Here is a 57671-nt window from a genome sequence, read left to right as displayed (position 1 = left end):
CGCCTTTTCCATGACCTGATCGCTGACGCGATCAGACCGTGACCGGCAACAGGCGCTCGGGTTCGGCATGAGCGTCGACGATCAGCTCGTCGTCGCGCACGTCGATGGTGACCCGGCCGCCGCCGACCAACTTGCCGAACAACAGCTCGTCGGCGAGCGGACGCTTGATCTTGTCCTGGATCACCCGCGCCATCGGACGTGCGCCCATCTGCGGGTCGAAACCGTGCTGGGCCAGCCAGTCGCGTGCGGTCGGCGTCGCGGTCAGGGTCACGTTCTTTTCGTGCAGTTGCGCCTCGAGTTCGATCAGGAACTTGTCGACCACGCGCAGGATGTGATCGAAGCCCAGCGCCTGGAACTGCACCACCGCGTCGAGGCGGTTGCGGAATTCCGGGGTGAAGCCCTTGCGGATCACTTCCATCGCATCGGTCGAGTGGTCCTGCTTGGTGAAGCCGATCGAACGCCGCGACGCCTGGGCCGCGCCGGCATTGGTCGTCATCACCAGCACCACGTTCTTGAAGTTGGCTTCGCGCCCGTTGGTGTCGGTGAGGGTGCCGCGGTCCATGACCTGCAACAGAATGTTGAAGATGTCCGGATGGGCCTTTTCGACCTCGTCGAGCAGCAGCACGCAGTGCGGGGTCTTGACGATCTTCTCAGTCAGCAGGCCGCCCTGGTCGAACCCGACGTAGCCCGGAGGCGCGCCGATCAGGCGGCTGACCGAATGCGGCTCCATGTACTCGGACATGTCGAAGCGGACCAGCTCGATGCCGAGCTGGAGCGCGAGCTGCTTGGTGACCTCGGTCTTGCCGACGCCGGTCGGGCCGGCGAACAGGAAGTTGCCGATCGGCTTGTCCGGGTTGCCGAGCCCCGAACGCGCCAGCTTGATCGCCGAGGCCAGGGTCTCGATCGCCGGGTCCTGACCGAAGATCACCATCTTGAGGTTGCGTTCGAGGTTGCGCAGCACGTCCTTGTCGCTGGCCGAGACCTGCTTGGTCGGGATGCGCGCCATCTTGGCGACGATCATCTCGATTTCCTCGATGTCGATCAGCTGCTTGCGCGCGTCCTCCGGCAGCAGGCGCTGGCGCGCGCCGGCCTCGTCGATGACGTCGATGGCCTTGTCCGGCAGCAGGCGGTCGCCGATGTGCTTGACCGACAGGTCGACCGCCGCCTGCAGCGCGTCGTCGGCGTAGGTCACGCCGTGGTGAGACTCGTACTTGGGCTTGAGCCCCTGCAGGATCTCGTAGGTCTCGCCGACGGTCGGCTCGACGATGTCGATCTTCTGGAAGCGCCGCGCCAGCGCGCGGTCCTTCTCGAAGATGCCGCGGTATTCCTGGAACGTGGTCGAGCCGATGCAGCGCAGCTCGCCCGAGGACAGGGCCGGCTTGATCAGGTTGCTGGCGTCCATGGTGCCGCCGCTGGCCGAACCGGCGCCGATGATGGTGTGGATCTCATCGACGAACAGGATCGCCTCGGGCTGCTTCTTGAGCTGGGCCAGTACCGCCTTCAGCCGCTTTTCGAAGTCGCCGCGGTACTTGGTGCCGGCGACCAGGGCGCCGAGGTCGAGGGCGAAGATGGTGGCGTTGCGCAGCACCTCGGGCACGTCGCCGTCGACGATGCGCTTGGCCAGGCCTTCGGCGATCGCGGTCTTGCCGACGCCGGCCTCGCCGACGTACAGCGGGTTGTTCTTGCGCCGGCGGCACAGCACCTGGATGGTGCGCTCCACCTCGTCGCCGCGGCCGACCAGCGGGTCGATCTTGCCTTCGCGGGCCAACTGGTTGAGGTTGCTGGCGAACTCGGCCAGGGCGTCGGACTTGCCTTCGCTCTCCGGGCCTTCGGCCGGCTTGGACTCGCTCTCCTCGTGGTGGCCGTGGCTGTCTTCGGCGTTGTGCTTGACGATGCCGTGCGACAGGTAATTGACCACGTCGAGGCGGGCCACGTCCTGCTGGTTGAGGAAGTAGACCGCGTGCGAATCCTTCTCGCCGAAGATGGCGACCAGCACGTTGGCGCCGGTGACCTCCTTCTTGCCGGAGGACTGCACGTGATAGACAGCGCGCTGTAGCACACGCTGGAAACCCAAAGTGGGCTGGGTATCGCGGTCGACGTCGTCGGGCAGCACCTGGACCGAGGTCGCGATGGCCTGTTCCAGGTCGCTGCGCAGGCGAGCGAAGTCGGCGTTGGTCGCCTTGAGGACGGCCTCGGCGGAGGGGTTGTCGAGTAGTGCGAGCAGCAGATGTTCGACCGTCATGTACTCGTGGCGCGCCTCGCGGGCGCGCTTGTAGCACTGGCCGATGCTGTATTCGAGATCCTTGCTGAACATGGGGCGGAGCCTCCAGAACGTATGCACGCTACGTGGGGGCGCTCGCCGGCTTTTCCATGCCCCGCCCCAGCGGGTGCGACAACTCCCTTTTAGGCCTTTTCCATCGTGCACAGCAAGGGGTGCTGGTGAAGTCTTGAAAATTCGTTCACCTGGGCGACCTTGGACTCGGCGACCTCGCGTGTGAAGACGCCGCATACGCCGCGGCCGCGGGTATGGACGTGGAGCATGATCTGGGTGGCTTTTTCGACGTTCATCGGGAAAAAGCGCATCAGGACCTCGACCACGAAGTCCATCGGGGTGTAATCGTCGTTTAGCAGGAGTACGGAATACAGCGGCGGCCGCGCGACTTCGGGCTTGCCGGCTTCCACCAATACGCCATGACTGTGTTCTTGTTCGGTCTGTTTTGCCATTGCGCGATTATAAACCCCTGCCCCGTCCCGCCGTGGATGCCGCCGCCGTGCGACATGGACGCCTGCCCGGCCGCATTGCAAAATGCCGCAGCGCCGCCATCTTGGTCGGAGCCGCCGGTCAAGGTTGCGTCGGCGCCGCGAAATTCAAGGACCCACATGCGTCTGCCCCGTTACCTGCCTGCCCTGCTGTTCTCGCTGCTGCCCGTCCTGGCGACGGCCGCGCCGGCCGCCGCCTCGCTCGAGGCCGCCCCGGCCAAGGCCGCCGCCAAGACCGCCGACCCGCGCATCGGCAAGCAGCTCGACGCGCTGGGCTACAAGTACGAGGTCGACAAGGACGGCGATTACACCCTCACCTTCGGCCTCGACGAGGACCGCAGCCAGATGGCCTACGTGATCTCTCACACCGAGCGCTACGGCAAGCTGCAGGTCCGCGAGGTCTGGTCGCCGGGCTACCGCACCACCGACAAGGACTTCCCGGCCGAAGTCGCCAACCGCCTGCTCGAGGACAGCCAGCTCAGCAAGATGGGCGGCTGGGTCAAACAGGACTCGGTGGCCGTGTTCGTGGTCAAACTGGACGCCGACGCGAGCCAGGAAGACCTCGACGATGCGATCGACTATGTGGTCCGCGCCGCCGACGAGATGGAATCGCAACTCACCCCCGGCCAGGACGAATTCTGACGTGAGCTACCGCGAAGGCCGTTTCTGGCAACCCGACGTCACCGTCGCCACCATCGTGGTCGACGGCGGCCGCCTGCTGATGGTCGAGGAATCGGTCGGCGGGCGGCTGGTGATCAACCAGCCGGCCGGGCACCTGGAGCCGGACGAGAGCCTGGTCGACGCGGCCCTGCGCGAGACCCGCGAGGAGACCGGCTGGGACGTGCGCCTGACCGCCTTCGTCGGCGCCTACCAGTGGAAGGCGCCGCAGCAGGAGGACGGCGCCGGCGGCCGCCACTACCTGCGCTTCGCCTTCGCCGCCGAACCGGTCCGCCACGACCCGGGCCGGCGCCTCGACGAGGGCATCGTCCAGGCCCTGTGGATGAGCCCGGCCGAACTGCAGGCGCGCTCGCCCGAGCACCGCAGTCCGCTGGTCTGGCGCGTGGTCGCCGACTATCTCGGTGGACGCCGCCATTCGCTGGATCTGCTGCAGCAAATGGTCTCGCCCGACCCGGTCTGATCGTCATGGCCGTATCGGTACGCACCATCGTGGGCATGTCGGGCGGGGTCGACTCCTCGGTGGCCGCCCTGCGCCTGCGCGACGCCGGCGAGCCGGTCGCCGGGCTCTTCATGCAGAACTGGGCCGACGACGGCAGCGGCGACTGCCGCGCCGAGGACGACCGCCGCGACGCGGTCGCGGTGTCGGGCCGGCTCGGCCTGCCGATCCATTTCCGCGATTTTTCAGGCGAGTACTGGGCCGGGGTGTTCGAGCACTTCCTCGCCGAATACGCCGCCGGCCGCACCCCGAACCCGGACGTGCTGTGCAACCGCGAGATCAAGTTCAAGCACTTCCTCGACGCCGCGCGCGAGCTCGGCGCCGAGTTCATCGCCACCGGTCATTACGCCCGGGTCGACCGGGCAGGCAATGAGTTCCGCCTGCTGCGCGCGCTCGACCGCAGCAAGGACCAGAGCTATTTCCTGCACCAGCTCGGCCAGGCCCAGTTGGCGGCGACGCGCTTCCCGCTCGGCGACCTGCTCAAGCGCGACGTGCGCGAGATGGCGCGCGAGGCCCAACTGCCGACCGCGGCCAAGAAGGATTCGACCGGCATCTGCTTCATCGGCGAACGCGATTTCCGCGAGTTCCTGTCGCGCTATCTGCCGGCGCGCGAAGGCGAGATCCGCACCCCGGCCGGCCAGGTCGTCGGCCGCCATCCGGGCGTGTTCTATTTCACCCTCGGCCAGCGCGAAGGCCTCAACATCGGCGGCGTGCGCGGCTTCGAGCCGGCGCCATGGTACGTGGTCGGCAAGGACGTCGCGTCCAACGTGCTGTACGTCGACCAAGGTAGCGACAGCCCCTGGCTGCATTCGCAGACCCTGTGGTCGGAAACCGCCCACTGGATCGCCGGCCGCCCGCCGGCCGCGCGCTTCGTCTGCAGCGCCCAGACCCGCTACCGCCAGCCCGACCAGGACTGCGAAATCTCGGTGCGCGAGGATGGCAGCCTGGAAGTGCGTTTCGCCCAATCCCAGCGCGCGGTCACGCCCGGCCAGTCGCTGGTGCTGTACGACGGCGAGGTCTGCCTCGGCGGCGCGGTGATCGCCGCGACCGATGCGCCCGACTGCGCCGCTCCCCTGCCCCCCAAGGAATCCCCCACGTAATGGCCGATATCTCCGAACGCGTACTCGCACTCGCCGGCCTGGCCCAGGCCTTGGGCCAGGTGCGGCGCATCGCCGACACCGGCCAGGCCAATGCCGCGGTGCTCGACACCGCCCTGGACTCGGTATTCCGCATCGACGCCTCGTCCCCGGCCGCGGTCTACGGTGGCCTGCCCAACCTGCGCCCGGGCCTGGTGCTGCTGCAGGACTATTTCGTCAACCGCGCCAACGACGAGCACCTGCCGCGGCTGGCCCTGGCCGTGCTGCAGTTGGAGCGCCGTTTCGTCCGCGACGCCGCCATGACCGAAAAGGTCCTGCGCGGCATCCACGCCCAGGCCACCGCCGCCGGCCGCCTGGGCAGCAGCCATCCGGACGTCATCGCCGCCCTCGGCAGCCTGTACGCCGAGACCCTGAGCCACCTGCGCCCGCGGGTGCTGGTCCAGGGCAACCCGCATTACCTCGGCCAGCCCGGCGTGGTCGCCGAAGTCCGCGCCGCCCTGCTCGCCGCGGTGCGCTCGGCGGTGCTCTGGCGCCAGCTCGGCGGCAGCTATTGGGATTTCATGCTGCACCGCCGCGGCATGGTCGATGCAATCGAGGCGCGCCTGGGCTAGGCCGGTCGTATTGAGGCGCAACCTGCTCCTGTAGAAGCGGCGCGAGCCGCGACCTCGTTCCGGTTGCCGCATCGTGCGGGCCGGCGCGTCGCTTCGCCGGTCGCGGCTTGCGCCGCTCCTACCCGAGCACAGGCGACACCAACGATTCTGGCGACGCGAATTCCGTGCGGCGAATCCTGCCCTTGTAGGAGCGGCGTGAGCCGCGACCTCGTTCCGGTTGCCGCGCATGACGGGCGGGGCGCCTCGCTTCGCCGGTCGCGGCTTACGCCGCTCCTCCCCAAGCACAGGCGATGCTTGCGGATGCGTCGCGTGCGGTCCGAACCGCGCCGACCGCGCCGAACAAAAAACCCCGGCCTGGGCCGGGGTTTTTCGTCGTCATCGGCGCCGGCCGATCAGGCCGCGATCACCGTGTCGGCGACCGTCTTGTAGTCTTCGATCTGATCGAAGTTCATGTAGCGGTAGATCTTGTCGCCATCGGCCTTGAGCACGCCGACGTCCGCCATGTACTCCTCGCGGGTCGGGATGCGGCCCAGGCGCGAGCAGATCGCCGCCAGTTCCGCTGAGCCGAGATACACGTTGGTGTTGCGGCCGAGGCGGTTCGGGAAATTGCGGGTGCTGGTCGAGAACACGGTCGCGCCTTCGCGGGCCTGGGCCTGGTTGCCCATGCACAGCGAGCAGCCCGGCATTTCCATGCGCGCGCCGGCGGTACCGAAGGTGCCGTAATGGCCTTCCTTGGTCAGCTCGGACGCATCCATCTTGGTCGGCGGCGCGACCCACAGGCGGGTCGGGATGTCGCGCTTGCCTTCGAGCAGCTTCGCCGCGGCGCGGAAGTGACCGATGTTGGTCATGCACGAGCCGATGAAGACCTCGTCGATGACCGCGCCGGCCACGTCCGAGAGCGTCTTGACGTCGTCGGGGTCGTTCGGGCACGCCACGATCGGCTCGACGATCTGGTCGAGGTCGATCTCGATCACCGCGGCGTAATCGGCATCGGCGTCGCCTTCGAGCAGCTGCGGGTTGGCCAGCCAGCCTTCCATCGCCTTGATCCGGCGGGCGAGCGAGCGCGGGTCGGCGTAGCCCTCGGCGATCATCCACTTGAGCAGGGTGATGTTGCTGGTCAGGTATTCGATGATCGGCTCTTTATCGAGCTTGACCGTGCAGCCGGCGGCCGAACGTTCGGCCGAGGCGTCGGACAGTTCGAACGCCTGTTCGACCTTCAGGTGCGGCAGGCCTTCGATCTCGAGGATGCGGCCGGAGAAGATGTTCTTCTTGCCCTGCTTGGCGACGGTCAGCAGGCCGGACTTGATCGCGGCCAGCGGGATCGCGTTGACCAGGTCGCGCAAAGTCACGCCGGGCTGCATTTCGCCCTTGAAGCGCACCAGCACCGATTCGGGCATGTCCAGCGGCATCACCCCGGTGGCCGCGGCGAACGCGACCAGGCCGGAGCCGGCCGGGAACGAGATGCCGACCGGGAAGCGGGTGTGCGAGTCGCCGCCAGTGCCGACGGTGTCGGGCATCAGCATGCGGTTGAGCCAGCTGTGGATCACGCCGTCGCCGGGACGCAGCGAGATGCCGCCGCGGTTGGAGATGAACTCCGGCAGGGTGTGGTGGGTCTTGACGTCGACCGGCTTCGGATAGGCGGCGGTGTGGCAGAACGACTGCATCACCAGATCGGCCGAGAAGCCCAGGCAGGCCAGGTCCTTGAGCTCGTCGCGGGTCATCGGGCCGGTGGTGTCCTGCGACCCCACCGAGGTCATCTTCGGCTCGCAGTAGGTGCCCGGGCGCACGCCCTGGCCTTCCGGCAGACCGCAGGCGCGGCCGACCATCTTCTGAGCCAGCGAATAGCCCTTGCCGGTGTCGGCCGGGTTCTGCGGCAGGCGAAACAGGGTCGAGGCCGGCAGGCCCAGGGCTTCGCGCGCCTTGGCGGTCAGGCCGCGGCCGACGATCAGCGGGATGCGGCCGCCGGCGCGCACTTCGTCGAGGAGCACGTCGGACTTGAGCGAGAACTCGGCGATGACCTGGCCGTCCTTGATCGCCTTGCCGTCGTAGGGACGCAGTTCGACCACGTCGCCCATGTTCATCTGCGACACGTCGAGTTCGATCGGCAGCGCGCCGGCGTCTTCCATGGTGTTGTAGAAGATCGGCGCGATCTTCGAACCCAGGCACACGCCGCCGAAGCGCTTGTTCGGAATGAAGGGGATGTCTTCGCCGGTGAACCACAGCACCGAATTGGTGGCCGACTTGCGGCTGGAACCGGTGCCGACCACGTCGCCGACGTAGGCGACCAGATGGCCCTTGTCCTTGAGCGATTCAATGAAGGCGACCGGGCCGCGCTTGCCGTCTTCCTCGGGCACGATGCCGTCGCGGGCGTTCTTGAGCATCGCCAGGGCGTGCAGCGGGATGTCCGGGCGGGTGGTCGCGTCCGGCGCCGGCGACAGGTCGTCGGTGTTGGTCTCGCCGGTCACCTTGAACACGGTGACGGTCAGGCTTTCCGGCACTTCCGGACGGCTGGTGAACCACTCCGCGTCGGCCCAGCTTTGCAGCACCGACTTTGCGTTGGCGTTGCCGGCCTCGGCCTTGTCCTGGACGTCGTGGAAAGCGTCGAACATCAGCAGGGTCTTCTTCAGCGCTTCGGCGGCGATGCTGCCGACCTGGGCGTCGTCGAGCAGCTCGACCAGCGGATGGATGTTGTAGCCGCCGAGCATGGTACCGAGCAGTTCGGTCGCGCGTTCGCGGCTGATCAAAGCGTTGTGCTCGGTGCCGAAGGCGACCGCGGCGAGATACGAGGCCTTGACCTTGGCCGCGTCGTCGACGCCGGCCGGCACGCGTTGGGTGATCAGATCGAGCAGGAACGACTCCTCGCCCGCCGGCGGCGCTTTCAGCAGCTCGATGACCTCGGCGGTCTGCTGGGCGGTCAGGGGCAGCGGCGGAATGCCCAGCGCGGCGCGCTCGGCAACGTGTTGGCGATAGCTGGAGAGCATGGAGAGTCCCGTCGGAATGAAGCGGTAAAGACGTGGCACCGGCTGCGTGGTCCGCCGCCCCGACAGGCGCGGTGCGGACTTACGTGGCGAGTGCGGGGTGGCGAGGGGCGGCGGCTTGCTGGAAGCCAGGCCGCCGGCGCCCGCGAAGGGCACGGCCTCGACCGCGTATTTTGCCTTCAAAGGGCTTTCGCGGCAAACGCGGCCACCGTGCCGGCCCACGCCGCGCAAGGCTTTGCGCGATCCGTCCGTACGCCGGCGACGGAACGCTGTAGCACGCTTGCGACCATTGTCTGCACGCTTCCTGAACCCGATAAAGCGATAATCGGCGTCATCGCCAGCCACCGCGCCCGTTCCCACGGCGCGCCAGCAGCATCCAAGGAGCTCCACCGACATGCCCGACTCCTATTCCACCCGCCGCACCCTGTCCGTCAACGGCCGCGACTACACCTACTTCAGCCTGCCGGCCCTGGGCGAGCGCTACGACATCAGCCGCCTGCCCTACTCGATGAAGATCCTGCTCGAGAACCTGCTGCGCCACGAGGACGGCGGCGCCACGGTCGGCAAGGACCATATCGAGGCGGTCGCGCAGTGGGACGCCAGCCGCGAGCCGGACACCGAGATCGCCTTCATGCCGGCGCGCGTGGTCCTGCAGGATTTCACCGGCGTGCCCTGCGTGGTCGACCTGGCGGCGATGCGCGACGCGGTCGGCCGGCTCGGCGGCAATGCCCGCCAGATCAACCCGCTGATCCCGTCCGAACTGGTCATCGACCACTCGGTCCAGGTCGACGTGTTCGGCAGCCCCGAGGCGCTGGACCTGAACGGCAAGATCGAATTCCAGCGCAACATGGAGCGCTACAGTTTCCTGCGCTGGGGCCAGAAGTCGTTCGAGAACTTCAAGGTGGTGCCGCCGAACACCGGCATCGTCCATCAGGTCAACCTGGAGAACCTGGCCCGCGTGGTCATGGGCCGCGAGGTCCAGGGCCTGGACGGCAGCAGCGAGCTGCAGGCCTTCCCCGACACCGTGTTCGGCACCGACAGCCACACCACGATGATCAACGGCATCGGCGTGCTCGGCTGGGGCGTCGGCGGCATCGAGGCCGAGGCGGCCATGCTCGGCCAGCCCTCGTCGATGCTGATCCCGCAGGTGGTCGGCTTCAAGCTCGTCGGCCAGCTGCCGGAAGGCGCGACCGCGACCGACCTGGTCCTGACCGTCACCCAGATGCTGCGCAAGCACGGCGTGGTCGGCAAGTTCGTCGAGTTTTTCGGCGACGGCCTGCAACACCTGCCGCTCGCCGACCGCGCGACCATCGCCAACATGGCCCCCGAGTACGGCGCGACCTGCGGCATCTTCCCGATCGACGCCGAGGCGGTGACCTATCTGCGCCTGTCGGGCCGCTCCGAGGAACAGATCGCCCTGGTCGAGGCCTATGCCAAGGCCCAGGGCCTGTGGCACGAACCCGGCCAGCCCCATGCCACCTATTCGGCCACGCTCGAACTCGACCTCGGCGACGTGCGCCCCTCGATGGCCGGTCCGAAGCGTCCGCAGGACCGGGTGCTGCTCGAAAACGTCCATACCAATTTCAGCGAGAACCTCGGCCCGCTGATCGCCAACCGCAAGGCCAGGGTCGGCTGCGCCGTCGACGAGCTCAAGGGCGAAGGCGGCGCCCAGCCGCAGGCCGAGCATCTCGCCGCCAAGCCGGTGTCGAAGATCCGCATCCAGGACCAGGACGCCGAACTGTGCGACGGCTCGGTGGTGATCGCCGCGATCACCTCCTGCACCAACACCTCGAATCCGGCGGTGATGCTCGGCGCCGGCCTGCTCGCGCGCAACGCCGCGCGCCTGGGCCTGAAATCCAAGCCCTGGGTCAAGACCTCGCTCGGCCCGGGCTCGCTGGTGGTCACCGATTACCTGCGCAAGGCCGGCGTGCTCGCCGACCTGGAGAAGCTCGGCTTCTACGTGGTCGGCTACGGCTGCACCACCTGCATCGGCAACTCCGGCCCGCTGCCGGACGAAGTCTCCAAGGGCATCGCCGAGAACGAACTGGTGGTCGCCTCGGTGCTGTCGGGCAACCGCAACTTCGAAGGCCGCGTGCATCCGGAAGTGAAGGCCAACTACCTGGCCTCGCCGCCGCTGGTGGTGGCCTACGCGATCGCCGGCACGGTCAACATCGACCTGACCAAGGAGCCGATCGGCAAGGGCGCCGACGGCCAGGACGTGTACCTACGCGACATCTGGCCGAGCAACAAGGAAATCGGAGACATGATCGCCGCTACCGTCGGCCCGGAGCTGTTCGCGCAGAACTACGCCGACGTGTTCAAGGGCGACACCCGCTGGAACCAGATCGCCTCGCCCGACGGCGAGTCGTTCCAGTGGGACGAAAGCTCGACCTACATCAAGAACCCGCCCTACTTCGACGGCATGACCATGCAGGTCGGCAGCATCGACGACGTCCACGGCGCGCGGGTGATGGGCCTGTTCGGCGACTCGATCACCACCGACCACATCTCGCCGGCCGGCAACATCAAGAAGGACTCGCCGGCGGGACGCTTCCTGGTCTCGCGCGGCGTGCAGCCGGCCGACTTCAACAGCTACGGTTCGCGCCGCGGCAACGACGATGTGATGGTGCGCGGCACCTTCGCCAACATCCGCATCAAAAACCTGATGTTCGGCGGCGAGGAAGGCGGCAATACCCTGTATTACGGCGCTGGCGGCGCCGCCCCGGAAAAGCTGGCCATTTACGACGCGGCGATGAAGTACAAGGCCGACGGCGTGCCGCTGGTGGTGTTCGCCGGCAAGGAATACGGCACCGGCTCCTCGCGCGACTGGGCCGCCAAGGGCACCAACCTGCTCGGGGTCAAGGCGGTCATCGCCGAAAGCTTCGAACGCATCCACCGCTCCAACCTGGTCGGCATGGGCGTGCTGCCGCTGCAGTTCCATGACGGCGAGAACGCGCAGAGCCACGGTCTGGACGGTTCGGAAGTGATCGACGTGATCGGCCTGAACGACGGCGCCGCCAAGACCGCGACCGTGGTGGCGAAGAAGGCCGACGGCAGCGAGCAGCGCTTCGAGGTCAAGGTGTTGCTGCTGACGCCGAAGGAAGTCGAGTACTTCCGCCACGGCGGCATCCTGCACTACGTGCTGCGCCAGCTCGCCGCGCGCAAGGCGGCCTGAGCGGTTGCCGACCGAGCGGAAGACCCGCCGGTGGCCCTGGCCACCGGCCTTCGGAGCGACACGCGCCGGTGGCGCGTAAGCGTCGCTCCTCAGCCACCACGGCGGCATCCTGCACTACGTGCTGCGCCAGCTCGCCGCGCGCAAGGCGGCCTGAGCGGTTGCCGACCGAGCGGAAGACCCGCCGGTGGCCCTGGCCACCGGCCTACGGAGCCACGCGATCTCGCGGCTACCGGCACTGGCGAGAGCGGCTTCGGCCGCTCTGGCCTCATCTGGGGTCTTCGCGCCACCCGGGGCCTCGCCCGGCGCCACGCCCGTTCGCGACTACAGCTTCGCTGTCCAGCGCGCCGAGGTCATGCGCCAGTCGCCGTCCTGCTCGCGCCAGCCGGTCTCCACTTCGTACACGCGCGCCGCCTCGGGCAGGGGCTGGCCGGAGCCGCCGGTCAAGGCCGCGGTGAAGCGTACGGTCGCGTGCTCGGGCCGCATCGCGACGTCGAGCGGGCCGATCGTCACCCCGAGTTGCCGGTAGCGCAGGAAGCTGCCGACCGCGAGCCGGCGCGCGCCTTCGCGGTCCAGGCCTTCGGGGCCGACGAAATCGTCCGCCAGCCATTCCTGCAGCGCCGGCGCGTCGCGCTGCTCGATCGCCGCCTGCAATTGCGCGACCGACTCGCGCAGGCGCTGCTCCGGCGGGTCGCGGCCGCAGGCCGTCGCCAGCAAGGCCAGCACCGCGCCCAGCGCCAATCGGCGCCACGGAGTTGCAAAGCCCGGGGTTCGCCGCAGCTCGTTGCCATCGTCGCGGCGGTTCGCGTTGTTCACCACAAGCCTCCCTGTACCGCAGTCCCCACGCTGGCCGCCTCGGCGACCGCTTCGGATGCTCTTTCGCACGACCGTTCGCGCGCCCGGCGCGCCCGGCCGGAGCGCCATCGTGACAGGTCCGCTCGGCCGCGGACACTGCCCGCACCGTCGTCGGCGGCGTCGCCTTGCCAGTCAGTAGAGCCTATGCTCCAATCGAGAAAATACCGTACGGCAGCGCACACAGCGGGCCGCCGGCCAGAATCGACGAGCGATTAAAGAGGGGATCGCGATGAGTTTCGAACGACCGTGGCTTGCTCAGTATCCTGAAGGCGTGCCGGCGCAGATCAACGTGGACGAGTTTCCGTCCATCGTGTCGGTGCTGGAAAACGCCATCGAAAATTATCGCGACCGTCCCGCCTTCTCCAATTTCGGCAAGGTATTGACCTACGGCGACATCGACCGCCTCAGCGCGCAGTTCGCCGCGTATCTGCTCGGCGAACTCAAGCTCAAGAAGGGCGATCGCGTCGCGATCATGATGCCCAACTGCCTGCAGTACCCGATCGCGACCTTCGGCGTGTTGCGCGCCGGCATGACCGTGGTCAACACCAATCCGATGTACACCGCGCGCGAGCTCAAGCACCAGCTCGACGATTCCGGCGCGTCGGTGATCTTTGTGCTCGACAACTTCGGCAAGACCGTGCAGGACGTGGTCGGCCAGACCCAGGTCAAGCAGGTCATCACCACCGGCCTGGGCGACATGATCGGCGGGCTCAAGGGCCCGGTGATGAACTTCGTGCTGAAGTACGTCAAGAAGATGGTGCCGGACTACGACATTCCCGGCGCAGTGCGCTTCCGCGACACCCTCACCCTCGGCCAGATGCACAAGCTGCCGGAGATCGAGATCTCGCCGGACGACATCGCCTTCCTGCAGTACACCGGCGGCACCACCGGCGTGGCCAAGGGCGCGATGCTGACCCATCGCAACCTGGTCGCGAACATGCAGCAGGCCGCGGCCTGGGTCGGCACCAACGCCAAGCCCGGCCACGAGATCATCATCACCGCGCTGCCGCTGTACCACATCTTCGCATTGACCGCGAACGGACTGGTCTTCATGAAGTTCGGCGGCCTCAACCACATGATCACCAACCCGCGCGACATGCCGGCTTTCGTCAAGGAATTGAAGAAGACGCCGTTCACCGCGATCACCGGCGTCAACACCCTGTTCAACGGCCTGCTCAACACCCCGGGTTTCGACGAGGTCGATTTCTCCCACCTGCACCTGACCCTCGGCGGCGGCATGGCGGTGCAGCGCGCGGTCGCCGAACGCTGGAAACAGGTCACCGGCATCACCCTGGTCGAAGCCTACGGCCTCACCGAAACCTCGCCGGCGGCGTGCATCAACCCGATGGACCTGCCCGAGTACAACGGTTCGATCGGCCTGCCGATCTCCTCGACCGACGCCTGCGTCAAGGACGAGAACAACAACCTCCTCGGCGTCGGCGAAGTCGGCGAGTTGTGCATCAAGGGCCCGCAGGTCATGAAGGGGTATTGGCACCGCCCCGAGGAAACCGCCAACGTCATCGACGACGACGGCTGGCTGCACACCGGCGACATGGCGCGCATGGACGAGAAGGGATTCTTCTACATCGTCGACCGCAAGAAGGACATGATCCTGGTGTCGGGCTTCAACGTGTATCCCAACGAGATCGAGGACGTGATCGCGATGATGCCGGGCGTGCTCGAAGTGGCCGCGGTCGGCGTGCCCGACGAGAAGTCCGGCGAAGCGGTCAAGGTGGTGATCGTCAAGAAGGACCCGGCGCTGACCGCCGAGGACGTCAAGGCGCATGCCCGGATCAATCTGACCGGCTACAAGCACCCCAGGTTCGTCGAGTTCCGCACCGAGCTGCCCAAGACCAACGTCGGCAAGATCCTGCGCCGGGAACTGCGCGACGCGCCGAAGTAAGCTCCGCGACACATCGCCGGCGCCGCGGGCGCCGGCTTTCCCTAAGCCCCTCTGCCGAGGGGCTTTTTCGTGCCCGGACACCGCACCGGAATGTGCCTGAAATGAATGCGCCAGGAGGCAGACAGAACCTTGTCTGAACGATGCCTGGGCGAGGTGTAGCATCGAAACGCGGGTAATCCCGGCCCGCCACCGTCCTTCAGGAGTCCGCCATGTCCATGTCCGCCCGTCTGCCAATCGCGAACGTTCCCGCCCTATTCCGCCATGTCGCCGACCCGGCCAGCGGCACCGACTGGGGCTATATGCACGCCCAGCCCGCCAACCACGTCCATGGACAGGACGCGCCCTACTCGCCCTGCTTCTCCGAGCACCTGCTCGACGACATGAAACGCGTGCAGGAACGGATCCGCCGCGAGCTCGCTTCCGATTGCGATCCGCGCGCCGGCATCCACCATTTCGTGCTCGCCTCCGACGCCGACGTGTTCAACCTCGGCGGCGACCTGGCGCTGTTCTCCCGCATGATCCGCAGCGGCAACCGCCAGCGCCTGCTCGAGTACGCGCGCCTGTGCATCGAGGTCGCGTTCAATCTGTATCAGCTGCACGAAGACCGGGTCCACAGCATCGCGGTGATCCAGGGCGATGCGCTCGGCGGCGGTTTCGAGGCCGCGCTGTGCTGCCACACCATCATCGCCGAGGCCGGCACCGGCATGGGGTTCCCGGAGGTGCTGTTCGACCTGTTCCCGGGCATGGGCGCCTATACCTTCCTGACCCGTCGCGTCACCGCGGTCCAGGCCGAACGGATGATGCTCAACGCCCGCGTCTACCCGGTCGAGGAACTGCTGCGCATGGGCGTCGTCGACCAGGTCGTGCCGCGCGGTTACGGCCTGCAGGCCGCGTCCGAGCTGATCAAGCGCAACCAGCGCATGGGCAATGCGCTGCGGGCGATGAACACGGTCCGCCAGGCCTGCCGTCCGGTCAGCCTGGACGAGCTGCTGTCGGTGACCACCGAATGGGTCGATGCGGCGATGCGCCTCAACGACCGCGGGCTCAAGACCATGGAACGCCTGGTGCGTGCGCAGCAGCGCCGGGCCGGCGCGGCCGCGCCGGCGCTGGCGCTGGCCTGATGTCTTGCAGGGGGGGGCCTGCCACGCGCCTCGCGTGGCAGGAGGCTGTCAAGAAACGTCGGGGACGTCCTTGCCGCGGTTGCCGCGACTGAGGCGCGCGACTTCCTGCCGGCTGACGTCGGCCACCGCCGACAACTGCGTCGCGAGATCCAGCACGAGTTTCGGGCACTCGCGTACCAGGACTTCATCGCTTGCGCGCATCACCTGCGAGCAGCGCTCGGCGATCGAGTGCGCGCCGAGATTTTCCGCCACGCCCTTGTAGGCATGGGCGATCTCGCGGAACTCGTCCCAACGCGCCACCGCCGCGGCGGCCTCCAGGTCGCTTTGGCAGGACTGCGCGTCCTTCAGGCACTGCTCGACGAAATCGCGCAGGAACTGATCGCCCAACCCCATTTCGGCCAGCTCGGCCAACACCGCCGGGTTGGTCAGCGGACGGCTGACGTCGCTGATCGCGCGCACCGCGGGCATGCGCTGCGAATCGACCACGTCGGCGATGGTCTCGAGCAGGCGCCCGACCACGATCGGCTTGGTCAAGAACGCCATCGCGCCGGCCTCGCTGGCCGCTTCGGAGGCCTGCAAGGTGGCGTCGGCGCTGAGGATGATGGTCGGGGTGCGGCGGCCGTTGCCGGCCTGCATGAAACGCAGTTGCCGGATCACGTCCAGGCCGCTGAGCCCGGGCATGTGCATGTCGAGCACGGCGAGGTCGAACTGGCCGAGTTCGAGCTGGTCCAGGGCCTGTTCGCCGTCGTTGGCGCCCTGCACGCGGTGGCCGGCGCGCTCGAGTATCCGCGTCAGCACGGTGCGGTTGGCCGACTGGTCGTCGGCGATCAGCACCCGCAGACTGCGCACCCGGGTCTTGTGGCGCAGGAACGGGTCTTCGAACGAAATGATCTTTCCGCTGCCCTGCTGGGCGTCGGGCGCGTCCGGCGCCGCCTCTTCCAGCCGCAGCGGCAGCTCGACCCAGAAATGGCTGCCGCCGCCGGGATTGGCCTCCAGGCCGATCTCGCCGCCGAGCAACTGGGTCAGGGTCTTGGCGATGGTGGTCCCCAGGCCGGTGCCGCCGAAGCGGCGGGTCGGGCCGTTGTCGACCTGTTCGAAGGCCTGGAAGATCCGGTCGACGTCCTGGCTGGCCACGCCGATGCCGGTGTCGCGCACCGAGAAGCGCAGGCGCACCTGGCGCTCGACCCCGGGCGCGCCCGGGCCGGTGCCGCCGCCGACCAGGCGCGCGACCAGCGACACCCCGCCCTTCTCGGTGAACTTGATCGCGTTGTGCAGCAGGTTCAACAGCACCTGGGTCAGCAAAGCGCTGTCGCCGTTGAGGCGCACCGGCACGTCCTGCTCGATGTCGACCTTGAGCGTCAGCCCCTTCGCCGCGGCCAGCGGTTGCAGCATCTTCTGCAGCCGCTTCATCACTTCCTGCAGGTTGAAGTCGATGTCGCGGCGCTGCAGCTTGCCGGCCTCGATCGCCGAGATGTCCAGCACGTCGTTGACCAGCAGCAACAGCGACTGGGCCGAAGCGTGAATGACGTCGGCGTATTCGCGCTGCTCCGGCGCCAAGCGCGTGCCGTGCATCAGCTCGGCCATGCCGATGATGCCGTTGAGCGGCGTGCGCAGCTCGTGGCTCATGTTGGCCAGGAATCGGCTCTTGGCCTCGTTGGCGCGGCGCGCGTCCTCGGTCGCCTTCTGCAGGCTGCGCAGCAGCGAGGACAGATAGGCCGGGATCGCCACCAGGCCCAGCCACAGGCCGGTCGACAGATACGGCTGGCCGCGCCAGTAATCGTTCTTCAGCACCACGGCCAGGAACGAGGCGCCGGCCAGCGAGGCGGCGGTGTACAGGTAGGTGGTGCCGTAGCGCAGACCGTTGCCGATGGTCACCCACAGCACGATCACGTACAGCGGCGCCAGCGAGGGCGCATCCAGCGACATCAGCATCGCCAGGGTCGAATAGTCGGCGAGCATGCCGATCCAGCGGCGCAGGTGCGAGACCCCGGGCCAGCGCACGATCGCCGCCATCAGGCCCAGGCCGACCACCGATTCGGCCGACATCACCCACAGCATGGTCTGAGTGGCCACGCTGGCCTGGTCGAAGGCCCGCAGGCCCAACAGGTAGGCCACGATCAGGCAGGCGATGACCAACCGCACCAGCGCCTGCCCGTGCTCGCTGTCCGGGCGGTTCGAGAGGCGCTCCTTGACCACGCGCAGGATGGAAGCCATCGGCTACTCCAAGCCGGGACGGGGGAAGCTGGCCGAATAACGATCGCAGATTTCGTCGAGCCGGGCTCGGCTGCGGATCAGGGCATCCACGCAACGTGGATCGAACAGACGACCGCGCTGAGCGTACATATACCCCAATGCCTCCTCGACGTCCCAGGCTTTTTTGTACGGACGCGGCGAAATCAGGGCGTCGAACACATCCGCGACCGCCACGATCCGGGCCTCCAGGGGAATATCGTCCCCGACCAGCCCGTCCGGGTAGCCGCTGCCGTCGTATCGCTCGTGGTGGCGCAGAGCGATCAGGGCGCCGGCCTGGATGAACCGGTTCTGGCTGCCGCTGAGCAGTTCGTAGCCGATCTTGGGGTGGCGGCGCATGATCGCGGTCTCCTCCTCGGTCAGCGGGCCGGGCTTCATCAGCACCGCGTCGGGGATGGCGATCTTGCCGATGTCGTGCAGCGGCGCGGCCATCTCGATGACCCGGATCTCGTCCTCGAACATGCCCAGTTGCTCGGCGATCAGGCCGGCGATGTGCGACATCCGCTCCAGGTAGGCGCTGGTGCCGGCGTCGCGGTATTCGATGGCGCGGGCCAGCCGCGACAGAGTCTCGCGTTCGCGCTCCTCGACCTCGTGCATGCTCGACAGCAGCCGCTGTTCCAGCGACAGGGCCCGCTGTTTGACGTTTTCGGACTGCTGGCGCAGCTGCAGCAGGTTGCGGCAACGCGCGCGCAGCTCGCGCGGGCGCACCGGCTTGACCAGGAAATCGATCACCCCGGCTTCGAGCGCGGCCTGGCGCACCGGCTCGTCGCCGACCACGGTGACCAGGATGATCGGGATGTCGCGGTGCATCGGCAGGCGGCGGAAACGGCGCGCGAATTCCAGCCCGTCGATGCCCGGCATGCGGTAATCGAGCAGCAACAGATCGGGCTGGTGCGTTTCGCACCACGCCAACGCGGCCTCGGGCTCGCCGAAATCGTGCACCGACAACTCGGACGCGATGTCCTCGATGATGTGGCGCAGCATGGTCCGCGCGGACGTTTGGTCATCGACGATAACGACGTTCACACCGGCTTCCGTAAGGGGGTCACCCCCTGTGGTGACCGATCTGGGAGCATACCCCGCCAGGATGCTTGTGACAGCCGCCGAAGGTCCCTAGACGATCCGGGATCGTCCGCCATCGCCCGGATCCGGTATGCGAATGAGCGCTGTACGTCACGGTTCAACGCGGCGCGACCGGAGAAGCGGCCAAGCGCATTGGCCGCCCGGTGTGCTTGCCTGCGTTTACGCCGGCGGCCGCACCGGCTCCTGCGACCGGCCCGGAGGCCCGCTCAGAAGCCGGCTCAGAGGCCGGCTTCGGGACGCATGTAGGGGAACAACAGCACGTCGCGGATCGACGAAGAGCCCGTCAGCATCATCACCAGGCGGTCGATGCCGATGCCCAGGCCGCCGGTCGGCGGCAGGCCGACTTCGAGCGCGCGGATGTAGTCGGCGTCGTAGTGCATGGCCTCGTCGTCGCCGCTGTCCTTCTGGTCGACCTGGGCCTGGAAACGCGCGGCCTGGTCTTCCGGGTCGTTGAGCTCGGAGAAACCGTTCGCCAGCTCCTTGCCGCCGATGAACAGCTCGAAACGGTCGGTCAACTCGGGATCGAGGTCGTTGGCGCGCGCGAGCGGGCTCACTTCGACCGGATGGTCGGTGATGAAGGTCGGCTGGACCAAAGTGTGCTCGACGGTCTTCTCGAAGATCTCCAGCAGCAGCTTGCCCCAGCCGTAGCCCGGCTTGACCGCGACCTTGAGGCGCGCGGCATGGGCGCGCATCGCCTCGAGGTCGCGCAGTTCTTCGCGCTTGATCTCGGGGTTGTGTTCGAGCACCGCATCGGTCATCGACCAGCGCCGGAACGTCGGCCCGAGGTCGATCGGGTTGCCGTCCCACTCGACCCGGGTGGTGCCGAGGACTTCGCTCGCGGCGTGGCGGATCACCGCCTCGGTCAGGTCCATGATCTCGGTGTAGGTGGCATAGGCCTCGTACAACTCGAGCATGGTGAACTCGGGGTTGTGCCGGGTCGACACGCCCTCGTTGCGGAAGTTGCGGTTGATCTCGTAGACGCGCTCGAGGCCGCCGACCACCAGGCGCTTGAGGTACAGCTCCGGCGCGACACGCAGGTACAGCCGCAGGTCGAGCGCATTGTGGTGGGTGGTGAACGGCTTGGCCGCGGCGCCGCCGGGGATGTAATGCATCATCGGCGTTTCCACTTCCAGGAAGCGCCGCGCGTCCAGCCAGGCGCGCATCGAGCGGATGATCTTGGAGCGCTTGACGAACACTTCGCGCGCGTCCGGCGACACGATCAGGTCGACGTAGCGCTGGCGGTAGCGCTGTTCGACGTCGGCCAGACCGTGGAACTTGTCCGGCAACGGCCGCAGCGCCTTGGTCAGCAGGCGCAAGGTCTCGGCCTTGACCGACAGCTCGCCGGTCTTGGTGCGGGTGATCGGGCCTTCCGCGGCGACGATGTCGCCCACGTCCCAGCCCTTGAACTTGTCGTAGGTCTCGCCGAGCGCGTTGGCCTGCAGGAACAGCTGGATGCGCCCGGACTCGTCCTGGATCTGGACGAAGCTGGCCTTGCCCATGACCCGCTTGAGCAGGATGCGGCCGGCGACCGCGACCCGGCGCGACTCGCTGTCCAGCGCTTCCTGGGTCCAATGCTCGGCGTCGATGTACTGCGCCTGCAGGTCGCCGACGAAATCGCCGCGGCGGAAGTCGTTCGGGAAGGCGATGCCCTCGCCGCGCATGGCCGTGAGTTTGGCGCGACGCTCCGCGATCAGATGGTTCTCGTCGATGGGCGGCAGGCTCGTTTCGTCGGTCATAAGGGCGGGCACAGGGGATTGGAGGAGGAATTAAGCCAGGAAATCGGAGATTGGGGGGCCGGAATCTGGAACCGGGGAGGATTCATTGCGAATCCCGACTCCCGATTCCCGAATCCCGGCTTTCAAACCGCGTCGCTGCGTTTCGAGCCCACTTCCAGTCCGGACTTCAGGCTGGCCTCGACGAATTCGTCGAGATCGCCGTCGAGCACCTTCTGGGTGTCGCTGCGTTCGATGCCGGTGCGTAGGTCCTTGATGCGGCTCTGGTCGAGCACGTAGTTGCGGATCTGGCTGCCCCAGCCGATGTCGGACTTGGTCGCCTCGACCGCGTCGCGCACCGCGTTGCGCTTCTGGATTTCCAGCTCGTACAACTTCGCCGCGAGCATCTTCATGGCGCGGTCGCGGTTGGCGTGCTGGCTGCGCTCGGTCTGGCAGGCCACGACGATCCCGCTCGGCACGTGGGTGATGCGCACCGCCGATTCGGTCTTGTTGACGTGCTGGCCGCCGGCGCCCGAGGAGCGGTAGACGTCGGTCTTGAGGTCGGCCGGGTTGATCTCGATGTCGATCTTGTCGTCGACTTCCGGCGAGACGAACACCGAGGTGAAGCTGGTGTGGCGGCGGTTGTCGGAGTCGAACGGCGACTTGCGCACCAAGCGGTGCACGCCGGTCTCGGTCTTCAGCCAGCCGTAGGCGAAATCGCCCTCGACCCGGAAGGTCGCCGACTTGATCCCGGCCACGTCGCCGCCGCTGACTTCCATCAGCTCGGCCTTCCAGCCGCGCGACTCGGCCCAGCGCAGGTACATGCGCAGCAGGATTTCGGCCCAGTCCTGGGCTTCGGTGCCGCCGGCGCCGGCCTGGATGTCGACGAAGGCCGAGGCCGCGTCCATCGGGCCGGAGAACATGCGCCGGAACTCGAGTTCCTCGACCTGCTTGGCGTAACGCTCGACGTCTTCGACCACGGCCAGCGCGGTCGACTCGTCGTCTTCCATCTCGGCCAGTTCGAGCAGTTCGTCGGCGCCGATCAGCCCGTCGGTGAGACGGCGGATGCCGTCGACGACCTTTTCCAGGCTGGCGCGCTCGCGGCCCAGGCCCTGGGCCTGTTCGGCGTTGTTCCAGATGTCGGGGCTTTCGAGCTCCCGGTTTACTTCTTCGAGGCGTTCGACTTTGCTGTCGTAGTCAAAGATACCCCCTGAGCGAATCCAGCCGGCCCCGGAGGTCGGCGATGCGCTGGCGGACGGGATTGAGCTCGATCATGTCCGATGGTCTTGAATGCGGATGAGAACCGCCGATTCTAGCAGCCCGGGCGGCCGGGAGGCCGCCCCTGTCTCGGCGCCCTGTGGGGCGCGAGCGGCGCGAGCCGCGACCAGGCTTTCCCCGCACCGGCGGACCCTGCCCGCTAGCCGACCTGTCCGAGGCGGGCGGCCCGCCGCGCCGCCCTGCCCCGCGGCCCCCTCGGCCCGACTCACTTCACCTCGAACTCGCCCACCATCACCACCTCACTGCGGTCCTTCAGGCGCAGGGTCACCTTCTGCTCGCTTTGCCGGGCGCCGCCGAAGCCGGTGGCGAGCCACAGGTGCAGGGTCGTCGCGCCGGTCACCAGTTGCTGGCGGTCGCCGTAGAAATTGGCCTCGACCTTGTACTTGCCCGGCTTGGCGTCGCGCAGGATGAATTCCTCCGGGCCGTAGCCGCCGGTGAAGTCGTTCGAGATGCGCCCGCCTTGGTAGGTCAGCTTGTGGCCGTAGTAGCACTTCTCGCCGTTCGGGTCGGTCACCCACAGGTCCATGTCGCTGTTGTCGCTGTCCCAGCTCAGCACCACGCGCAGGTCCAGCGGCAGGTTGCGCAGCAGACGCGGGTCGATGCGCGCGGTGTCCACCGCCTGCGGATGCGCCGCGACGATGGCATTGAGCTCGGCCATGGCGATTTCCTCCACGCCCGGGAAGCGGCCGTCCCAATCGCGCAGGGCGATCTCGTACAAGGCCTCCACCGCCTGCGGGTACTGGGCGTTGGCGGCATAGGCCAGCCCCAGGTCGCGGAAGCTCTGCGGCTCTTCCTCGGCCAGCCCGCGCACGCGCTCGAACACCGGCACGGCCAGCGCCGGCTGCTCGGCCTGCATCAGGCGGTAGCCGAGCACGCGCAGGATGTGGCGGTTCTCCAGGTCCATCTCGGCCAGGTTGGAGAGCACGCGCAGGGCCAGGTCGCGCTGTCCCTTCTCGACCAGCACGTCGGCGACGTCGAGGTAGAAGGCGGTGCTGGTCGCGTGCGAATCGCGCTCGTCGAGATAGATCGCATAGACGCGGTCGGCGCCGGCCTGGCGCAGGCGGCGCGCGTACGGCGAATCGGGCTGCCAGGGCTGCAGGACGATGCGCGCGCCGGCGCCCGGCTGGGCTGCTTCCTCTTTGACGCTCGCATCGGCAGAAATCGCGTCGATGCGCGAGCCGGTCACCTCGATCCTTTCCAGTCCCGCGCTGGCTTCGGCGGCCGGCATCGCGGCGGCCGCGGCGACCGGCGCCGGCGCATAGGCCTGCAAACGTTGTGCATCGCCTTGCGCACCCTCCTCCGCGCGACGCAGCTTGGCCGCGTCGAGCGCCTGCGGCGGCATGCCCTTCGGCCAGGCGCGCTGCCACCACTCGATGCGCTGCGCATACAAGGCGGCGACCCGGTCCAGGCTCTGCCGGCGCGACCGCTCGGTTTCGCCGCTGCGCTCGGCTTTGAGCCGGTGAAATTCATCGAGGCGGTCCGGCGGGACGATGTCGTAACGCACGTAGTCGGCCAGATCGTCGAGCACGATCAGCGAAGTCTCGGCGGTGACGATGCCGAAGCGCTGGCCGAGGCGCGCGATCGCGGCGCGGTGGAGTTCGGGGTCGGCCTGCATGGCCCGGATCGAGTACTGCGCCCACAGCGCCGCCGGCAACGCGCTGGCGGGGGCGTCGGCGTCGATAGGCACCGCGATTTCGCGGACCCGGCCGCCGTCGCGTACCTTCAGGCTCAGCCGCGCAGGGCGGTCGCCGAGCTTGCCGGCGATGCGCAGCAGGCCGCCGTCGGCGAACGGCGAATCGGCGACCACCTCGTTCGTGCCCAGGCCGTCGACGCTGAGCAACTGCGGCCCTTCGTTGAGCAAGGCCTCGGCGGCGCGGTCCAGTTCGCCGGCGCGCTGCCAGGCGACCAGGCGGCCGCCGTGCGCCTGCGCCAGCGCGCGCAGGCCGTCGTGGTCGGAGGCGGCGCCCGCCGAGTTCAGCGCATACAGGCGCTGGCCGCCGAGCAAGGCCGGGAAACGGCGCTGGCCGTAATTGAACAGGCCGTCGCTGACCAGCAGGTATTCCTCGATGCCGGGCTGCGGCTGCCAGCCGCCCGGGTCGGTCGCGCCGTCGTAGACCGTGCTTTCGAGTTCGCGCCTGAGCGCCGACCAGTCGCCGCCCTTTACCGCGAAGGCCCGCGCCGGCTCGGCGCGGTCGCGCAGCCGGATCAGGCTGACCTGGACCTCGCCGGCCGCACGGAAGTACCGATCCAACAGCGCCAGTTCGCTGGCGCGTTCGCGCTTGCGGCCCGATGCCGAGCTGTCCCACAGCAGGCCGAGCGACTTCGGCAGCGCACGCGGCTGGCGCGGGCCGGCCAAGGGCACTTCGGCCAGGAAGAAACGTTCGCCCTCGCGATCCTGGGTGTAGGCCTGAGGCGCACTCGCCGCCGGCACCCGCAGGCTCAGGCTGTCGCCCAGCGGCCGGCTGTGCAGGGCCAACCGGTAGCGGCCCGCCTGCGAGGCGATGTCCGCCTGCTGGCCCAGGCCGACCCAGCGCGGCTTCTGCGCCGAGACCAGGTCGAGCCTGAAACTGCGCGCCTGCGCCGCGAACGCCAGCGGCAGTTCGTAACGCCACTCGCCGCCTTCGCGCGCGAGCGACTCGACCAGTTCCAGCCGCACCCGCCGAGTGCCCTGGGCCGGGATCGGATAGACCCGCAGCTTGAACTGATTGCCGACGGTCTTCTCCAGCAGCGCCGGGTCGACGCCGCGGCGTTCGATCGCCTCGAACACCTGGCGACCCTTGTCCTTCGGCACCGGCACCGCGGCGCGCAACTGGCCGTCGATGTCGAGCGCGAAGCCGGCGACTTGCTGGCCGTCGCGCAAGGGGAATTGCAACTGCCCTTCGAGCACCCGCCGGTTCGGATTACGGAACACCAGCTCGACCGAGGTCCGGGCGAGGCCGCCGACGATCTCGCCTTCGACCCTTGCCGATTCGAGCACGATGGGGGTTTCGGCGCCGCGCACTTCCAGCAAGGGCGGCGCGGTGACGTCCCTGCGGATCTGCGCGCTGGCGACGGCCGCGAGGGCGAGCAACAGGCAAAACACGGAACGAACGACTGCGAAGGACGGTTTCACCGGTCACCTCTTCCTTAAGAACGGGGTCTGCAACCTCATAACGCGGCGACTGCGCGAACGGGGTTGAAGGGCGTCGCTTCCATGCAAGCGGCGCGACCGTGGCGCGAGCGCCACAGCCTGCGGGGCGGATTGGGGTAGATGCAAGCTGGGCTGGTTGCGGCGTCGGGTAGGAGCAAATCCCCGCCCCCTTTTCAAAAGGGGCGCACCAAGCATCACGAGGCTGCGTCTGGGGCTGGAACCGGTGCTGGTGCCGGTTTCGATGCTCGACGCGTCGATCATCGCCCCCTTTGGCAAAGGGGCGAGCGCTCGGCGAAAGCCGTTGAAACCCCATTACTGCAGCGTGGGAGATTTGCTCTCGGCAACGAAAACCGGAAACGGAGCCCCCCAGCCCCTCAAGGCCGATACAACGACCGCAGGCTCAAGGCGCGCTGCAGGCTGCCCAGGTCGGCCTTCGACTTCAACCCGATCTCCACGGTTTCTCCCGGCAGCAGAGTCAGGGCATTGTCGGCCAACTCGACGTCGTGATCGCCGAAATCGATCCAGACGGCGCGCGCCAGCTTGTTCGCCTTCAATTGCAAACGGTATCCGTCGCCGTCGCGGCGCAGTTCGCCGCGCAGCTCGGGGTCCTGCCAGGCCAGGCGCCTGGATTCGCCGAAGTAGACGGCGCGACGCGACACCGTCTTGCCGTCGACGATCAGCTCGAACACCGCCGCGGTGCGCAAGGGATCGGCGTCGCCGAGCAGTTCGGCGTCGCTCCAGGCGCCGACCGCGGTCGAGGCCAGCGCCGCCAAGGTCGCCGGCTTGCGTTCGTCGCGATGGACGCGGCCGTCGAAGTCCATGACCCGCAAGCGCCACTCGCTCTGCAAGGGCGCGGTGCGATCCGACAGCAGGCTCAGTTCGGTGCGTCCGCTGCCGGGCCGCCGCAGGGGCGCGATGGCGACGTCGGCGAAGAAACGCTTGGCGTGGAAATGCAGCGGCTTCCAGCGACCGTAGTAATCCAGGCTCGACCACGACGCGCCCGGCCAGACATCGTTCAACTGCCAGTACAGCGAACCCATCGTGCGCGGACGCGAAGCGCGGTGATGCAGCGCCGCCAGCTCGATCCCCTCGGCCTGGACCTGTTGGCTCAGATAAACGAAATCGGCGAAATCGCGCGGCTCGCCATACTCGCGGCGGATGTACAGCAACAGCCGCGAGTTGCCGTCGCCGGCGAGGAACTTCTGGTGGGCGCGGATCACCGGCGCGTTGATCCCCTGCTCTTCGGGCCTGGCGAAGCTGGCGATGGTGCGCAGCGACGGCCAGCCCTGCAGGCCGTACTCGGACATGAAGCGCGGGGTCTCGTCGAGGTAGGCCGTCGCCGGCAAGGCCGGGCCGCCCCATACGTCCCAGTAGTGCTTGTCGCCGTTGTTGGAATCGTTGGCCTTCTCGCCCAGGTCGTTGCTCGGCGAACTCGACCAGTACGGCACGCCCGCGCCTTCTTCGGCGACGACCTGGCGCAGGTCATGGCCGAACAAGGCCACGTAGCCTTCCCACACCGTCTGCGCGAACTTCGGGTCGGCCGCGGTCAACTTGGTCCGATGGCCCCAGTCCTTCCAGGCGGTTTCTTCCTCGTTGTTGCCGCACCACAGCACGATGCTCGGGTGGTTGCGCAGGCGGCGCACGTTGTCGCGCGCCTCGGCGACGACGTTGGCGCGGAACGCGGGATCGTAGCCGGGCGGCATGCCGCCGCCGAACATGAAGTCCTGCCAGACCATCAAGCCGAGTTCGTCGGCCAGTTCGAAAAAGTCGTCCGACTCGTAATAACCTCCGCCCCAGTTGCGCAGCATGTTCATGTTGGCGTCGCGCGCGGACTCCAGGTCGCGGCGCAGCCGCTCGCGGGTCACTCGGGCCGGGAAGGCATCGAAGGGAATCGCGTTGGCGCCCTTGGCGAACACCGGAATGCCGTTGACGACGAAGGCGAAGCCCTGGCCGACGGCGTCGCGCTCGCGGCGCAGCTCGATGCTGCGCAGGCCGGTGCGGCGCTGACCGACCGCCTGCACGCCGTCGGCATCGCGCACGCGCGCCTTGAAGGTGTACAAGGCCTGCTCGCCATAACCGACCGGGTACCACAGCCGCGGCCGGGCGATGGTCAGCGGCACCGACACGGTGTTGCGGCCACGGTGCAGCTGAGCCTCCTGGCGCAGGGTCTTGCCCGGGCCGTCGGGGCCGGCGTAGTCGATCTCGATCGTGGCCGCGCCGGCGCGATCGCTTTCGATCTCCAGTTCGACCGTGGCCTCGGCGGCATCGCGGGCGATGCGGCGCGGCTGCACGTGCAGGTCGGCCAGGCGCAGGCGGTCCCAGCTCTCCAGCCGCACCGCGCGCCAGATCCCGGCGCCGACGTAACGCGGGCCCCAGTCCCAGCCGTAGTGATAGCCGGGCTTGCGCACGAAGTTGGCGGTCATCGCGTCGCGCGGCTCGTCGCCGTACGGCGAGGGGTAATTGCCGGCGATCTTGTTCGGCATCGCCTGCACCTGCGGCAGCATCCGCCGGATCGGCGAGTCGAACACCACCCGCAATTCGTTGCCGCGTTCGCGCAGGTGCGCCCCCGCCGGCACCCGCCAGGTGCGGAAACTGTTGTCGGCCTTGAGCAGCTCGACGCCGTTGAGCTGCACGGTCGCGAACGTGTCCAGGCCCTCGAACACCAGCTCGACGTGAGCGCGCGCCAGGGTGGCGCGGTCGACGTCGAAACGCGTGCGGTACTCCCATTGCGCCAGGCCGATCCATTGCAGGCTGCGCTCGCGCGCGCCGACGTAGGGGTCGGCGATCAGGCCGGCGGCGAGCAGATCGGTGTGCACATGTCCCGGCACCTGCGCCTTGCGCCAGTCGGTGGCGGCGGCATGCGCGGCGGCTTCCGGGTCGCCCGGCACCAGCCGGAACTGCCAGTCGCCGTGCAGGGGCCGCGAGCCCGCCTCGGCCGCCCGGGCCCAGTCCGCGCTCAGCGCGGCGGCCAGCATCAGGGCGATCGCCGCCGCGGTGCGCAGCGCCGAAACGAAGGTGTTCTTGGACCGGAATGTCGCCATGCTTGCCCCAACGAGTCGATTGCCGTGGTCGCGCGGCCGCGTGCGGCGGCCGGGCATGAGTTCGTGGCCAGATCGCGGCCGAGCCCGGAAAAACGGGGACGCCTATCCAGGCGCCCCCTGCCCGAGAATCGGGAAAAAACCCTGCGTCCCGCCTGGACAGCGCGGAATCGCCGGGCCACCACCGCTTACTGGAGAGCGTTTGCCGCGGCCGGCCGCGTACGGCCGGCCGCGCTTGCGTGCATCAATCGAACTTGTAAACGAACTCGGCCGAGATTTCGCGGCCGACCCGCGAGAACACTCGCTCGTTGGCGTAGATGAAGAACATCTTGTACGGGTCTTTGTACTCGGCCTCGTCGAACAGGTTGTCGATGTACAGGTTGACCCGGGCCTGTTCGGTCAACTGATAGCCGGCGGTCAGGTTGAAGTAGACCGGCGCCTTCAGCTTGCCGACCATCCGGCATTCGGTCGAGGTCTGGCCCGGCATGACCGGTGCGCAACGGTTGTAGTTGTCGCCGTTGGTGTGGCCGATGCGATTGGCGAACAGGGTGGCGTTCCACGGCCCGCGCGACCAGCTGGCGCTAGCGCGGGCGAAGGTGCGCACGTCGTTGTCGCGGTTTTCCTGCATCGGCGCGCCCGGGTCGCGCTGCTCGTTGTTCTTCAACTGGTTGGTGTAGTTCAGCGCGAAGCTGAAATCGCCCCAGGCCGTCGCCGGCAGCTTGTAGCGGGCCGACACGTCGACGCCGGCCACTTCGCGGTAGGCGATGTTGATCGGGCCGCTGCGCACCGAGGTCACCTGGCCCAAGGGGAAGTTGGGGTCGGCGACGCCGAAGGCGTTGGTGCCCGGGCTGCTGCGGGTCACCCGCGAGAGGATGCTCGAACAGGTCGACGAACCCGGCGCGACCTGCATTCGGTCCGAGGACCGGCGCGGAACGCCGTTGATGCACTGGCTTTCCAGGTCGAGGATGTCGGCGATGTCGAAATCGCGCACCTGGTTGTCGATGGTCATGCGCCAGTAGTCGGCACTGAACGACAGGTTGTCGGTGGCGTCCCAGACCAGGCCGGCGCTCCACGACTTGCCGGTTTCGCTGTCGAGCTTGAGGTTGCCGGTGCGGCTGGTGGCATGGCGGTAGTAGACCGAGGCCGAGCCGCAGTTCGGGCCCTGGTTGCGCTTGATGCACGAGGCGACGTCGGCGCTTTCCTGGGTGCCGGTGCCGCTGGTGGCGAACAGGTAGTGCATGTCCGGCGCGCGGAAGGTGGTGTTGTAGGCGCCGCGCAGCAGCAGGCTGTCGATCGGGCGCCATTCCAGGCCGGCGTTCCAGGTGAAGTTGCCTTCCTTGCGGCTGTCGTCGTCGTAGCGGTCGAAGCGGCCGGCGGTGGTCAGGTCCAGCGAGGCCAGCAGCGGAAACTTGAATTCGACGCCGGCGGCATAACGCTTGCGGTCGCCGCCGCCCTGGTTGGTGCCGCCGGGCTGGTCGTACTGCTTGTTGGGGCCGAAGGTCAGCGGGTCCGGGCTGAGGCGATAGCCTTGCGAGCCGGCTTCCAGTACCGCGGCGAAACCGACCGGGCCGGCCGGCAGATCGAACAGGTCGCCGTTGACCGCGAACTGGGCCTGGTTCATCCACGACTTGGCGCTGGAGTGGCCGTGCGTGGTCAACCGTTGGAAGGTCGCCAGGTCCATCGGGTTCCAGAACCGGCTCTGGTTCAACTGATACGCCGGCAGGCCGCCGTTGGTGCCCAGTTGCGGCCCGAGGAAATACTCGTCGACCGCGCTCTGCACCACCGAGGGGAAGCTGAAGTCGACCTCGTACTCGGTGCGGCCGATGGTGGCGTCCCAGTTGAGCGTCTCGCCGAAGCGGCCGCGCAGGCCGGCGGCGAGGTCCCAGGAACGCTCGTTGGTATAGAACAGGAACGGATCGCGGCTGCCGGCCTCGGGCACGGTGAAGGCGCGGCGCGCCTGATAGCTGCGGCCGGTGCCCTGGTCGTAGAACGCGCCGCCGCGGTTCAACTCGAAGCGCAGCGCCTCGTCCTGGCGCGATTCGCCTTCGCTGTCCCACAACGACGCGCTGACCCAGGCCTGCATGCCGTTGTCGAAGTCGTAGCTGAAATTGCCGAAGGCCGAGACGTTGTTGGAACCGTTGCGCAGGCTCCACAGGGCGTTGCCCTTGCTCTGGGTGCAGCTGTAGCCCGGGAACTCGGGCGCGTTGCCCTCGTTGCCGATGAAGTGATGCAGCGGCAGGTCCTGGAAACGGTCGCAGGCGCCGGCCGGCGGCGTCACGCGCTGCTTGCTGGCGCTGTCGATCAGCTCCACGCCCCAGACCCACGGCCAGGGGTCGTTGACCAGGGGCTTGACCGTATTGGCCGGCTCCAGGTCGGAGTCGACGAACTCGCGGTCGCCGGCGAACAAGGTCTCGCGCCCGCTCCACTGCACGCCGTAGGTCGCGCTCCACTTGTCGCCGGTGCGGCCGCCGGTCCAGGACAGATCGAAGGAATCGCCGCCGCCGCGGGTGGTGGTGCCGCCCTTGATCCGCACTTCGTCGCCACTGAAGTTCTTCTTCATGATGACGTTGATCACGCCGGCCATCGCGTCGGAGCCGTAGATCGCCGAGCCGCCGCTGGCCAGCACTTCGATCCGCTCGACCGCGGCCATCGGGATGTTGTTGAAATTGGCGAAATTGCCGCGCCCCTCGTAGGGCAGCGGGTAATCGGCGACGCGGCGCCCGTCGATCAGCAGCAAGGTGCGGCCGGGGCCGAGGTTGCGCATGTTGAGCGGGCTGGCGTTCGGGGTCGGGCCCTTGTTGACGTCGGCCTGCACCGAGCCGGTGACCTCGGTCAGGGTGCTCAGCGCCTCGTATACGGTCGAAAAGCCCTCGCGCTTGATCTGGTCGGCGCTGATCACCGTGACCGGCGCCGGGCCTTCGACTTCGGCGCGCTTGATGCGCGAACCGGTGACGGTGATCTTGTCCATCGACTTGACCTCGCCGGCCGCCGTCGCCGGCTCCTGCGCGCTCGCTTCCTGCGCCGCCGCGACAAACGGCAGATACAGAGCGGCGAGCAGCGCCGCGGTCAGGACGTTGCGGTGCGCGCGATGGCGTTCGGCCGGCGTGCGGTGTTGACGCTCGTTGCGGTGCTGATTGTGGTTCACCTGCTACCCCTCCCAATCGCGGCCGAATCCTCGGCCAAGGTTACGTTTCGTTTTGTATCCAGCGCTTTTTCGTGGCGTTTTGTGGCGTTCTATTTGGATCGATCTAAACCCCGAGCAAAAAAAAACCATCCGCACATCGTCGAACCGTCGCGACGAACGGCGCCGCGCACATCAGTGCACCGCCCGCTTCGCATCGAAATCGCGCAGCGCCTGGCCCGGCGCCGCCCAGCGCAGGCGCAGGCTCTGCCCGCCCGCGCGCTGATACCAGGCCAGGCGCAGGCGATGCCAACCGCGCCGCAACGGCAGCGAGCCGTGCAGCGTCTGGTCGTAACTGTCGTTGCGTATCACCCGCTCGCCGTCGACGTACAAGGCCGAACGGTCGTCGCCCTGCAAGGCGAAGCGATAGACCCCGTCGGCCGGCACTTCGATCAGGCCTTCGTACTGCAGGCCGTAGCGGCTCTGCCGCGCGTACGGCGCCAGGTCGAGCGACGTCGCGACGCCCTGCTCGACCGGCGCGGCCGCGGCTTCGAACTCGTCGAGGCTGGAAAACTGGCCCTCGTACAGGCGATAGCTCAGCCCGGCGCTCTTGCGCTTCGGCGGCGCCACCGCCGCGCGGTAGCTGCGGTAGTGCACCTGCGCGCTGTGCACGCCGCTGCGGCGGCCGTTGGCGAGCACGGTGACGGTGCGCAGGCTGCGCACCTGGTCGAGGGGCACCCGCAGTTCGATCGGGCCTGCGTATACGGGCGAAGCATCGCTCGGCTCGCTGCCGTCGACGGTGTAGCGGATGGTCGCACCCGGCACCGATGCGGTCAGCTCGAACACCTGCACGAATTCGTCGGGCGCGCCCTGCTCCTGCACCTGCATCGCGTCGTTCAAGCCGGCCGGTGCCGGGATGCGGTAACCGACCCGTTCGCGGTCCAGGCGCGGGAACTGGCCGCGCAGGCGCTGTTGGAAATCGGTGAAATCGCGGTGGCCCTGCGGCGTCCAGGCGACTTCGGCCAGAGCGAGCATGCGCGGAAACGCCATGTACTCGACCATCGCCTCGGTCTTGAGATATTCGGTCCAGACATTGCCCTGCACGCCCAGTACGTGCCTGGCCTGGGCGGCATCGAGTTCCTTCGGCACCGGGTCGTAGCCGTAGACCTTGTCCAGGCTGAGCTCGCCGCCGAGGTTCCACTGTTCGTACTGCGCCGGGCCCTGGCCGTAGTCGAAATAACAACACTGGGTCGGGCTCATGATGACGTCGTGCCCTTGCCGCGCCGCGGCGATGCCGCCGGCTTCGCCGCGCCATGACATCACCGTCGCGTCGGGGGCCAGGCCGCCTTCGAGGATCTCGTCCCAGCCGATGATGCGCTTGCCGCGCGAATGCAGGAACTTCTCCATGCGCTGGATGAAATAACTCTGCAGCTCGTGTTCGTCCTTCAGGCCTTCGCGACGGATCACCGCCTGGGCCGCCTCGCTGCTTTGCCAGCGGGTCTTGGGCGCTTCGTCGCCGCCGATGTGCAGGTACGGCGCCGGGAACAGCGCCACCACCTCGTCGAGGACGTTCTCGAGGAACTTGAAGGTTTCTTCCTTCGGGCAATAGATGTCGTCGTACACGCCCCAGTTGGTGCCGACCTCGAACGGCCCCGGCGTGCAGGCCAGTTCGGGATACGCGGCCAGCGCGGCCAGCGAGTGGCCCGGCATCTCGATTTCCGGAATCACCATGATGTGGCGGGCCTTGGCGTAGGCCACGACCTCGCGCACTTCCTCCTGGGTGTAGAAGCCGCCGTAGGGCTTGCCGTCGCCGACATAGGGGTCTATGTGGCGGCCGAGCACGGTTTCCTTGCGCTGCGCGCCGATCTTGGTCAGCTTCGGATAGCGCTTGATCTCGATGCGCCAGCCCTGGTCCTCGGTCAGGTGCCAGTGGAAGGTGTTGAGCTTGTACTGCGCCATCAGGTCGATATAGCGCTTGATGAAGGCGACCGGGTACATATGCCGGCCGACATCGAGGTGCATGCCGCGGTACACGAATCGCGGCTGGTCCTCGATGCTCAACGCCGGCAGGCGCAGCGCTTGCGTGCTGCGCGAGGCCGGCAACAGCTGGCGCAGCGATTGGTAGCCGTAGAACAGCCCCGCCGGCGGGCCGGACAGGCGGATGCCGCGCGCGGTGATTTCCAGGGTATAGCGTTCTTTCGAACGCGCATCGGCGTGGGCGGCGACCGGCTCGGCGACCAACTGCACGTAGCGGCCGGGTTCGGCCTCGCCCGGCTGGGCGCGCGGCGCGCCGCTGCGCAGCGGCAGGGTCAGGGCCTGGGTCGCGATCAGCTCATCGCGCAGCAACTGGGCCACCGCGCGCGCTTCGGCATTGTTGGCGTACACGGTGGTATGGGCATCGAGCACGAACCCGCCCTCGCCGCGCGACAGCTTCGCCGGCAACGGCACCAGATCGGGCGCGGCCGAGGCCGGGCCGGCGTGGGCGACTTTGCTCGCGCCGGCCAGCGGAATCTCGTCCGCATGCGCCAGCGGCGCGAGGCCGATCGCCGCGCCGACCAGGCTCAGCATCGCCACGCGCAGTTTCGAACGTCCCATCTTCGCCAATGCGTCTTTCATCGAATCGGTTTCCTCGGACTGCACGGATCGACTGCGGCTTTGGGTTACGAGGTCTTTGCGCAATGGGCGGACTTCGCCGCCCTGGCTTTCGTCATCCCCGCGCAGGCAGAGACGACGGTATGCATGCGGACGACCCAGACCGAAATCAGCGTTACTTGTTTGCTAAAAGCGTCGCTGCATCATTTCGGCGAGGCGCAGGCCGACTTCGGCAGCGCTTCCGTCTTCGTGCCCCAGCCGCTCACCGGCGGCGTCTTGTCGAGCGCGAAACGCAAGATGCCGCCGTTGCGCAATGTCGACCAGTCCAGCCAGACCCGGTCCTGCGGCTTGCCGTCGAAGCTGGCCGACTGCACGTACTGCAGGCCGCGGCCGTCCGCGCCGGGTGCTTCGATGGTCAGGGTCTTGCCCTGCCCCAGGTCGAGCTCGACCTTCTCGAAGCGCGGCGTGTGCAGCAGCAGTTCGCCGGTGCCCGGCACCGCCGGGTACAGGCCGATCGCGCTGAACAGATACCAGGCCGACATCGTGCCGAGGTCGTCGTTGCCGGTCACGCCGTTGGGTGCGTTGGTGAACAAGGCCTGGGCCGAGCGCAGCACCGCGGTGGTCTTCCACGGCTGGCCGATCAGCGTGTACATCCAAGGGCTGTGCAGGTCGGGCTCGTTGTTCGGGTTGTAGCGATACTGGTTGTAATAGCTGTAAGGCCCGACCACCCATTGCTTGCGCGCCGCGTTGAGCGGATCGGCGACCAATTGGTCGTAGGCGAAGAACGCGTCCAGGCGCTTGCCGGTCTGCTCGGCCCCGCCCATCGCCGCCACCAGGCCCGGCATGTCCTGCTGCGCCAGCCACTGGTACTGCCAGGCCGTGCCTTCGTGGAAGCCGTGGTGCGAACGCGGGCTGTAGCCGCCATCGGCCTCGACGTAGAACTGGCCGTCGTCCAGGCGCGGACGCGGGAAACCGCGGAAACCCAGCTCCGGATCGGCCGCCTCGGCGTCCCAGACCTTGCGCCAGTTGCGGCCGCGCTCGCGCAAGGTCGCCGCGTCGGCGCTCTGGCCCAGTGCATCGGCCATCTGCGACAGCGAGCAATCGGCCAGCGCGTATTCCAGGGTCGAAGAGCCGCCGTGATGCGGATCGACGTCCATGCTCTTGGCCGGGAACGCGCGGTCGTACTGGACGAAGCCGCGTTCGAGATAGCTCGGATTGCCGGCGCGGCCGTTGCTGCGCACCAGCGCCGGCGGCACGCCGTAGGCATTCTCGCGCAAGGCCTTGTACGCCTGCTGCTCGCGGCCTTCGAGCGCGCCGAAGCGCCACAGGTCGACCATGAACGGCGTCGCCGGGTCGCCGGTCATGACGTTGCTGTCGTAGTTGGCGTAACCCCAGCGCGGCAGCCAGCCGTTCTGCTCGTGGATCTTGAGCATGGAGTTGGCGATGTCGCGCGCGCGCTGCGGGCGCAGCATGGCCAGCAACTGATTTTGCGAGCGATAGGTGTCCCACAGCGAGAAGTACTCGTAGTAGGTCCAGCCTTCGGCCTTGTGGATTTCGGTGTCGTAGCCGCGGTAGCGGCCGTCGCTGTCGCTGCCGGTCAGCGGCTGCAGCAGTGAGTGGTAAAGCGCGGTGTAGAACACGACACGGTCCTCGGCGCTGCCGCCGCCGACCCGCACCGAGTCCAGTTCCTTGCGCCAGCCGTCCTGCGCCTGCTTGCGCATCGCTTCGAAGCTCAGCGGTTTGCCGTTCTTCGTGCCTTCGTCGCGCAGGTTGCGGCGCGCGCCTTCGGCATCGACGTGCGAGATCGCGCTGATCGCGGTGACCGCGCGGCCGTTCTTGGTGTCGAAGGTGAACCAGGCGCCGTGCGGGCGGGTGTCGCCCTGCATGCTGGCGCGGCCGCCGGGGTGGCCGCCGGTTTCGTCCCAGGTGCCGAAGCTGGCGAAGGGACGGTCGAACTCCATGCGGTACCAGGTGGTGTACTGCTGGCCGCCGCAGAAGCTCTTGGTAACGATCTTGCCTTCGACGACGCGGTCGCCGATCACCTGGACGCTGCTGCCGACGACGAGATGGCGTTCGTTGGCCTGGCCGGTGTTGACCAGAATCGTGCCCTGCCTGGCCCCGGCCGGGAAGGTGTAGCGCTCGGCCGCGGCGCGCGTCAGCGCGGTCGCTTCGGCCTCGATGTCGCCGGCGGCCTCGCCGGTCAGGCGCACCTTGTAATAGCCGGCCTGGCCGACTTCGCCGTCGTGGGTATAGCTGGAGGCGTAGGCCTTCTGGTCGAAGGACTTGAATTGCTTGGTGTCGAAACGCTTGCCCGGGCCGATCTCGCCGGTGGTCGGCAGCACCGACAGCTGGCCGCCCTGCTCCCAGCAGCCCGCGCCGGAAATGAAGGAGTGGCCGAAGCCGCGGATCTTCGGGTCGTCGTAACGCCAGCCGCTGTAGTGATCGCCGATCGGGCTGATCTGGATCAGGCCGAACGGTGCGCTCGCGCCCGGAAAGGTGTTGCCGTCGTCCTTGCTGCCGATGAAGGTGTTGACCTCGCTGACCGGGTCGCGGTCGGGCGCGGCGGCCTGGGCGTTCGACGCACCGGCCAGCGCCAGGGTCAGTGCCGCGGCGATCGGCCAGGCCTTGCCGTCGAAAACCGAAACCAAACCGCGCCTGCGCCGTACCGGATTGCGAGTCATCGTTGCCTTGCCCTGCCTGTGGTGTTGGGGGATGCCGTGGCGGCGGCGCTGGCGCCGCCGCCACGGATTGGCCTGCCTTAGTTGAAGTCCAGCACGTATTCGATCGCGACCTCGCGGCCGACCGGGCTGAAGATGCGGTCGGCGATGAAGGCGAAGTCCTTCTTGTACGGGTCCTTGTCTTCGTTGACTTCGTCGAAGATGTTGCTGACGTAGAAGTTGACCTTGGCCTTCTCGGTGATCTGGTAGCCCGCGCTGAGGTTCCAGGTAATCGCCGGTCCGACGCGGCCGTAGTACTTCTTGGTCGCCTGGCCGTAGGTCGGGCTGGCCGAGTCGTTGTCGACGCAGTTGTCGGAGTTGGGCACGTAGCCGTCGGAGAACGGCAGGCAGCCGTTGAAGCGCACGCTCGGCACGCTGCCGACGCGGTCGGCGTAAACGGTCGCGTTCCACTTCTCGCGCTGCCAGTTGACGCTGCCGCGGAACTTGCTGCGCGGCTCGTCGTTGCGCTTGTCCTGCATTTCTTCGCTGGCGTCGGTGCGGGTCTCGAGCTTGAGCAGGTTGGTGTAGTTCAGGCCCAGGCTGAAATCGCCCCAGCGCTCGGTGGTGAAGCGGTACTTCAGCGAGGCGTCCACGCCTTCGACGTTGCGCGCGGCGCGGTTGACCGGGCCGGTGCGGATGTCGGTGACCTGGCCCAGCAGCGGGCCGGCGCCGTCCGGATCGGCGGCACGGGTGACGCGGCCGATCTGCAGCTTGCAGCGGTCCGCGCTCGGCGCGCTGATGCGCGGCTCGCCGGTCGGGGTCTTGCCGGTCAGGCAGTAGGCCTCGTCGAGCAGCACGTCGTTGGCGCCGACGTCGTCGATCTCGTCTTCCAGTTCGATGCGCCAGTAGTCGGTCGACACCGACAGGCCGTCGGTGATGTCCCAGACGAACCCGGCGGTCCAGGAATTACCGGTTTCGTAGTTGAGGTTCGGCGTGCCCTGGCGGGCGATGTTCGCGTCCTCGACCTTGAAGCCGGCGTCCCAGGTGCAATTGCCCTGCTGGCCCGCGCGCAGGCAGTTCAGGTAATCGGTCTGGTCGGCGACCGAGGTGCTCGGCGTGGCGTAGACGAAGTGCATGTCCGGCGCGCGGAAGCTGGTCGCATAGGTGCCGCGCACCAACAGGTTGCTGAAGGGGCGCCATTCCAGGCCGGCGTTGTAGGTCGAAGCGGCGTCGCCGGACACGGCGTCGTACTTATCGTAGCGCCCGGCCACCGATGCGGTCAGCGATTCCAGCAGCGGGATCTTGAACTCGACGCCGGCGGCGTAGTGGTTGCGGGTGCCCGAACCGAGGTCGAGGTTGGCGGTCTGCTCGTACTTGCGGTTGTCGCCGATGGTGTTCGGATCCGGCGCCAGGCTATAGCCCTGCTTGGCCGCTTCGAGTTGCGCGGCGAAGCCGATCGGGCCGGCCCAGCCTTCGAACAGGTCGCCGCTGACGATGAAGTTGGCCGAGGTCAGCCAGGACTCGGCGCGGTTCTTGCCGCGGGTGGTGATCGAGGCGTAATCCTGCGGCGAGATCGGGTTCCACAGGCGGTTGGGGTCGACGCGGTCGCGGTTGGCGCCGAGGAAGTAACGGTCGGCCTCGGCCAGCAGCACGGTCGGGAATTTCTCGTCCACGGTGTATTCGGCGCGGCCGATGCTGAAGTCCCAGTCGAAGCGATCGCCGAACTGACCGCGCAGGCCGGCCGACAAGTCCCAGGACAGTTCGTCGGAACGGGTGTAGCCGCTCTTGGCGCCGCCGATTTCCTGCGGGGTGAAGTAACGCACCAGGTCCAGGTTCGCGCCGACGCCCTGGTCGAAATAGGTCCCGTTCGAGCTCCACGCCGGCATGAAGGTCATGTTGGTGCCGCGCGAACTCCACACGCCGGCGGTGACCCAGCCCTGCATCCCGTTGGCGAAGTCGTAATTGCCGTACAGGTAGCCGGAGCGGTCGTCGCTGCCGTTGCGCAGGGTCCAGTGCTGGAACACCGCGCTCTGGCCGCACTGCCAGCCGGTGTCGCTGATGGTGTTGGCGTTGCGGTTGTAGGTGCGGCGGTTCTGGAGGAAGAACTCGCCGTTGAACTGATCGCAGGCGCCCGGCGGCGGTGCCATGCGGCGGCCGGTGTCGGCGTTGAACATGCGGATGCCGACCGACGGCAGGATGCCGACCTTGCGGTCCTGCGGGTTGAGCGAGGTGGCCGGTGCGTCGAAATCCGAATCCATGAACGGACGCTCGCCCGCCGGCAGCGCTTCGCGGTGGAACCACTGCAGCGCGTAGGTCACGTTCCAGTTGTCGCCGCTGCGGCCGCCGGCCCAGGACAGGTCCATCGAATCGCGGCCGCCGCGGGTCGAGGTGCCGCCGCGGATCTTGACCTGGTCGCCCTGGAATTCCTTCTTGAGGATCACGTTGATCACGCCCGCGACCGCGTCGGAGCCGTAGATCGCCGAGGCGCCGCTGGCGAGCACCTCGATGCGCTCGACGATCGCGGTCGGGATGTTGTTGAAGTTGGCGAAGTTGCTCTTGCCCTGGTACGGCAGCGGGTAGTCGACGACGCGGCGGCCGTTGATCAGCAGCAGGCTGCGGCCCGGGCCCATGTTGCGCAGGTTGAGCGGGCTGGCGTTGACCGTGTGCTGCCCCCAGGCGATGTCCGACTCGACCGTGCCCATGGCTTCGGTCAGGGTGGTCAGCGCGTCGTAGACGGTGTTGAAACCTTCCTTCTCGATCTGCGCGGCGGTGATGGTGAAAACCGGCGCCGGTCCTTCGATCTCGCTGCGCTTGATGCGCGAGCCGGTGACGGTGACCTTGTCGATTTCGGTTGGCTTGTTCGCCCGGCTGCTCTCGTCGGCGCCCGCGCTGGCCTGATCGGCCGGGGTCTCGGCGGACTGCGCCTGCGCCATGGCGGGCGCGAACAGGATCGACAACAAAGCACCGGTCAGTGCGCTGCGTCGCAGGGTGGAATGGCTCATCTTCGCGGTGCTCCCCAAGAATAAAGTGGACTGCAATGGCGACCGCTCCCTGGTCTCTAAAGGCTTTTCTCTCGATCTAAGTAAACTGCCCGGCGAACCCCGAAAGGTCCTCCCGGCATACCCAACCCCCAAATTGGATCGATCTAAATTAACCACAACCTGGGACCGCGATGCATGACGCGGCGCAGCAATGAGGGTGTGCTAGGGAGCGCACACGGACGCCCGCGGGGGCCTCTCAACCTCCCCTCCGCCGGTAAGTGATTGTTTTGCCGAGTCTGGCGACAGGCGCGAAGGCCGAGACGGCTTGGCCTGCCAGGATCGATTTTTGAGTCGGCCCCCCACCGACTCCTCGCCGCCTGCGCTCGCTGCGCGAACCGGTCGGCCTGTTGGATTGGGTCCCCTGCTCCAGTCGACGGTCAACCCTTGGCGGTGAGGCCTAGGCACCCCCTAGGCGCGACGTAAGTCGCGACCACGGGACGCGCTGGCGCGCCAAGGCCGAGGTCAGCCATCGAAGCGGCGTGCTTTCGCCAGGGTAGGAGCGGCGCAAGCCGCGACATCGCTCTGGCGGTCTTGCGGCGCCTCTCTCGTCTAATAGATCAGGATCAAGATCAAACCCAAAGCTTCCGCCACTAAAGCGGCGGGTTACTTTCTTTTGTCTAAAGCAACAAAAGAAAGGTAACCAAAGAAGTTGCTTTTGTTTTGAATCACTAGCCCGCACGAGCGATGTCGACGCAGGGCTCTACATACGGGACATCCCTGTCCCGATGAAAAAGGCGCGCATCCCTGCGCGCCGCCCTCCGGGTCTTCGATGGCCTTCGCGAGTGCTCGGCGACGCACAGCAGCAGCGAAGCGAAAGCGACCAATGGAATCCGAGCGCGGCGCGCCCCCCTGTAGGAGCGGCGTAAGCCGCGACCGCGGGATGCGCTGGCACGCCAAGGCCGAGGTCACCCATCGAAGCGGCGCACTTTCGCCAGGGGTAGGAGCGGCGCGAGCCGCGACCGCGAATCTGCGGCCGCCGGCGCGGGCGATCGGGGTTGCGGTTGCCTAGTCGCGACATACGCCGCTCCCGCAAAAGCGCGGCAACTGCACGAGCCAACCGCCAAACCGATACCCCGCTATCCCCGCAATGCGCCCACCAACGCCCGCACCCTTCCCTCGTCGCTCTGTTCCCAATCCACCGCCAACCCCGCCAGCGCTTCGTTGCGATAACGCATCGCCGAGCGCTTCGGTGTCTTGGCCGATGCGTGCAGTTCGTCGACACCGGCACGTTCTGCCAAGGCCAGGATGTTCTGCGGGGTGACGCCGGCGCCGGCCATCAGGCTGATGCGCCCGGCCGCCTGCGCCGCCAGTGCGGCGATGCGGTCGGCACCGGTCCAAGCGTCGGCAGCGGCGCCCGAGGTCAGGATCCGTTCGCAGCCCAGGGCGATCGCGGCCTCCAGCGCCCGGCCCTGGTCGCGTGCGGCATCGAAGGCGCGATGAAAGGTCACGCCGAGCGGGCCGGCCGCGACGATCAACTCGCGGCACAGCGCACTGTCGACCTCGCCGTCGGCGTCGAGCGCGCCGATCACCACGCCGTCGCAACCGAGCCGGACGCAGGTTTCGACGTCGGCGCGCATCACCGCGAGCTCGGATTCGCCGTAGAGGAAATCGCCGCCGCGCGGGCGGATCAGTACGTACAGAGGAATGCGCAGACGCTCGCGGGCGACTGCCAGGGTGCCGTAGGACGGCGTGGTGCCGCCCTCGCCCAGGTTTTCGCACAGTTCGACCCGGTCGGCGCCGCCGGCTTGCGCGGCGAGCGCGGAACCGAGCGAGTTCGCCGAGATCTCCAGGCTGCGCCGGCTCATCGCGGCGCTCACGTCTGTTCGGTCGTGTAGACCGAACGCGAGTCGAGCAAAGCGTCGCGCTTGCCGGCATCGCAGACCGCATAGACGAAACCGCGGTGCAGCGCATGCGCGCCGACCTCGCCGTGCTTGTTGATCGCCAGGAAACAGACCTGCAGGGTCTTGCTGGCCTGCGGGCGCTTGCGCACCAGCCGGTCGATCGCTTCGCGGCAGGCCTCGTCCGGGCTGCGGCCCTGGCGCATCAGCTCGACCACCAGGAAGCTCGCGGCGTTGCGCAGCATTTCCTCGCCGACGCCGGACGCGGTCGCGGCGCCGACTTCGTTGTCGACGTACAGGCCGGCGCCGACGATCGGACTGTCGCCGACCCGGCCGTGCAACTTCCAGGCCATGCCGCTGGTGGTGCAGGCGCCGGCGAGCTTGCCGGCGGCGTCGATGGCGAGGATGCCGAGGGTGTCGTGATTGCTGCTGTCGCCGGGCTTGGCGGTGTCGAGGCGCTCGGCGTTGATCTTCGGCTCGTACTTCGAAGTCTTGCGCCATTCCTGCCACGCCGCACGGGCCTTGTCGGTCAACAAGGCCTGTTTCGGGAAGCCCTGCTCGACCGCGAACTGCTGAGCGCCGGCGCCGACCAGCAACACGTGCGGCGTGCGTTCCATGACCCGGCGCGCGACGCTGACCGGATGGGCGATGTCCTCGAGCGCGGCAACCGCGCCGCAACGGCCGTCGCCGTCCATGATGCTGGCGTCCAGGGTCAGCACGCCGTCGCGGTCGGGGTTTCCGCAGCGGCCGACGGTGTTGTTGCACAACTCGGATTCGGCCCAGCGCGCGCCGGCCTCGACCGCATCGAGCGCGGAGCCGCCGCCGGCGAGCACCGGCCAAGCGGCCTGGTTGGCGCCTACCCCGAAATCCCAGGTCGATACCACCCTCGCGCCGGCCGCCGTCTTGCGGGCCGCGTCGGTCTTGGCGGTCGCGGACGCCGGCGCGGCCAGCGTCGGCAAGGCGACGCTGGATGCGGCCAGCAGGGAGCTGTGCAGGAAATCTCGGCGTGAGGTCATTGTGGTTTCGATGCGGGCGCGCGCGGCGCGGATCGCCGACACGCTAGCCGCCGCTGCCGGGCTGTGCAACTTTGCCGCCCCGGCCGGACGCCTCTAAACAGGATTACGCATTACGTAATTCTGCGTAATGGCCAGGCATCGAGGATCGCCGACCGTCTGCCGCCACCGCGCGGACCGAACCGGCGACGCGGTTCGGTCCCCAGGTCCGACGGCGTCCGGATACGACGCGCTTTCAGATATGGCGCGGATTGGTTTGAGTCGGCGCCTGCTCGCCGCCTGACGGAGTCTGTTGGCGGTTCAGCGCTTCGTGCTGGTTGATGTTCTGGATCAACTGCTGACCCGGGATGCCGCTCGGCAGGGCGCCCTCGACCTTGGCGTACTTCGCGGTGGGGTCGCCGAGTTTGCCCTCGACCAGGAAATGGCCCTTGCCGCCGTCCGTCTCCGGCACGATGTGATCGACCTTCGACAGTCCGCCTTTCTGGGCGGCGCCGGCCAGATCGGCGACGTCGCGATGGTGCAGCGCTTCTCGTACCGTGCCGATGCCGTGCAGCTTGAGCAGATGCTTGCCCCCGTCCATGGCTTCGAATATGGGACGCGCCACGTCGAGGTCGGGATCCTCGCCGGGTTCGTAGCCGCGCAAGCCGCTATGCTGCTGCGGCTTGAACTCGAACTTCGGCCCCTGCAGCTCCAGGTTCTGCTTCGGCGCCACCAACGGCACCACGCCGGTGTTTTGCAGGCTCTGCAAAGGCTCGCCGTCGACCACCAGATTGGTCACCGAAGGGCCGCCCTTGCCGTTGTGGAAGTTCTCGGGGTTGAAGCCGTAGCTCTTGAGCGTGCCCGGGCTCGGCCAGGCCGGGTTCGCGGTGACGCAATCGACGCCGATCGCATGCGAGACCAGCAAGGCCTGGCCGCCTCCCTTGGAATGGCCGGTGACCCCGACCAGGCTCGGGCCGAGTGCGGCGCTGACTTCCTTGCCGAGCACCATCGACTGCTCGTGTTGCTCGCTCTTCAGGCCGAGCGCCTGGCGGAAATTCGCGGACCAGTCGCCGAGTTTCGCCGTGCCGCGGTAATCCAGTACATAGCCTTCCGATTCGGTTGCGGTGCCGGGCTTGCGATACAAGGTCGCGTGCATCCCGCTGGGATTGCCGTGGAATTTTTCCGGATCCAGATTGAGTTTCTTCAGCGTCTCGTCGTCGACACGCTCCCATTCGCCGGTCTTGCCGGTGCTCTTGGGCTGGTAACCGTCCTGCATGATCGCCGCGGCGCTGGCCGGATCGAGTTTGGGCCGTTGCGGAATCGGCTCCGGTTGCAACGGCGGAGGCTGCGCGTTGCGTTGGAAGCGGCTGAAGAAATTGCTGAGAAACCCGGGCGATGAACCGGAGCCGGTCGGATCGGGAGTCGACATGGAAGGTCTCCTGAGAAATGGCGCGGTCGTCTGTTTGCGCATGCCGTGGGCACGCCAGGCGCGATGCCCGGGCTTGCCCGCACCTGCAGTGCTACGCAAAGTATCCGGCGCAGCGGTCATCCAGGCGGACCGAGGTCACACTCGCGGCCGAACGCCGCGCAAAGGCTCCCGGCGCAGCCGCGGTCTCGCCGGTGGCGGCGATGACGCCCTCAGTCGACGCGGTCGTTCAGGGCAGACCGACTCGGCCGGCGTCCGCTCTCGTACCGGGCGCTTCGACGACCGCTTCGGCCAGCGCCGCACCGACGAGGATCACCCCCGGCCGGCCGCTGCCCAGGCTTATGTCCATGCCCATGCCCATGCCTATGCCGAGTCCCACGGCGTCGGCGGCGAGTCGCGCCAGTGTCGTCAACAAACGCGTTTCGCCGGCCTGGCTTGCGCCCTGCACGATGGCCGCCGGTGTCTGCGCCGGCAGGTGCCGCAGCAACCCGTCCGCGATCGCGGCGATGCGGCTCATGCCCATGTAGATCGCCAGGGTGGTGCCGGTGGCCGCGAGTGCGCCCCAATCCGGTTCGCCGTGATCGTGGGTGTGCGCGGTGACGAAGGTGATGCCATGGCAGTGATCGCGATGGGTCAAGGACACGCCCAGACTCGCCGCGGCGGCGAAGCCGGCGCTGATGCCGTTGACGATGCGTACTTCGATGCCGGCGCGGCGCAGGAAATCGATCTCCTCGCCGGCGCGGCCGAACAACAGCGCGTCGCCGCCCTTGACCCGCACCACCCGCTGCCCCTGCAGCGCATAACGCCGCATCAACCGGCAGATGAAGGCCTGCGGCGTCGAGCGGCAACCGCTCCGCTTGCCCACCCGGATCACCCGCGCCGACGGCGCCAGTTCGACGATGCCCGGGTCGACCAGTTCGTCGAGCAGCACGACCTCGGCGGCCGCCAATGCTTTCGCTGCCTTGATCGTCAACAACTCCAGGTCGCCGGGGCCGGCCGACAGCAACACCACTTCGCTGGGCGCGCGCCGCGACGGGTCGGAAACGATGCGATCCATGATGACTCCGTGTTGAGGGCGGGGATTCGCGGTCAGGCCGGCGCGGCTTGGCGGCACAGTTGGCTCAGTTGCGGCCCGCAGGAACCGCAGACCGTGCCGCAGCCCAGGCGCTGCTTGAGCGCGGCCACATCGGCGCCGCGCGAGATCTCGGCGCGGATGCTCGACTCGCGGATCTGCAGGCAGTCGCATACCACCGCGTCGCGCGCGCCGCCGCCGCTGCCGGACTGGGCGAAGACCGCCAGACGCGACCCATTCCAGGCATGCCCGGACAAAGCGCTACCGAGCAAGGCCGAACCGAGCAGGGCCTCGCCGGCGCCATGACGCTGGGCATCGGTCAGCAGCAGTCCGTCGATGCGGTGATCGGCGCTGTCGGCGCGCCAGCACACCCGCTTCAACAGGCCGCGGCGCGCATCGCGGTACTCCAGGGTGTCGCGGCCAGCGCGCAACTGCAGCGCATCGCTCAGGGCCTCCAGCCATTCCGCCGGCGGCGCGGTTTCGCGGGCCGCCCGCAACACCAGCCAGGCCGGACCGTCGGCCCTGCCGCCACGGCTGTCGGCGACCGCCTCCGCGCTGAAACCGAGCGCGGCGAAACCGCAATCCTTCAGCAGCGGCTGCACCGCCGCCTGCAAACCCAAGGCATCGCCGCGCCGCGCCGCGAGCAGATGCCAGCCGAAATCGGCTTTCTCGATCCGCACCGCCGCATGCTTGAGCTCGGGCTGCAGCGAACGCGCGTCCACCGCCGGCTGGCTGACTTCGTTGATGCCGCCGCTGGACAGGAACTGCCCGCTCCAATGCATCGCCGCGAACACGGTGCCGGAGGCGACCTCGTCGGACAGTTCCAAGGGCAGTACCAGTTCGCCGCGCTTGCTGACGACTTTGACCAGATCGCCCTGCGCGAGTCCGCGCCGCGCCGCGTCCTGCGGCTGCATGCGCAGCCCCGGTTCCGGACTGTGCGCGAACGCGGCCGGCACCCGCCCGCTGCGCGACATGCCGTGCCATTGGTCGCGCAGGCGGCCGGTCAGCAGGCGCAGCGGGAAGCGTGCCGAAGTCGCTTCGGCCACCGGCCGGTACGGCGTGGCATGAAACCGCGCACGGCCGTCGGCGGTGGCGAACACTCCGTCGGCGTAACGGCGCGCCTGCCCCTGTGCGGCGCCGGCCGGCAACGGCCATTGCTGCGGCCCCTGCGCTTCCAGGCGCGCGTAGTCGAGCCCGCCGATGTCGTGGTCGCGGCCGACGGTAAGGCGGCGATGTTCGTCGAAGATCTGCGCCGGTTGCTTGAAATCGAACAAGGGCGCGGCCCCCGGCGGGCCCAAGCGCGCTTCCAGGCGCCGCGCCACTTCGTTGGCGATCCACCAGTCCGGCTTGGCTTGCCCCGGCGCCGGCACCGCCGCGCGCACCCGCGAAATGCGCCGTTCGGAATTGGTCACCGTGCCGTCCTTCTCGCCCCAACTCGCCGCCGGCAGCAACACATCGGCATAGGGCACGGTGTCGGTGTTGCGGAACGCCTCCTGCACGATCACATACTCGGCCTGCCGCAGCGCTTCGCGCACCTGACCGATGTCGGGCATGGAATGCACGGGGTTGGTGCAGGCGATCCACACCGCCTTGACCCGGCCGCTGCGCAAGCCTTCGAACAAGGCCACCGCGGACAAGCCGGGCGTGGCCGACAGGCTGTGCGCGGGCAGCCCCCACAGCGCTTCGAGGTCGGCGCGGTCGCCGGCGTGGCCGATCTCGCGGTGTGCGGCGAGCATCGTCGCCATGCCGCCGACCTCGCGTCCGCCCATCGCATTGGGTTGGCCGGTCAACGAAAACGGCCCCGCACCGGGCTTGCCGATCTGGCCGGTGGCCAGGTGCAGGTGAATCAACGCCAGGTTCTTGTCGGTGCCGTGCGCCGATTGGTTCAGGCCCATGCAGTACAGCGACAAGGCCGCGGCTTCGCGGCCGAACCACTCCGCCGCCTGGATCAGGTCGGCGACCGGGATGCCGCACAACTCCGCGGCCGTGCGCGGAGTGTAGTCCCGCAGCAGTTGCTTGAGTTCGGCATAGCCGTCGGTGTGTTCGGCGATGAACGCGGCATCGACCCGCCCTTCCCAGATCAAGTGATGCAGCATGCCGTTGAACAGCGCCACATCGGTGCCGGGCTGGATCTGCAGATGCAGGTCGGCCATCGCCGCGGTGTCGGTGCGGCGCGGGTCGATCACGACCCAGCGCACCTCGGGATCGCGTTCGCGCGCCGCTTCCAGCCGTCGGAACAGCACCGGATGCGCATAGGCCATGTTGCTGCCGGCGAACAGCACGGTCTTGGCCAGTTCCAGGTCTTCGTAGCAGGTCGGCGGGCCGTCCGCTCCGAGCGCCAGCTTGTAGCCGGTAACCGCGCTCGACATGCACAGGCGGGAATTGGTGTCGATGTTGTTGGTGCCGAGCAGCCCCTTGGCGAGCTTGTTGAAGACGTAGTAGTCCTCGGTCAGCAACTGCCCGGAGAGATAGAACGCGACCGCATCGGGCCCGTGCTGCTGGACGATGCCGGCCAGGCGATCGGCCACCGTGTCCAGCGCCAGCGCCCAGTCGACCGGGCGGCGCGGCTCCTGGCGTAGATACCGCAATTCCGGCATCAACAGGCGCCCGCTCAGACTGCTCGCGGTCTGCGGCAGGCTGCGGCCCTTGGTGCACAGACGGCCGTGGTTGGCCGGATGCTCGGGGTCGCCTTCGATGCCGACGATGCGGCTGCCGTCGGCGTCGTGTTCGGCGTCGATCAATACCCCGCAGCCCACCCCGCAATAACAACACACCGAGCGCGTGCGGCTGCGCCTCAACGGCGCCGCCGGTGCCGGCGTGATTTCGATCTCCTCGCGCAGCGCCGGCTCGTCCATCAGCCACCTCCCCCCGCCGGGTCGCCGAGCGCCAGCCAGACGTCGTCGCCGTCGATGCATACCGGGAACTTGCGCGCGCAGCCGACGTCGGGCGCGCAGGCTTCGCCGCTGGCCAGGGCGATATTCCAGCCATGCAGCGGACAGGTGACGCTGTCGCCGGCGACGATGCCCTGCGACAGCGGCCCGCCCTTGTGCGGGCAGCGGTCGACCATCGCGAACACGCGGTCGCCGGCAGTGCGGAACAAGGCGATGTTATCGGCCCCGGCCACTTCCAACACGCGCGCGCCCAACACCGGGATGTCGTCGAGCCGGCATACCCGCAGCCAGGAGGCAGTCGATTCCATGGCTCAGGCCTCCGCGTCGACGAGCGTGGCGGGAATGCGCAGCGGCTGGAACTCGCGCGGCCGCGCCCCGGCGATGCGCGCGGCCCAGGGGTCGGGCAAACCTTCCAGCGCATACAGCAGGCGCTCGAACAAGGCCTTGCGGTTAGCGGCGTCCTCGACCACGCGCTGGACGATGTAGTCCATGCCGACGCGGGCGATGTAATGCACGGTGCGGTCGAGGTAATAAGCCTCTTCCCGGTACAACTGCAGGAACGCGCCGGTGTATTCGCGCACCTCCTCGCTGGTCTTGACCTTGACCAGGAAGCGCGCGACCTCGGTCTTGATGCCGCCGCTGCCGCCGATGTGGATCTCCCAGCCCGAGTCCACGGCGATGATGCCGACGTCCTTGATCCCGGATTCGGCGCAGTTGCGCGGGCAGCCCGACACCGCGAGCTTGACCTTGTGCGGGCTCGACATATTGGCGAGCATGGTTTCCAGCTCGATCCCCATCCGGGTGCTGTTCTGGGTGCCGAAGCGGCAGAACTCGCTGCCGACGCAGGTCTTCACCGTGCGGATCGACTTGCCGTAGGCGTGGCCGGAATTCATGCCGAGGTCTTTCCACACATCGACCAGGTCTTCTTTCTTGATGCCCAGCAGGTCGATGCGCTGGCCGCCGGTGACCTTGAGCATCGGCACCGCGTACTTGTCGGCGACGTCGGCGATGCGGCGCAGTTCGCCGGCGTTGGTCACCCCGCCTTTCATCTGCGGGATCACCGAGAAAGTGCCGTCCTTCTGGATGTTGGCGTGGGCGCGTTCGTTGATGAAGCGCGACTGCGGGTCGTCGACCGCTTCGCGCGGCCAGGTCGAGAGCAGGTAATAGTTGATCGCCGGCCGGCAGGTCGCGCAGCCGTTCGGCGTGCGCCATTCCAGGAAGGCATAGGCCGCGGCATGGGTGAACAAGCGATGCTCCCGGATCGCCTTGCGCACATCGCCGTGGCTGTGGTCGGTGCAGGCGCAGACCGCCTTGGTCTTCGGGGTTTCCTGGAAGTTCGAGCCCAGGCAGTTCATCAGGATCTGCTCGACCAGGCCGGTGCAGGAGCCGCAGGAACTCGCCGCCTTGGTCTGCTTCTTGACCTCGTCGACGGTGAACAGTCCCTGCTCGTTGATTGCCTTGACGATGGCGCCCTTGCACACGCCGTTGCAGCCGCAGACCTCGTCGCGGTCGTTCATCGCGCTGGCCCGGTTCTGCCCGGCGGTGCCGGAATCGCCTAGCGCCTTCTCGCCGAACATCAGCTGGTCGCGGCGGTCGTCGATGCGGCTGCCGTCCTTGAGCAGCTTGAAGTACCAACCGCCGTCGTTGGTGTCGCCGTACAGGCAGGCGCCGATCAGGCGGTCGTCCTTGATCACCAGCTTCTTGTAGACGCCGCCGGCCGGATCGGACAGGACGATCTCCTCGCTGCCGTCGCCGCCCATGAAGTTGCCGGCCGAGAACAGGTCGATGCCGGTGACCTTGAGCTTGGTCGAGGACACCGAGCCGCTGTAGATGCCGATACCGTAGTTGGCCAGGTGATTGGCGCAGACCTTGGCCTGCTCGAACAAGGGCGCGACCAAGCCGTAGGCGATGCCGCGATGGCTGACGCATTCGCCCACCGCATAGACGCGCGGGTCGAAGGTCTGCAGCGAGTCGTCGACCACGATGCCGCGCGCGCAATGGATGCCGGCGGCCTGCGCCAGTTGGATGTTCGGGCGGATGCCGACCGCCATCACCACCAGGTCGGCCGGCTCCTCGCTGCCGTCGGAAAAGCGCACCGCCGTCACCTCGCCCTGCGCGTTGCCGAGCAGTTCCTGGGTCGAGGTGTTGAGGCGAAACTTCAGGCCGCGCTCGGTCAGCGACTTCTCCAGCAACTGCCCGGCAGCCGGGTCGAGCTGGCGTTCGAGCAGCCAGCCGGCCAGGTGCACCACCGTCACCTCCATCCCGCGCTGCTTGAGGCCGTTGGCCGCCTCCAGCCCGAGCAGGCCGCCACCGATCACCACCGCATGCCGCTTGACCTTGGCGGTGTCGATCATCGCTTGGGTGTCATGGATGTCGCGATAGCCGATCACGCCCTTCAGGTCCTTGCCCGGTACCGGCAGCACGATCGGCAGCGAACCGGTGGCGAGCAGCAGGCGGTCGTACTCGGCCTGAGTGCCGTCGGCGGCGACCACCCGCCGCCGCACCCGGTCGATGCGGGCGACTTCCTTGCCCAGGTGCAGACGGATGCCGTGCTCGGCGTACCACGCCAGCGAATTCAGCACGATGTCGTCGAAGGCTTGCTCGCCGGCCAGCACCGGCGACAACAGGATCCGGTTGTAGTTCGGATGCGGCTCGGCGCCGAACACGGTGATGTCGTACATGTCCGGGACCAGCTTCAACAGCTCTTCGAGCGTGCGCGCGCCGGCCATGCCGTTGCCCACCACCACCAATCTGGGTTTCTTCATGAGTTCGCTCCTCGGCCGGGTCAGACGCGCGCGGCGCTGAGCGCCGCCCAACGGTGACGCCACTGATGGCGCAGGCTCGCCAACAAGCCCCAGGCCAACGCCGCGCAACCGGCGAACAGCCACAGGCCCAGCGCATAGCTGCCGGTGTGCTGCTTCAATACGCCCATGCCGGCCGCGAGCAGAAAGCCCCCGATGCCGCCGGCCATGCCGATCAGGCCGGTCATCAGCCCGATGTCGGCGCCGAAACGCTGCGGCACGAGCTGGAACACTGCGCCGTTGCCGGCGCCGAGGCATAGCAGGGTGAGCACGAACAAGGCCACCGTCGCGACCGGCCCGCCGAGGCCGACCGCGGCCACTGCGATCAGGGTCGCGACCGCGAGATACACCGCGAGCAAGGTGCGGGTGCCGCCGACCCGGTCGGCGATCGCGCCGCCGAGCGGCCGCATCACCGAGCCGGCGAGTACGCAGGCCGCGGTCGCCCAGCCGGCGATCTTCGGCTCGAAACCGAACTGATCGTGGAAGTACCCGGGCAAGGCGCTGGCGAAACCGGCGAAGCCGCCGAAGGTGATCGCGTAGAACAGCATGAACCACCACGAGTCGCGGTTGCCGACCAGCACCCGGCCGTAATCGGCCCAGTGCTTGCGCGGCGTCTCGACCGGCGCATCCTTTGCGTAGAGCGCGAACACCGCCAGCACCAACACCAACGGGATGCAGGCCAGGCCGAACACGTTCTGGTAGCCGAACGCCGCCGCCAACGCCGGGGCGAACAAAGCCGCGAGCACCGTGCCCGAATTGCCGGCGCCGGCGATGCCCATCGCCGTGCCCTGGTGCTCGGGTGGATACCAGCGCGAGGCCAACGGCAAGGCGACCGCGAACGAGGCCCCGGCGACACCGAGCATCAGACCGAGCAGCAAGGCCTGAACGAAACTGTCGACGCCGAGCCACCATGCCGCCAGCAAGGCTGCGATCACTACCGCCTGTGCGATCAGGCCCGCGCGCTTGGCGCCGACGCGGTCGGCGAACATCCCCAGGAACAGGCGCAACACCGCGCCGCACAGGATCGGCGCGGCCACCATCAAGGCGCGTTGCTGGGTATCCAGATGCAGCGCCTGGGCGATCTGCACCTGCATCGGCCCGAGCAGGTACCAGACCATGAAACTCAGATCGAAATACAGAAAAGCCGACAACAGCGTGGGCGTATGCCCGGCCCGCCAGAAGGATCGATCCATCCGCGCAATCTCCGAACGGGGCCGCGGCGGGCGCCCGATCCAGGCGTCCCGCAGCGGCCGTGAGGGGGAGAAACGAAAACGGCGTCTTCCCGGTTCGCACCGGAAAGACGCCGTTGTCTTCGACCGACCGGGCCGCCGTTGGCCCGTCTGCCGGAATCAGGTTGTCGCGAATGCGCCGTTGCACCCGCAAGCAAGGCTACGCAATAGCCGTGCCAACTTTGCGCGATGAGCGGCGCGATGGCGGTTCGTCGCGAATTCAGTCACTTGGGCGCGCAACGCGAATGCAGATCCGGTATCTGCGCGAGGCCGCGCTCCAAAATCGAGCAGGCTTGCACCATGTTTGTGCAACGCAGCATCGCGCTGGGTTTGCTGGGGCGGCGCGTCCATACCCCTGTAGGAGCGACGTGAGTCGCCACCGCGGGATGCGCGCTGCTTTCGCGGGGTAGGAGCGGCGCAAGCCGCGACCGCGCCGTTACGGTCTTGCGGCGTATGGATCCAGAAATATCCAGATCAAAATCAAGAGCAAACCCAAAGCTTCCGCCACTAAAGCGGCGGGTTACTTTCTTTTGTCTGAAGCAACAAAAGAAAGTAACCAAAGAAAAATGCTTTGTTTTGAATCACCAGCCCGCACGATCGGTGCATCCGCGGGGCTTTTTCATACGGGACCTCCCTGTCCCGATGAAAAACGGCCCGCATCCCTGCGGGCCGCCCTCCGGGCCTGCTATGGCCTTCGCGAGTGCTCGGCGACGCACAGCACCAGCACGAGCACCAGCAACAGCAACAGCAAAGGCGACGGCGACTACGACCGCAGGTCTTTACGGCGGCAATCCGTCGCTCATCGCATATCTCGGGAGCGCTTTCACTGCGCGACAACCCTCAAGCCGCCGCGACTGCCTCGCACGCCAGCCGGGCCGCGCGCTCGAGCGCTTTCAGGCAACGATCGTGCAGCATGGAGACGTGCTGATCGCTCAAGGTTTCGCTGTGCACGATCAAGGTCACTTGAGTGCCCACGCCCAGCCCCGAGAACAGAGTGCTGTGTATCACTTTGGTACTCGGCGCGTCCGCTCCCGGCTGGGCTTGTGCGATGCCGGATGCAACCGGTATCGCTGTTCTACGACCGACGACTTGGATACTCATGCGAACCTTCCGCTGGCGGATCATTTGTAGCTCGATTGGCTGGGTCGCGATTCCATTCGCAGGCCGGGAGAGCATGCCGCCTACTCGCAGACCGAAACCTGCGCAAGCGATATCTCCGGCGGCTGGCACCGTCCTGATGCCCTTACTCGACTTCGCACACCTGGCTGCACTGCGAGGCCTCAAACGCAGCTTACAAATAAAACGTGATGCATTCCGCAATTCGCTTATGAAAATATCGACTCTAGTAAAGTTGGCACATTAAAGCAGCGCGTCCTCGCGAACCCGGCACATATAGATGTGCCAAGTAGACCATCTTCGTGTCTGCTGACGCGAACGCCGAGGCGCTACGACTTCATGGCCCCCGACTACGTACGGCTCGTGCGTATCGCCCGAAGCGGCGGCTACTCGCTGCCTCGCGCTTGTCATGAGGCGCACGCAGGCGCAAGCGGCGGCCGCACGAACGACGAAGCCGCGCCGGAAAGTCGGCGCGGCTTGCGCAATATTCGTTGACGCCTGGACTCGATCGCAGACGCGAAGGATTCGCCCCTACCCTCACCCGGTCCGGGTATAGCGCATCACCCAGTTGGTTTCCCAGGTCTTTCCGCCATCGGGCGAGAACGCCTGCTCCCATTGCATGCGGTTGTCGCTGATATGGGTGAATATGCCGCGTACCCGCACCGGCTTGCCGTCGTGGTGGTCGTCGGAGAAGAACGTACCGACGCGGCCTTCGAACCGTCCGACGCCGGGCGTGTCGATCTTCACCGGGTTGCGGCCGTCGAGCCACCAGTCGGCCCAGGTCTGGGTCTTGGCATCGAACGCACGCAGGCCCATGCCGCGATACACGCCACCGGCGCGGTAGGACACGCTGTCGTTGAGGTTGGCCACGCCGCCGAGCAGGGACTGGCAATGGGTGGTGCCGTCGAATTCTTCCCAGTCGTTATTGCCCGCCAGCCGATGTTTCAGGCGGCGATGCCTGACGTCCCAGCGGCCGAGAAAGAAATCGAAGTCGCGCTCGGCGCCGGCGCGGCCTTCGCTTGTCTTCGTTGTTGGTCCGGCGGCAGCGGTGTTGCCGGACAGGATCAGTGCGGGTACCGCCGCGAGCGACAGTTGCAGCAGTCGGCGGCGATCGATCGAATCGGTCGAGTCTGTCATGGATGGATTCATTGGTTGAAAACAAATGCGGCGACGGGTCGCGCCGGCTCAATCGGCGGCGGCGGTCTTGGCGTCGACGCGGATGAAATCGGTGACCCAATTGAGTTCCCAGGTCTTGCCGTCGTCGATCGAAAACGCCTGCTCCCAACGCGGCGCGTCCGGGCTGGGCTGCGACCAGGTCACCCGCACCAGCACCGGCTTGCCCTGCATCGTGTCCTTGGCGAAGAACCGTCCCAGGCCACCCTCGAAGCGCCCCTTGTTCGGCGGGCTGAGATCGTCTCCGGGGTTGCGCCCATCGAGCCACCACACCGTCCATTGTCCGGTCTGGGGGTCGTAGGCACGCAGGCTGACGCCGCGATAGGTGCCGCCGGGCATGTTGAAGAGGTTGTCGCCGGTATTGCCCCAGCCGTCCATCAGCGGACGCTGGCTGAAACTGCCGTCGAACTCGATCCACTCGCCGCTGCCGACGAAGCGCTGTTTGAGACGGCGGTGCTTGGTCTTCCAGTGCCCGTTCAAGAAATCGAAATCGTGCAGGCCGGACAGATCCGCCGGTTTCATCGTCTTGGGGGTGTCCTGCGTCGCCATCGCCGCCGGGGCCATGGTCAAGGCCGCCATCCATATCGCGGCGCCGAGCGCGTAACCGATTCGCTTCATCCGACTGTCCTCCTGTGCCTGCGGTGAAAGTAGCAAGCACCGCGGAGGGCGAGACAGGGCCATTAACGCCGAAGCGGCGAGGCCAGTCCGGGTCCGGCCGGTCTTATCGCGACAGCAGCAGGCGTTCGATCTCCTTGCGCTCGTCGAGCGGACGCTGAAAATCGGCCGGGTACACCGGTTGGTAGTCGTCGCCCTTGAGCAGGAAGATGCCGGTCGAACCCGTCACCTGCTCCTGGATGTTGCCCAGCTCGTAATGCCAGGCCGTCCACAGCGGCACGCGCAAGGTCGGCGGCAGCATCGGCGAACGCGTGAACAGCAGCTCCTTCACCCGCAGATTGAAGCGCATCTGGTTTTTTGACCCTGGACCGGTGCGCGCCCTCGGGTCGACGATCGGCTTGCCGCGTCCGTCGACCATGTCCACCGACTCGATGGTCGCGACCACGACATGATCGGCGTGCCTGACCATCTCTTCGAGGGGCTTCGGGGCCACGGACGTAGCCCAAGCTGCGCCGGTGAACAGCAGGACAAATAGCGCCAGGACGTATCTCATGTACTTGCCTCGGGTGATCGCAATCCGACTCATGCGCTTGCCTTTTATTTCGACGTGTCGAACGAGAACGTCCGCTGCTTCGGCAGCCAGTGGCCGACCGGCGTCCTGGCCGACTGCACTCCCGCCAGGCGCGGCATACTCGGCCGGTCCGGGCCTTACTGTATCCAGTCGCCCGGCCGCCAGCCATCGCTCAGGGTGTCGTTCGGACAAGTCCCTCCAGCCAGGAGAAAACGCATGAAGCCAGGCCCTGCAGCGCTCTTGGTCGGCGAGTCGTTCTCGCCTTGGACCCAGAAGGCGCGCTGGGCGCTGGAGTATTGCGGTCTACCCTTCGCCTACCGCGAGTACACCCCGACCCTCAGCGAACCCTGGCTGCGCTGGCGGATGCGGCAGTGGTCGGGCGCGGTCTCGGTGCCGGTGCTGCTGCCGCCGGCGCAGGTCGTGCGCGGTTCCTGGAGCATCGCCCGCCATGCCGATGCCCACGCCGGCGACGGCCGCCTCGGCGATTTCGCCGCGATTGCGGCCTGGAACGAACTCAGCGAAGCCGCGCTCGCCGAAATCCGCACGCGCGTGGTGCGCGGGGTGCTCGCCAGCCCGACGGCCCTCGACGAAGCCCTGGCCGGCCTGTTGCCGGCGCCGCTGCGCCCACCGCTGCGTGTCGTCGCCCGCGATGCCGCGCGCCGGCTCGATCGCAAGTACCGGCATCTGCTCGTGCCCGGCGCACTGCGTCGCGCACTGGAACGATTGCGCGACGGCCTGGCTCGTTCGAGCAGCGGCTATCTGTTCGAGCGCTTCGGCTATGCCGACATCGCCATGGCGGTCGTGCTCGAAGGCATCGCCCCCCTCGCTCGCATCGAACCGCCGCTCGGCCCGGCCAGCCGCCAATGCTGGAGCGACCCGCACCTCGCGCGGGAATTCGGCGACCTGCTGGATTGGCGCGCGTCGCTGGCGCATTCGCCGGCCACGAGCTATTCGCAGTTGTTACCGGTTACGGCCTGACCGTCCGTGCGCGCGTCGTCGCGTGCCGGCGCGGCTCCGGCCGGGAGGCCGTTTTTATGGGGACGGGTCCGCCCCCGACACGACCCCGTTCACCCCTGCGCGGCCAGGGATGCCAAAATGGCCCACCCCCACCACTTTCCTGCGGCCTGCCCGGCCTCGCGCCGGCGTCGCCGGCACGACGAAAGACCCCGAACTCGATATCGCGCCGCTCGGCCGCAACCGGCGTGGCGCCATGGAATACCGATGATCAACAACGACGTATTGCGCAGCATCCGCTACATGCTCGACCTCAGCGACCTCAAGGTCGTCGAGATCGCCAAGCTGGCCGACCCGAACCTGCCCCTGGAAAAGGCCGACATCCAGGCGTTCCTGAAGAAGGAGGACGAGGAAGGCTATGCCGAGTGCAGCAATCTGGTGCTCGCGCATTTCCTCGACGGCCTGGTGTTCCACTATCGCGGCCGCGACGAAAGCCAGCCGCAGCGCCCGGTGGAAAAGCGCGTCACCAACAACGTGGTGTTGAAGAAGCTGCGCGTCGCCTTCGAGTTGAAGGACGTCGACATGCATCAGGCCTTCCAGGACGCTGGCTTCCCCATCTCGAAGCCGGAACTGACCGCCTTGTTCCGCCAGGCCGACCACAAGAATTTCCGCCTGTGCGGCGATCAGCTGCTGCGCAACTTCCTCAAGGGCCTGACCCTGCGCGTGCGCGGCGGCGGCTGAGGCCGCGCCTTTCGCGACCAAGCGGCAAACGCGACGGAGCCGGGCGACGCCGATCCAGGCCGTCATCCATCGCAGGGTAGGAACGGCGCACGCGCGACCACGCGACCCCGTACACCCGCGCCGCCGGCCGCAGGTTCGCGGTCGCGGCTTGCGCCGCTCCTACCCAAGAGCAACCGCGAACCGGCAACGGTTGCCTTTAGCTAGCTCTGGCTGTGGCTGTGGCTGTGCGCAGCTTGGCACTCGCGAAGGCAAAAGAAGACCCAAAGGGCGGCGCGCAGGGATGCGCGCCGTTTTTCATCGGGACAGGGATGTGCCGTATGAAAAATCACGGCGTCGGCGTCGCTCGCGCGGGCCCTTGATTCAAAACAAAGCATTTTTCTTTGGTTACCTTTCTTTTGTTGCTTTAGACAAAAGAAAGTAACCCGCCGCTTTAGTGGCGGAAGCTTTAGGTTTGATCTTGATCTTGACCTTGATGTTGATGTTGATGTTGATGTTGATCTTTGATTTCGCTCGTTTGAGCGATACGCCGCAAGACCGTTACGACGATGTCGCGGCTTGCGCCGCTCCTACCCTGCCAGAGCACGTCGCTTCGACCAATGACGGCGGCCTCGCCGTCTCTGCGCGTCCCGCGGTCGCGACTCACGCCGCTCCTACCGGGGATACACCCAAAGACGAAGCG

At 67.6% G+C, this 57671-nt stretch carries 36 protein-coding genes; 10 read left to right on the top strand and 26 right to left on the bottom strand.

Annotated features, from left to right (window positions below):
* Window positions 1–31: 31 nt before the first annotated feature.
* Window positions 32–2314, bottom strand: a complete 2283-nt coding sequence (gene clpA, locus ACSAMQ_RS00180) for an ATP-dependent Clp protease ATP-binding subunit ClpA (RefSeq protein ID WP_435393690.1) — start codon at window positions 2312–2314, stop codon at window positions 32–34.
* A gap of 89 nt (window positions 2315–2403) precedes the next feature.
* Window positions 2404–2724, bottom strand: coding sequence for an ATP-dependent Clp protease adapter ClpS (gene clpS / locus ACSAMQ_RS00175; RefSeq protein ID WP_435393689.1), 321 nt, complete (start codon window positions 2722–2724; stop codon window positions 2404–2406).
* Window positions 2725–2880: 156 nt separating this feature from the next.
* On the opposite strand from clpS, the gene ACSAMQ_RS00170 reads away from it, so the two are divergent.
* Genes ACSAMQ_RS00170 through hflD form a run of 4 tightly spaced genes read left to right on the top strand, consistent with a single transcriptional unit; the run spans window position 2881 to window position 5642 of the window.
* Window positions 2881–3402: a hypothetical protein gene (locus ACSAMQ_RS00170; RefSeq protein WP_435393688.1), complete on the top strand. Its 522-nt coding sequence runs from the start codon at window positions 2881–2883 to the stop codon at window positions 3400–3402.
* A gap of 1 nt (window position 3403) precedes the next feature.
* Entirely contained in the window at window positions 3404–3898 is a 495-nt protein-coding gene (locus tag ACSAMQ_RS00165) for an NUDIX hydrolase (RefSeq protein WP_435393687.1), read from the top strand.
* Window positions 3899–3903: 5 nt separating this feature from the next.
* Window positions 3904–5034, top strand: a complete 1131-nt coding sequence (gene mnmA, locus ACSAMQ_RS00160) for a tRNA 2-thiouridine(34) synthase MnmA (protein ID WP_435393686.1) — start codon at window positions 3904–3906, stop codon at window positions 5032–5034.
* Complete coding sequence (gene hflD, locus ACSAMQ_RS00155; protein ID WP_435393685.1) at window positions 5034–5642, top strand: high frequency lysogenization protein HflD; 609 nt, start codon at window positions 5034–5036, stop codon at window positions 5640–5642. Before mnmA ends, hflD begins: the two co-directional genes overlap by 1 nt.
* Before the next feature lie 392 nt (window positions 5643–6034).
* On the opposite strand, the gene acnB is transcribed toward hflD, so the two are convergent.
* A complete protein-coding gene (gene acnB, locus ACSAMQ_RS00150; RefSeq protein ID WP_435393684.1) occupies window positions 6035–8623 on the bottom strand; it encodes a bifunctional aconitate hydratase 2/2-methylisocitrate dehydratase in 2589 nt (862 codons plus the stop codon).
* A gap of 391 nt (window positions 8624–9014) precedes the next feature.
* Here acnB and acnA point away from each other — a divergent pair, with 391 nt between their 5' ends.
* A complete protein-coding gene (gene acnA / locus ACSAMQ_RS00145) occupies window positions 9015–11795 on the top strand; it encodes an aconitate hydratase AcnA (RefSeq protein ID WP_435393683.1) in 2781 nt (926 codons plus the stop codon).
* 321 nt (window positions 11796–12116) lie between these two features.
* Here the strand turns inward: acnA and ACSAMQ_RS00140 are convergent, their stop codons facing one another.
* The gene (locus ACSAMQ_RS00140) at window positions 12117–12608 is read right to left on the bottom strand and encodes a nuclear transport factor 2 family protein (RefSeq protein ID WP_435393682.1); all 492 of its coding nucleotides are present in this window, start codon (window positions 12606–12608) and stop codon (window positions 12117–12119) included.
* 268 nt (window positions 12609–12876) lie between these two features.
* Between ACSAMQ_RS00140 and ACSAMQ_RS00135 the strand changes: the two genes are divergently transcribed.
* Window positions 12877–14550: a long-chain fatty acid--CoA ligase gene (locus ACSAMQ_RS00135; RefSeq protein ID WP_435393681.1), complete on the top strand. Its 1674-nt coding sequence runs from the start codon at window positions 12877–12879 to the stop codon at window positions 14548–14550.
* A 215-nt stretch (window positions 14551–14765) separates the two neighbouring features.
* Window positions 14766–15671, top strand: a complete 906-nt coding sequence (locus ACSAMQ_RS00130) for a crotonase/enoyl-CoA hydratase family protein (protein WP_435393883.1) — start codon at window positions 14766–14768, stop codon at window positions 15669–15671.
* A gap of 48 nt (window positions 15672–15719) precedes the next feature.
* Here the strand turns inward: ACSAMQ_RS00130 and ACSAMQ_RS00125 are convergent, their stop codons facing one another.
* The 22 genes from ACSAMQ_RS00125 to ACSAMQ_RS00020 form a co-directional block, all read right to left on the bottom strand.
* A complete protein-coding gene (locus ACSAMQ_RS00125) occupies window positions 15720–17885 on the bottom strand; it encodes a response regulator (protein ID WP_435393680.1) in 2166 nt (721 codons plus the stop codon).
* A gap of 3 nt (window positions 17886–17888) precedes the next feature.
* The gene (locus ACSAMQ_RS00120) at window positions 17889–19010 is read right to left on the bottom strand and encodes an HD domain-containing phosphohydrolase (protein ID WP_435393882.1); all 1122 of its coding nucleotides are present in this window, start codon (window positions 19008–19010) and stop codon (window positions 17889–17891) included.
* Between the two features lie 212 nt (window positions 19011–19222).
* Window positions 19223–20740: a lysine--tRNA ligase gene (gene lysS / locus ACSAMQ_RS00115; RefSeq protein WP_435393679.1), complete on the bottom strand. Its 1518-nt coding sequence runs from the start codon at window positions 20738–20740 to the stop codon at window positions 19223–19225.
* Window positions 20741–20862: 122 nt separating this feature from the next.
* Window positions 20863–21991, bottom strand: a protein-coding gene (prfB, locus tag ACSAMQ_RS00110) for a peptide chain release factor 2 (RefSeq protein ID WP_435393678.1) whose coding sequence is annotated in 2 segments (ribosomal slippage) — window positions 20863–21915 and window positions 21917–21991 — 1128 coding nt in all. Because the reading frame shifts where the segments join, the coding sequence is not laid out codon by codon here.
* Window positions 21992–22199: 208 nt separating this feature from the next.
* Window positions 22200–25106, bottom strand: coding sequence for a VIT domain-containing protein (locus ACSAMQ_RS00105; RefSeq protein ID WP_435393677.1), 2907 nt, complete (start codon window positions 25104–25106; stop codon window positions 22200–22202).
* 392 nt (window positions 25107–25498) lie between these two features.
* Complete coding sequence (locus ACSAMQ_RS00100; protein ID WP_435393881.1) at window positions 25499–28099, bottom strand: beta-mannosidase; 2601 nt, start codon at window positions 28097–28099, stop codon at window positions 25499–25501.
* Between the two features lie 307 nt (window positions 28100–28406).
* A complete protein-coding gene (locus tag ACSAMQ_RS00095) occupies window positions 28407–31307 on the bottom strand; it encodes a TonB-dependent receptor plug domain-containing protein (protein WP_435393676.1) in 2901 nt (966 codons plus the stop codon).
* Between the two features lie 171 nt (window positions 31308–31478).
* Window positions 31479–33899: a family 20 glycosylhydrolase gene (locus tag ACSAMQ_RS00090; RefSeq protein ID WP_435393675.1), complete on the bottom strand. Its 2421-nt coding sequence runs from the start codon at window positions 33897–33899 to the stop codon at window positions 31479–31481.
* A gap of 179 nt (window positions 33900–34078) precedes the next feature.
* A complete protein-coding gene (locus tag ACSAMQ_RS00085; protein ID WP_435393674.1) occupies window positions 34079–36523 on the bottom strand; it encodes a GH92 family glycosyl hydrolase in 2445 nt (814 codons plus the stop codon).
* 110 nt (window positions 36524–36633) lie between these two features.
* On the bottom strand, window positions 36634–39534 hold the full coding sequence (locus tag ACSAMQ_RS00080) for a TonB-dependent receptor plug domain-containing protein (RefSeq protein ID WP_435393673.1): 2901 nt from the start codon (window positions 39532–39534) through the stop codon (window positions 36634–36636).
* A 1115-nt stretch (window positions 39535–40649) separates the two neighbouring features.
* Window positions 40650–41378 (bottom strand): copper homeostasis protein CutC, encoded by a 729-nt coding sequence (locus ACSAMQ_RS00075; protein WP_435393880.1) that lies wholly within the window; start codon window positions 41376–41378, stop codon window positions 40650–40652.
* A gap of 8 nt (window positions 41379–41386) precedes the next feature.
* Complete coding sequence (locus ACSAMQ_RS00070; protein WP_435393672.1) at window positions 41387–42427, bottom strand: N(4)-(beta-N-acetylglucosaminyl)-L-asparaginase; 1041 nt, start codon at window positions 42425–42427, stop codon at window positions 41387–41389.
* Window positions 42428–42659: 232 nt separating this feature from the next.
* Window positions 42660–43832, bottom strand: coding sequence for an XVIPCD domain-containing protein (locus ACSAMQ_RS00065; RefSeq protein WP_435393671.1), 1173 nt, complete (start codon window positions 43830–43832; stop codon window positions 42660–42662).
* A 226-nt stretch (window positions 43833–44058) separates the two neighbouring features.
* On the bottom strand, window positions 44059–44841 hold the full coding sequence (gene cobA, locus ACSAMQ_RS00060; protein ID WP_435393879.1) for a uroporphyrinogen-III C-methyltransferase: 783 nt from the start codon (window positions 44839–44841) through the stop codon (window positions 44059–44061).
* Window positions 44842–44918: 77 nt separating this feature from the next.
* A complete protein-coding gene (locus ACSAMQ_RS00055) occupies window positions 44919–47756 on the bottom strand; it encodes a nitrate reductase (protein WP_435393670.1) in 2838 nt (945 codons plus the stop codon).
* Complete coding sequence (gene nirD / locus ACSAMQ_RS00050; RefSeq protein ID WP_435393669.1) at window positions 47756–48100, bottom strand: nitrite reductase small subunit NirD; 345 nt, start codon at window positions 48098–48100, stop codon at window positions 47756–47758. The genes ACSAMQ_RS00055 and nirD overlap by 1 nt, the downstream gene beginning before the upstream one ends.
* A gap of 3 nt (window positions 48101–48103) precedes the next feature.
* Window positions 48104–50557, bottom strand: a complete 2454-nt coding sequence (gene nirB / locus ACSAMQ_RS00045) for a nitrite reductase large subunit NirB (RefSeq protein WP_435393668.1) — start codon at window positions 50555–50557, stop codon at window positions 48104–48106.
* A 20-nt stretch (window positions 50558–50577) separates the two neighbouring features.
* Window positions 50578–51747, bottom strand: a complete 1170-nt coding sequence (locus ACSAMQ_RS00040) for a nitrate/nitrite transporter (RefSeq protein WP_435393878.1) — start codon at window positions 51745–51747, stop codon at window positions 50578–50580.
* Window positions 51748–52662: 915 nt separating this feature from the next.
* On the bottom strand, window positions 52663–52923 hold the full coding sequence (locus ACSAMQ_RS00035; RefSeq protein ID WP_435393667.1) for a hypothetical protein: 261 nt from the start codon (window positions 52921–52923) through the stop codon (window positions 52663–52665).
* Window positions 52924–53475: 552 nt separating this feature from the next.
* Entirely contained in the window at window positions 53476–54075 is a 600-nt protein-coding gene (locus ACSAMQ_RS00030) for a hypothetical protein (protein ID WP_435393666.1), read from the bottom strand.
* Window positions 54076–54123: 48 nt separating this feature from the next.
* Window positions 54124–54729 (bottom strand): hypothetical protein, encoded by a 606-nt coding sequence (locus tag ACSAMQ_RS00025; protein WP_435393665.1) that lies wholly within the window; start codon window positions 54727–54729, stop codon window positions 54124–54126.
* Window positions 54730–54832: 103 nt separating this feature from the next.
* Entirely contained in the window at window positions 54833–55219 is a 387-nt protein-coding gene (locus ACSAMQ_RS00020) for a hypothetical protein (RefSeq protein ID WP_435393664.1), read from the bottom strand.
* 294 nt (window positions 55220–55513) lie between these two features.
* Here ACSAMQ_RS00020 and ACSAMQ_RS00015 point away from each other — a divergent pair, with 294 nt between their 5' ends.
* The 3 genes from ACSAMQ_RS00015 to ACSAMQ_RS00005 form a co-directional block, all read left to right on the top strand.
* Complete coding sequence (locus ACSAMQ_RS00015; RefSeq protein ID WP_435393663.1) at window positions 55514–56275, top strand: glutathione S-transferase N-terminal domain-containing protein; 762 nt, start codon at window positions 55514–55516, stop codon at window positions 56273–56275.
* A 243-nt stretch (window positions 56276–56518) separates the two neighbouring features.
* The gene (locus ACSAMQ_RS00010; RefSeq protein ID WP_435393662.1) at window positions 56519–56992 is read left to right on the top strand and encodes a DUF1456 family protein; all 474 of its coding nucleotides are present in this window, start codon (window positions 56519–56521) and stop codon (window positions 56990–56992) included.
* Window positions 56993–57455: 463 nt separating this feature from the next.
* On the top strand, window positions 57456–57671 hold a 216-nt coding region (locus ACSAMQ_RS00005), incomplete at its 3' end, for a hypothetical protein (RefSeq protein ID WP_435393661.1).

Origin of the sequence: Lysobacter sp. 1R34A (assembly GCF_051217035.1) — a bacterium.
Classification (GTDB): Bacteria; Pseudomonadota; Gammaproteobacteria; order Xanthomonadales; family Xanthomonadaceae; genus Lysobacter.
This window is presented reverse-complemented; position numbering and strand designations above follow the sequence as displayed.

Bases quoted from the DNA above. Each gene is read 5' to 3' on its own strand.
- acnA (WP_435393683.1), top strand. From the start codon at position 9,015: ATGCCCGACTCCTATTCCACCCGCCGCACCCTGTCCGTCAACGGCCGC.
- nirD (WP_435393669.1), bottom strand. From the start codon at position 48,100: ATGGAATCGACTGCCTCCTGGCTGCGGGTATGCCGGCTCGACGACATC.
- clpA (WP_435393690.1), bottom strand. From the start codon at position 2,314: ATGTTCAGCAAGGATCTCGAATACAGCATCGGCCAGTGCTACAAGCGC.
- ACSAMQ_RS00135 (WP_435393681.1), top strand. From the start codon at position 12,877: ATGAGTTTCGAACGACCGTGGCTTGCTCAGTATCCTGAAGGCGTGCCG.
- ACSAMQ_RS00065 (WP_435393671.1), bottom strand. From the start codon at position 43,832: ATGTCGACTCCCGATCCGACCGGCTCCGGTTCATCGCCCGGGTTTCTC.
- ACSAMQ_RS00030 (WP_435393666.1), bottom strand. From the start codon at position 54,075: ATGACAGACTCGACCGATTCGATCGATCGCCGCCGACTGCTGCAACTG.
- mnmA (WP_435393686.1), top strand. From the start codon at position 3,904: ATGGCCGTATCGGTACGCACCATCGTGGGCATGTCGGGCGGGGTCGAC.
- acnB (WP_435393684.1), bottom strand. From the start codon at position 8,623: ATGCTCTCCAGCTATCGCCAACACGTTGCCGAGCGCGCCGCGCTGGGC.
- ACSAMQ_RS00100 (WP_435393881.1), bottom strand. From the start codon at position 28,099: ATGCTGGCCGCCGCGCTGAGCGCGGACTGGGCCCGGGCGGCCGAGGCG.
- ACSAMQ_RS00035 (WP_435393667.1), bottom strand. From the start codon at position 52,923: ATGAGTATCCAAGTCGTCGGTCGTAGAACAGCGATACCGGTTGCATCC.
- ACSAMQ_RS00125 (WP_435393680.1), bottom strand. From the start codon at position 17,885: ATGGCTTCCATCCTGCGCGTGGTCAAGGAGCGCCTCTCGAACCGCCCG.
- ACSAMQ_RS00010 (WP_435393662.1), top strand. From the start codon at position 56,519: ATGATCAACAACGACGTATTGCGCAGCATCCGCTACATGCTCGACCTC.
- ACSAMQ_RS00130 (WP_435393883.1), top strand. From the start codon at position 14,766: ATGTCCGCCCGTCTGCCAATCGCGAACGTTCCCGCCCTATTCCGCCAT.
- lysS (WP_435393679.1), bottom strand. From the start codon at position 20,740: ATGACCGACGAAACGAGCCTGCCGCCCATCGACGAGAACCATCTGATC.
- ACSAMQ_RS00025 (WP_435393665.1), bottom strand. From the start codon at position 54,729: ATGAAGCGAATCGGTTACGCGCTCGGCGCCGCGATATGGATGGCGGCC.
- ACSAMQ_RS00090 (WP_435393675.1), bottom strand. From the start codon at position 33,899: ATGAAAGACGCATTGGCGAAGATGGGACGTTCGAAACTGCGCGTGGCG.
- clpS (WP_435393689.1), bottom strand. From the start codon at position 2,724: ATGGCAAAACAGACCGAACAAGAACACAGTCATGGCGTATTGGTGGAA.
- nirB (WP_435393668.1), bottom strand. From the start codon at position 50,557: ATGAAGAAACCCAGATTGGTGGTGGTGGGCAACGGCATGGCCGGCGCG.
- ACSAMQ_RS00170 (WP_435393688.1), top strand. From the start codon at position 2,881: ATGCGTCTGCCCCGTTACCTGCCTGCCCTGCTGTTCTCGCTGCTGCCC.
- ACSAMQ_RS00075 (WP_435393880.1), bottom strand. From the start codon at position 41,378: ATGAGCCGGCGCAGCCTGGAGATCTCGGCGAACTCGCTCGGTTCCGCG.
- ACSAMQ_RS00070 (WP_435393672.1), bottom strand. From the start codon at position 42,427: ATGACCTCACGCCGAGATTTCCTGCACAGCTCCCTGCTGGCCGCATCC.
- ACSAMQ_RS00055 (WP_435393670.1), bottom strand. From the start codon at position 47,756: ATGGACGAGCCGGCGCTGCGCGAGGAGATCGAAATCACGCCGGCACCG.
- ACSAMQ_RS00015 (WP_435393663.1), top strand. From the start codon at position 55,514: ATGAAGCCAGGCCCTGCAGCGCTCTTGGTCGGCGAGTCGTTCTCGCCT.
- ACSAMQ_RS00080 (WP_435393673.1), bottom strand. From the start codon at position 39,534: ATGAGCCATTCCACCCTGCGACGCAGCGCACTGACCGGTGCTTTGTTG.
- hflD (WP_435393685.1), top strand. From the start codon at position 5,034: ATGGCCGATATCTCCGAACGCGTACTCGCACTCGCCGGCCTGGCCCAG.